The sequence below is a fragment of the Gordonia sp. SID5947 genome (assembly GCF_009862785.1).
Lineage (GTDB): Bacteria > Actinomycetota > Actinomycetes > Mycobacteriales > Mycobacteriaceae > Gordonia.
In genome coordinates this window covers 1,552,491-1,609,938 of record NZ_WWHU01000001.1, presented here as the reverse complement: position 1 = coordinate 1,609,938, position 57,448 = coordinate 1,552,491, and the positions used below count along the sequence as shown (strand labels likewise).

The following is a 57,448-nucleotide window of genomic DNA, read 5'->3' as shown; positions in this document are numbered from 1 at the left end:
TTGTCGTGGATCTTGTCGACCGCGGCCTCGCCCACCGGGTGCTTGGTCTCTTCGAGGCGATTACGCAGATCGGCGAGCTTTCCCGCCGTCGTGTGGATGTCGGGAGCGGCGCCGTCATCGCGCGAAGCAGTCGTCATGAACAACGATGCTAACTACCCGACTGTGAGCCACGTCAACCGGATCAACGTGAGATACACCTCATGTTCCCGAGCGATCGGTCGGGCTTGTGGCGCAGGGTGTGGGACGGGCCGTGCGATCGCAGTAGCGTCATGGGTATGACCCTGGATGGCGCTGCGCTCGTGGAGAATCTCGCTGACACCTGCTGGCACACGGTCGAGGTGGTCGAGTCGACGGGTTCGACGAATGCCGACCTGATCGCCCGGGCCGCGTCCGAGGAGATCGGTGGGACGGTTCGTGTCACCACCGACCAGACGACCGGGCGTGGGCGTCACGCACGGGTCTGGTCGGCACCGGCCGGTGGCCAACTCGCCATGTCGTCGGCTGTCGCAGTCGGCGGCGACACGGAGCATCTCGGCTGGTTGTCGCTGATCGCCGGTCTGGCGGTCGCCCGGGCGGTGGAGGCCGTCGCGGGCCGGCGGCCGACCCTCAAGTGGCCGAACGACGTCCTTGTCGACGACCGGAAGATCGCCGGCATCCTCTCCGAGTACACGCAGACGCCCACGGGCGGGGTGGCGGTCATCGGTGTCGGGCTCAACACGGCGATGACCGAAGATCAACTGCCGGTGCCGACGGCGACCTCACTCCTGATCGTCACCGGGGACGAGGTGGCACCTGCCGACATCGCCGAACAGTTCCTGCGGGCCCTGTCCGAGCTGTTGGCACTGTGGCCCGCCGACGTCGACAGGCTGGCGGACATGTACCGCGACCGCAGCGACACTCTCGGCCGACGGGTGCGGTTGGTGCTCCCGGGGGACAACGAGTTGGTGGGCACCGCCGTCCGCATCGATCGCACCGGGCGGATCGTGATCGACGTCGACGGCCGAGAGGTGGTGGCGGCCGCCGGGGACGTCACCCACCTGCGGCCGATCGACTGATCAGGGACGACGTCCGCCGAGTGCCGGGTGGCTCAGGCCTGCTGGACGCTCTTGTGTCCCATGGCCGGGACCAGCGCCAGGATCGGTAGGCCGATGATCAGATGCAGGACCGCCGTGGCGATCCCCACGGACAGCTCCGACGACAAGACCAACGGGATGATCACGGCGCCGGCGATGAGCAGACCCACGATCCACCGGAAGAACTGATTCGGCGAGGGCGTGACCATCTGCAGGACGTACCACAATGCCCCCGCCGCCAGGGCACAGAGGAATCCGACCACGGCGAACCAGATCTCGTCGCGGGCCAAGGGATTCCACACGCCGAACCTGCCGGCCTCGTTGACCCTCTCGACGATCGCGCGGATCACCCACGCCGCCAACCACGCGGCGAGGCCGGTGACGACGCCCGTCATCACGATGCCGCCGATGAACATGGTCGGATTCACGTTGGGACCCAGCCGGGGTTTCTGGCGCGGTGCGGGAGGCGGGTAGGCCTCGGAGTACTCGGCCGGTCCGGGCTGTGCGTGTGGATCCGACCGGCTGTACGCCTGCGACTCGGGCGGATATCCGCTCTCGTACCTGGCGGTTCGTGGGTCGTACGGGTCACGCGGGTCGCGATAACTCATGGTGTTCTCCTTGACCTTCTCGGCGGTCGGACCGGTACGCGTCTGTAGGTAGTGTACGTGTGCTGATCGGCCGACCTCGGTGGCGCTCGTGTGCGGCGCGGCGATGTGGTCGTGCCTCGCGGGTGGGGGTCGAGCCGCGTCTCTGGGTGCGTGATGCGCATTAAGCTGACTGCCATGTCCTACCCACGCGAGAACCTCGCTCCCGGCGAGGAGATCGTCCTGCACCGGCATCCGCACTGGAAATGCCTGCTGGGGCCGTTCCTGGTGTTCCTTCTGGTGACCGCTGTCGCGGGCGTGCTGGCCGGAATGGTCAGCGGGTCAACTCTGGACTCGACCGTCTCGACGGTGCTGCTGATCATCATCGGTGTGCTGTGGCTGCTCGGGTTCGTGTGGTACTTCGTCCGGCCGCTGGTCTCATGGAAGACGACCCATTTCGTCCTCACCGATCGGCGGGTGATCTACCGCAACGGCATTCTCACCAGATCCGGCATCGACATCCCGATCCGGCGGATCAACACCGTCGAGTTCCGGCACGGACCGATTGACCGGATGCTCCGGACGGGCACGCTGATCATCGAGTCGGCATCCGACGAGCCCTTGTCGTTCGACGACATCCCGCAGGTGGAGCGGGTGCACGCGATGCTCTATCACGAGGTCCTCGACACACATGAGGACGCGGTTTCCGACGAGATCGGGCCGGCCGGCGACGGTCACCCCGACCGACGGCACGACGAGGGGGTCGGAAGGTGACCGATGTACTGCTGGCCGAGGACGATGTCGCCATCGCCGAACCGCTGGCGCGCGCACTCACGCGCGAGGGGTATGGCTGCCAGGTGGTCACCGACGGGGCCGAAGCGTTAGACCAGGCGATGGACAACCGCTTCGAGTTGCTCATCCTCGATCTCGGCCTGCCCGAGATCGACGGTCTCGAGGTGTGCCGACGCATCCGGACCGCGCGACCCCAACTCGCGGTTCTGATGCTCACCGCGCGGACCGACGAGGTCGATTTCGTCGTCGGTCTGGATGCCGGCGCCGACGACTACGTCGGCAAACCCTTCCGGTTGGCCGAACTGCTGGCACGGGTACGGGCACTGCTGCGTCGGCAACAGAGCGCAGACGTGGTCCTCGATGGAGGAGACATCCAGCTCGACACGCGCGGTCGGCGCGTGCTCGTCGACGGTGCCGACCTCGTGCTGGCCAATCGCGAGTTCGATCTGTTGCGGTTCCTGATGGAACGTCCGGGGCAGGTGGTGAGCCGCGACGAGATCCTGACCGAGGTGTGGGGATCGGCCGATCTGCGGTCGTCGAAGACGCTCGACATGCACATCTCGTGGCTGCGTCGAAAGATCGGCGACGACCAGCACGACCGCCAGCGGCACATCGTCACCGTGCGCGGTGTCGGATTCCGGTTCGACCCCTGATCGGCTGGTCGGGAACACCGCATGCGCCGCCGGATCCTGAACACGATGATCGCCATGATCGTGGCGGTCGGTCTGCTGCTGGGCATCCCGTTGAGCGTGATCGCATGGTGGTGGGTGTCGGACAACGCCCACCAGAACCTGGACTCGCGACTCAAGCTGATCTCCGCGCAGTTGATTCGTCAGGAGGGTGCACGGGGGCTGGTGTCGGCCGGTTCACTGGACACCGAGGCCTTCCGGCTGCTGTTGCCCGAGGACGGTCGTCTGACCGTTCGATATCCGGTCGGCGCGGGTGCCGAGGCCGAGACCGTGATCGGTGCGCCGATCGACGGCGCGACCATGTCGGACTCCATCGCGCTCGGTAACGCCGGATCGCTTCTCCTGGAGATCCCTCTCAGTCAGGTGCGCGACGACCAGCTCGCTGCGATCGGGATCGTCGCGCTCGTGGTCGCGAGTTCGATCGCCGCGGGCACGATCGTGGCAGCGGTCACCGCCGGACGCGTCGCCGACCCGTTGATCGACCTCGCCGGGCGGGCGGCGGCGATGGCGAAGGGCGACTTTCGCTCCGAGTGGAAGTCATATGGGATCAGCGAACTCGACCGGGTGTCCCGCGCGCTCGGCGACGCGAACTCGGAGATCGCCCTGCGCCTAGAGCGGGAGGGCGAGATCGTGGGTGATGTGTCCCATCAGCTGCGCAGCAGGTTGACGGCGATCCAACTCCGCCTCGACGAACTGTCGCTGCACCCGGACCCGGCGGTGGTCGGTGAGGCCGAGGCGGCCCTCGAGCAGGTGGAACGGTTGTCGCGCGAGCTCGACGAGATGGTGGCCGCGTCGCGAAACGATCCAGCGGTGCCCAACCACATCGACGTCGAGGAGATGGTCGAGACGTTGATCGGGGATTTCCGGGCGGCCTTCGCCGCGGCGGGACGAACCATATCGGCGACCTTCAACGGTCAGACCACGGCGGTCAGTGCGCGGCCGGGACGACTGCGTGAGGCGCTGAGTGTGCTGGTGGACAACGCATTGCAGCACGGCTCAGGCATGTGCCGATTGCATGTCGACGACCTCCCGTCCGCCGACATGCTCCGGATCACGGTCGCCGATGAGGGGGCAGGCATCGACGACGAGCTGGTCGGGTTGATCTTCCGGCGTGGATTCTCGGCCGGTCGGGGCAACGGGGTCGGGTTGTCGCTGGCACGCGCGCTCGTCGAGGCCGACGGCGGACGACTCGAGCTGACGATGCGGCGGCCGGCCGTGTTCTCGATCGTGGTGCCCTCGGCACACACCGGTGAGTCCGACGACACCGACGGCGATGATCGCGACGGTGGTCCGGTTCGCGGTCAGCCGTCACCGATCACGCGTGACCGAGTTCCTCATCGTTGAGCTCCTCCGCGGTCGGATGCAGGTCGGTGGAGCCGGCGTCGCCACCGCGCAGCAGATCCTCGGGGAAGGCGAATTTGCGCAGAGCCCAGAACCGGAAGGCCATCTGGAGCAGATTGCCGATGAGGAATCCGAGGATGAAGTCCACGATGACCAGTTCGGTGACGCTCAGATTGCTACGCAGGTCGAACACGTTGTTGGCCACCCAGAGCGGCGCGGCGGCCAGGATCACTCCGACACCGCTGATCACGAAGAAGATCAACGCCTCATGATGCCGCTCACGGCCGCCGCGGTTCTTGAACGCCCATTCGCGGTTGAGTATGTAGTTGAGGATCGTCGCCAGGGTTCCGGAGATGATCCGCGCGACGACGGGTTTGGGCTCCAGGACGGTGAACGTCAACAGGTAGAAGATCGCCAGGTCGAAGACGAAAGTGGTGCCGCCGACGAGGGCGAACTTGATGAGTTCGTGGTGGCGCATCGCGAGCTGTCGAACCGGCGCGGGTAGTCGAGCGACCAGCTCGTCGATAAAGGGCACAAGATCTGAGTGTACGAAATGGAACCGAACAGCGACTTCGCCGGGCAATCATGCGGATGGCGGCGCCCTCGTGCCACGATGTTTCGCGTGACTTCCACTGCCGGTGATCCCCCGCGGCCAGACAGCCCATGACCAGGTACGGAACCGGCGTGCCGACCCGGTCGGAGACCGGCATGCCGACCCGGTCGGAGACCGGCATGCCGACCCGGTCGGAGACCGGCATGCCAACCGTGACGATGATCGGTGGCGGTCAGCTCGCCCGGATGACCCACCAGGCAGCGATCGCGCTGGGGCAGTGTCTCCGGGTGTTGGCCGGGAGCGCCGACGATCCGGCCGCACAGGTCAGCGCGGACGTGGTGATCGGTTCCCACGACGACCTGGCGGATCTGCGCGAGGCCGCTCACGGTGCGGTCGCGCTGACGTTCGACCATGAGGGCGTACCGCTGGCGCACCTGCAGGCCCTGGAGGCGGAGGGGGTGGCCGTGCGGCCGCCCTCGGCGGCGCTGCACTTCGCCCAGGACAAGCTCGCGATGCGGATACGGCTCGCCGAATTGGGCCTGCCGGTTCCGGACTTCGCCGATCTGACCGGCGACCGTGGCGCCGCGCGTGAGCGCTTCGTGGATTTCGGTGACAGGCACGGCTGGTCGGTGGTTCTCAAGGCGATTCGTGGTGGCTATGACGGCCGCGGAGTGTGGCTGATCGACGACCGCGACGTGGCGCTCTCGTTGTTCGACGAACAGGTCGATGCCGGCGTCGACCTCATCGTCGAGCAGAAGGTGTCGATGCGGCGTGAGCTCTCCGCGATGATCGCTCGTTCACCCTTCGGGCAGGGCGGCGCGTGGCCCGTGGTCGAGACGGTCCAGCGGAAAGGGCAGTGTGCCGTGGTGCTCGCACCGGCGCCGGACCTGTCGGAAGAGGTTGCAGCCGAGGCACAGCAGATGTCGTTGCGGCTGGCCGCCGAACTCGGGGTCGTCGGTGTGATGGCGATGGAGTTGTTCGAGACCACCGACGGGACGTTGCTGGTGAACGAGCTGGCGATGCGACCGCACAACAGCGGGCACTGGACCATGGACGGTGCCGTCACCTCGCAATTCGAACAACATCTGCGCGCGGTCCTCGACTATCCGCTCGGCGACACCGCTGCGCGGGCGCCTGTCACCGTGATGGCGAACATCCTGGGTTCCGCGCAGGCGCCGTCGATGTCGATGGACGAACGCCTGCATCACCTGATGGCGCGCATGCCCGACGCCAAGGTGCATCTGTACGGTAAGGGCGAGCGTCCCGATCGAAAGATCGGTCACGTCAACATTGTTGGTACGGACTCCGATTCGGTGGCCGAGGTCCGGGAGCGCGCCGAGCGTGCCGCGCACTGGATGTCGGATGCCGAATGGACCGATGGATGGGATGTGCACTCATGACCGACAACAGTGGGCCGGATACCACCGAGACCGATACGGCCGGGGCGGACGGCGACGACCGCACCGTGGGGGACGTTGTCACGGGGACCACCGCCGACGCGGAGACCGCCGACTCGGAGCTCCCCGCAACGGATCCCGCCGACGCGGACACCGCCGATACGGACACCGCCGATACGGACACGGTCGCCGAGACTTCCGATCCCGTCGCCGCCGACCCCACCCGACCGCGCGTCGGGCTGATCATGGGCAGTGATTCGGACTGGCCGACGATGGAGGCCGCCGCCGAGGCATTGGCGGAGTTCGGCGTGCCCTTCGAGGTCGGTGTCGTCTCGGCGCACCGGACACCTCAGCGCATGCTCGACTACGCGGCCGGTGCGGCTGCGCGCGGCATCTCGGTGATCATCGCGGGCGCCGGCGGTGCCGCCCACCTGCCCGGCATGGTTGCGTCGGCGACGCCGCTCCCGGTGATCGGCGTCCCCGTGCAACTGCGCACCCTCGACGGCCTGGACTCGTTGTTGTCCATCGTGCAGATGCCCGCCGGCGTTCCGGTGGCAACGGTGTCGATCGGTGGCGCACGCAACGCAGGACTTCTGGCGATCCGGATTCTCGCGTCGTCGGATGCCGGATTGCGTTCGCGCATGGAGGATTTTCAGAAAGGTCTGGAAACCATGGTGCTCGAGAAGGATCAGGCGCTGCGCGACCGATTGCTCGGGAACGGCTGAACGCTCCGGCGACCATCGATCCGAGTGTCAAAGCGGCCGGTGGTCGGGCGGCGATGCGCGCTCGTGTCGGGCATTCCCGCTACTCACCAGCCGCGCAACGGGCATCTGCCGAACGCGTCTGCGCCGACCGGTCACATCGACGTCGGCAGCAGCTTCTCGACGAAGAAGTCGAGGACCTGTTCCCGGGTGTCGTATGTCGGTTGCCCGGGCTCGTCGATCAGGTCCTCCGTCAACACCGAATGTGGTCTCGGCAGCATCGAGTCGGGGTTCGCCGCCGAATCCGGCAACTCGACGGCGAGGAAGGCATCGCCGAGTTGCTCTCGGAGGAAATCGAATCGGCCCGGGGGAGAGAGACGGTCGCCCTCGAAACGCAGGCCCATCACTTGTAGGCCGGCGGCGCAGCGGGTTTTGACCACGGCGAGGTCGGCGTCGCTGATGTCGATCGAGCGATTGCGCGACGGGATGATGCCGAAGGGGAGTGACGGCTGGGACAGGACGGGCGCCAGCAACCGGTCGTCGGTCGCCATGGCGAGCGCGAATCCGCCGGTGAAGCACATCCCCACGGCGCCCACACCGGGTCCGCCGCAACGCTCGTGTTCGTCGGCGGCGAGACCGCGCAGCCAGTCGGCCACGGGCGAGGCCTTACCGGTGGCCAGCACGGTGAACTCACGGCTGATGCAGGCGCGCATCATGGTGCCGTACATGTTCTTTGCGGCACCGACGACGCCGAGGTTCGATGGTCGCGGGTCTTGACCGTCCACCCCGAACAGCGAGGGCATCACCGCGGTCAGGCCCCTGCCGGCGATCTTGCGCGCGAAGTCGGCAACCTTGGGACTGATCCCCGGCATCTCGGCGATCACGATCACCGCGGGACCGGAACCCTGTGTGTACACACGATGGGTCGTGCTCCCGATCGTCACGTCGCGCGCGGTGAAATCGTCGAGCGGGTCGTCGGTGGTGCGGGCCTCAGCCATCGACGACCGTCCCGGTCAGCACGGAATCGAAGAAGCGTGCGAATGGACGCGCGCCCCGGGCGACGTCGGGGGAGTCCGAGGGGATGATCCTCGGCCTGACGATCTTGTGGTGCTTCGACTTTCGGACGATCGCGAACTCGCCGGCGGCCTGCACGTTGCGTACCCAATCGGTGTCGCGACCGTAGGTCAGAACGATGGACAGCCGGTCGCCATCGACCCACGCCAGCACCGGAATCGTGTATTTCCTACCGGATTTGCGACCGACGTGCTCGATCATCGCCCACGGAGCGAGGCGTGGCGCCCATTGACGCTGGATCGGATTGGTGACCACCTTGTTGAAACGAGCTACCGCACTGGGGATCTTCATGGCTACGAGCATGCCGCAACCGGCGGCGTTTCGGGAAGGCCGTGGTCAGATCAACTCGACCCGAACGACCCGCTCCCGGATCCGACGGGTGGGGCAGCGCCGTTGGTGTATCCCGAGATCACCCCGGCCACCGGGATCGAGCCGTTGACCGCGGTGCGGAAGTTCAGCATCGCGCGCCTGACGTGGCTCGGACTGCTGACCACCACCGCGCCCGTCGCCCGGCCGGCGGCCAGCATCCGGGCGGTGTATCGAGCGTTCTCCACCGTTGTGCGTGACCGGTTCTCGGTGGCTATCCGGGCGGCCGGCACGCCGTGGGCGATGAGCCACGACCGCATCGCCTGAGCCTCGGTCCGGCCCGCCTTCGGGAGGCCACCCGTGGTGATGATGCCGGCCGGCGGGAATCCCCGCGCCAGCGACAGACCTGCTTGTAGCCGTGTGACCAGTACGGGCGGCATCGAGCCGTCTCGATTCAGACCTGCGCCGAGGATGACGATCCGGGTGCCGAATGGATTCAGCTGGAGCATCATCGGGACCTCGGGCGTCAGGCGCTCGGTGTCGGTGCACCACTTGACCAGTTCGGGGATCGGGGTCTGACAGCCGCCGACAGTCGACATCAGGCCGTTGAACATCGTGGTCGGTGACGCCTGCGCGGGTGCGGCTGCCATCGGCGCTGCCCCGGCAATTGCGACACTCAGGACACATGCGCCCACCAAGTGAGCAATTTTCCCTTTGATACGCATGAGTAACACGGTAATTCTCTATCGTGCACAAGCGTCGCGATTCGACATATCCGGCAGTCGGGCGGTCGGGACGGTCTCCCGTCTCAGCGCAGCGTCAGGCCGGCTCGCTCGGTGTCGGCGAGGCCGGCGAGGCGGGTTTCGTCGCCATGGGAGACCGTGATCAGCGAGGCGCCGACCACCAACGGCGCCACCAGGTTCGCGACGACTTGTTCCGTGGCGCGCCACGGCCGGGTGGTGAGTACCCGCGTCCCCCGGACGATGCCGTCGGTCTCCGCGGCGCCGCGGGCTGCGGAGAGCACGCTGTCGGTGGGCTCGCCGTCGAGCGCTGGGCCGGTGGCCCCGCGCGACGGCGAATATTGGTCTCCGTGGACGCGAACGGCACTCGCGAAATCGGTGACGCCGACGGGGAGATCGCGCACGCCCATCGCGAACGGATCGAGCGAGGCGACGAGGACCTCGTCGACGTCGTCGTACCCGCTCACCGCTCCCGCGGAGGTCACCACCGCACCGAGTGCCGATCGTTCGAGGTGGCTGCCGGGCAGCCGGACGTGTGTGCCCGCCCACCAGGCGCCGAGCAGGATGGCGGCCGTCTGCCAGTGCTCCGGGAGATCGACCAGGATCTCGTCGTCGGGCCCGAGCCCCAGTTCGTCGACGAAGAAGTTCGCGGATTTGGCGGCCCAGTTGCCCAGCGTCGCCCCGGAGAGTTCCGTTCGTTCGCCACTCGCATGGTCGTAGTAGGTCAGCAACGGTTGCGACCAGTCGCCGACCGCGTCGAAGACGGCCGAGGTGATCGTCGGTGCGCTCATCAGTTCACACACGTGGGGCCGTCGGAGCCGGCCGTGATCGGCGGGCGGTTGTTGCCGACCCGCTCGCTGGCCGGCACGTTGTCGGTCTGTGCGCCGGTGTCGCCGATGGACCCGGGGCCGTCGTAGGTGTTGGTCAAGACCGCCTTCATCCGCTTGTCGGGTATCGAGGAGTCGGCCCGGACCTCGGCCCCACCGAGGTCCTTCGCGAGTTGCCGTGCACCGGTGTCGTCGGCGGAATGGGCGTACACCACCGAGTTCTTGTCGTTGGACTCGCCGGTGCCGGTCTTGCCTGCCTGGAAGCCCTTGGTCGTCAGGATGTTCGACACGTTGGAGGCCAGGCCGTCGATCGTCCCCGCGTTGACCACGTCGACGGTGTAGTCGGCACGGTCGGGGGTGTCGTCGTCCTTCTTGCTGTTCAGCAGATCGTCGGTGAAGTTGTGGACCTGCTTCGGGTCCACCTGGACGACGCTCTGCTGCCCGTCGTCGCTCCAACCCTGCTCGGTCACCACGGGGATGGTCGCGAACTTGACGCGGCCACCGCTGAGATCCTTCAACTGCTCTGCGAACTTCACGATGTCCCAGTCGTTGTCGATCACCACCGATCGAGACACGGCCCGCTGGAGTTCGTCGAGCTTGCCGGGGTCGGTGAGGAGGTGAGCCGACAACATCTTCTGGGTCAGGGACGCCATGAACACCTGCTGGCGCGTGATCCGATCGAGGTCACCGCGCGGCAACCCGTGGCGCTGGCGCACAAAACTGAGGGCCTTGGGGCCGTTCAGGGTCTGACGGCCCGCGTGGAAACGGGCACCCGAGAACGGTTCGCGGACCGCCTCGTTCAGGCAGACATCGACACCACCGACCGCATTGGTGAGCAGGACGAAGCCGAGCAGTCCGACCTCGGCGTAGTGATCGACCTTCACGCCGGTGAGGTTCGCGACCGTGTCGATCAGGGCCTTTCGGCCGGCCTGGGTGCCGTCCTTCTCGGCCGCCGTCTCGCTCTCGCCGGACTCGACCGCGCGCTCGCGCACCCCTTCCTTGGTGGTGCCGTACGCCGCATTGATCTTCGACTTACCGATGCCGGGGACGTCGACGTAGGAGTCACGCGGGATCGAGATCGCCGTCGCCGACGATCCGTCGTTCGGGATACGGATGAGCAGGATCGTGTCGGTGTTGGTCGCCACCTCCTCGCCGGAGCGCAACATCTTGAGTTCCGACGGCGACAACGGGTTGCCCTTGGCGTCGGTCCGCGAGTCGGTACCGACGAGCAGGATGTCCACCGCGCCGTCGTCTGCGCCGCCGAGTCCGAGGCCGGCCAGTTGGGTGATGTTCGAGTTCAGGTTGCTGACGCTATTCCACGCGTAACCGGTACACAGCAGCACCGCCACCGACAACAGCGCCACGAGCCCACGGCCGAGACCGGTACGGGTGGTCCGGGATCTCCAGGAGAACTGCTTCCGGACGCGCGCGGCGGCCGGCGTTCCGGTGGATTCGGCGGCGGCCTCCGGGTCTGCGCGCTGACGTGGCGGGCGGCGTCGCCCGGCGGCCGCGGCGCGCGGCGGCACGTCGAGTCCCGGGCCGCCGGTATCCGGGCCGCCGCCGGGCGCGGTCGCGGGTCCCCGACGTCGCTGCCCGGGCGCACCGGTCCGGTCGTCGGCGCGGCGCGTACGCGGGCCGCCCTGCCCGCGGTCTCGTCCCGCCGCGGACGCCGATGCGTTCGGCCGGCGGGACCGCGGCGCGGCCTCGTCGGGGCGTCGCGGGCGGCGGCGCTGTCCGTCGGCGGCGACGCCCTCGCGGGTGTGGATCTCGCCCGAGGTTCGACGGCCCTGGTCGGCCGCGGGGCCAGGTGGCCGGCGGCGGCGTGGTTGATCGGGACGGGCCTGATCGGCGGACGCCCGGCGCGCGGCCGATGTGCGACCGTCGGCCGGTGCGCGGCGATCCGCACGCGGATCCTCTGGATCGGGTCGGCGCCGACGTCGTGGTGGGGGATCGGCGGGCGCCTCGGGCGCCGGATGCCGAGCGCGTCGTACCCGGCCGTCGGCGGGACCGCGGGAGGAGGTGGTGGGCTCGTCGGGACGTGCGCGACCGCCGGAGCGTCGGCGTGCGCCATCGGGTCGAGAGTCCACGGGCGGGTCGGTCCCTTTCGTCGTCGGCGAACTCGGTGACATCCGCTCGGGATGTGTGACGCAAGTGCGTGCCGTTGTTTGTGGTGTTGACGTTTCGGATGGTGCTGTGCTGACGTCAGGCTACTGAAGTGAAGCGAGAATTCGACGGTGCAACGCCGAGCGCTCCCGTCGAGACCCACATCACGGATCGGGGTCCGCGTGCTCGTGATCTCGGTACGGCACCATGTGTTCCATGAGTTCGACCACCTACATCGTCGGCGCGGGCGGACAGCTCGGCAAGGCGCTTCGGGCGTCCGACAAGGCGCCCGCGCGGCTACATGGCCTCACTTCGGCCGACATCGACATCGTCGACGCGACGTCGGTGGCCGACGCCCTCGCGGGGCTCGGACCGGGGGACGTGGTCCTCAACTGCGCTGCCTACACCGATGTCGACGGCGCGCAGACGGACAGCGGACGCGCCTTCGCGGTGAACCGTGATGGACCGGGCCATCTCGCTCGGATGTCCGCCACGACCGGCGCGCGTCTGATCCACGTGTCCACCGATTACGTCTTCGCGGGAGCGGCGGCCACCGACGAGGGGCCGCGCCGCAGCACCCCGTACGAACCCGGAGATGTGACCGGCGAGCCGGAAACGGTCTACGGCGCCTCGAAACTGGCCGGCGAACGAGCCGTTTTCGAGATCGACCCGCGTGCCACGGTTGTCCGGACCGCCTGGGTCTACACCGGCGGTCCGGCCAGCACCGACTTCGTCGGCACCATGCGCCGCCTCGAAGCCGTGCGTCGCGACGTCACGGTCGTCGACGATCAGACCGGCTCCCCGACATATGCCCCGGATCTGGCCGACGGACTCTGGGAACTGGTCGCCGCCGATCCCGACGGGTCGACCGCCGGGGCCGTGCTGCACGCCACCAACGCGGGCAGCGTCAGTTGGTATCAGGTGGCCCGCGCGGTGTTCGAAGAAGTGGGTGCCGACCCCGAGCGAGTGCGGCCGTGTTCCACCGACGAATTCCCACGCCCGGCGCCTCGACCTGCCTATTCGGTGCTGTCGGGGGCATCCTGGGCCTCTGCGGGACTGACCCCGCTCCGAGACTGGCGCGCGGCGCTGCACGCCGCCGTTGCCGGACGACGCGCAGGGCGGGGTTGACCCATGGAACCCAAGGGTCATCGGCGCCCTCGCGAGGTTGGTTACCCTGACCCGGTGACTGCTGAGATTGCCGTGGTGACGGTGACCTATTCGTCGGGGGACTACCTCGCGGCATTCCTGCGAAGCCTCGAGAAGGCCACCGCGTCGCCGGTGCCCCGTGTCGTCATCGCCGACAACGGCTCGACCGACGGCGCGCCAGAGGCGGCGGAGCGGGAGTTCGACAACGTGACGCTCGTGCGGACGGGCGGCAACATCGGCTACGGCGGTGGCATCAATCGCGCGGTCGCCGAGGTGGATCCCTCGATCGAGTTCATCGCGGTGGCCAATCCGGATGTCGAGTGGGCTCCCGGTTCGCTCGACGAACTGCTCGCCGCCGCTCGGCGATGGCCGCGTGCCGGTTCGCTTGGTCCGTTGATCCATGAACCGGACGGCTCGATCTACCCGTCGGCGCGGCGGGTCCCTGATCTGATCTCCGGCGCCGGTCATGCGCTGTTCGGGTCGATCTGGAAGACGAATCCCTGGACCGCCGCGTATCGGGCCGATGACGCGGCGCCCAGCGAACGTCCGGTCGGATGGCTTTCGGGATCGTGTCTGCTGGTCCGGCGTGCCGCTTTCGACTCCATCGACGGCTTCGACTCGCGATACTTCATGTACATGGAGGACGTCGATCTGGGCGACCGGCTCGGCAAGGCGGGTTGGCTCAACGTATACGTACCGGACGCGGAGATCCTTCACACCAAAGGCCATGCGGCCGGCCGTGATCCGGGGAAGATGTTGCCTGCCCATCACCGCAGCGCCTATCGGTTCCAGGCTGACCGCCACCCGGGCGTCCTGCAGGCACCGCTACGCCTGGCCCTGCGGGTCGGGCTCGCCGTGCGTTCCCGGGTCGCGGTCCTCGCGGCCGGCCGGACCGTCGAGAAACAGAGGAGAAATCGGTGACCAGTGAGAGCCACAACGGTGGGACGTCTGATCCGGATGTGACATCGTCGGTGCAGGCCGTGGTGCTCGTGGGTGGCAAGGGCACGCGGTTGCGACCGCTGACGTTGTCGGCGCCGAAGCCGATGCTGCCCACCGCCGGCGTCCCGTTCCTCACGCACCTGCTCTCCCGTATCCAGGCTGCGGGGATCCAGGACGTGGTCCTCGGTACCTCCTTCCAGGCCCATGTCTTCTCCGAGTACTACGGTGACGGCTCGAAACTGGGTGTGCGACTGCAGTACGTCACCGAGACCGAACCGCTCGGCACCGGCGGCGGCATCCGGAACGTGCTCGACGACCTGACCGCCGAGAACATCCTGGTGTTCAACGGTGACGTACTCGGCGGCACCGACGTCCGCGAGATCCTGACGACGCATCGCGAAAGCGGCGCCGACGTCACGATGCACCTCGTGCCGGTCAGTGATCCACGCGCGTTCGGCTGCGTCCCGACCGACGAGACCGGCCGCGTCACCGACTTCCTGGAGAAGACCCAGGACCCGCCGACCGACCAGATCAATGCGGGCACCTATGTCTTCCGACGTTCGGTGATCGAGGAGATCCCACCCGGCCGGCCGGTGTCGGTGGAGCGGGAGGTCTTCCCCAAACTCCTCTCCGAGGGCCGCCACATCCAGGCTCACGTCGACCACGCCTACTGGCGTGACATGGGTACCCCGGAGGACTTCGTCCGAGGGTCGGCCGACCTGGTCCGCGGTATCGCTCCGTCGCCCGCCCTCGGCGACCGGCGCGGCGAATCGATGGTCCACGACGGCGCCGGCGTGGCGCCCGGCGCGGTCCTCATCGGTGGGACCGTGGTGGGTCGCGGCGCCGAGATCGGGCCGCGGGCCCGCCTCGACGGTGCGGTCGTCTTCGACGGAGCGGTGATCGAGGCCGGCGCCGTGGTCGAGCGGAGCATCGTCGGATTCGGTGCCCGCATCGGACCGCGCGCGCTGATCCGCGACACCGTGATCGGTGACGGCGCCGAGGTCGGGGCCCGATGTGAACTCCTGCGGGGCGCACGGGTGTGGCCGGGCGTCCAGATCCCCGACGGCGGACTGCGCTTCTCGACGGACGTCTGAGGGAGCGGCTCAGCGGGCCTTGGCGGCCGCGAGCACGCCTGCGCCCAGTGGGATCACCACCGGCAGCAGACGCTCGTCGTCGGCGATCAGCAGCGCCGCCTCGCGGGCTGCTGCGGCTGGTGGGTCGGTGCGCGTCGGGTCGGCGACCGCGCCGCCGGCGGTGGCGTTGTGGACGACCACCACGCCACCGGGTCGGAGGATGCGCACGGCCTCGACCACGTGCCGCGGGTGGTCGATGAGTGGCCCGTCGACGAACACCAGGTCATAGGACTCGTCGGCGAGGCGGGGGAGTACCTCGGTAGGGGTGCCGTTGATCAGGCGGGTCCGCCCGGGCGCGATGTCGGCGCCCACGAACGACTGTCGCGCCGCGCGATGATGTTCCGGTTCGGGATCGATCGTGGTCAGCACGCCATCGGTGGCCATGCCGTTGAGCAGCCACAGGCCACTGACACCCGCTCCGGTGCCGATCTCGACGACCGAATGCGCGTCGCACGATCGGGCCAACAGTGCCAGCAGGGCGCCGACGGCAGGCGCGACCGCGGAGGCGCCGAGTTCGTCGGCCCGGGTGCGCGCCGAGGTCACGGCGTCGTCCTCCACGATCGCCGATTCCGCGTAGTCGATGAGGGCGCTCGGGGACGTCGAACCCGCCGGATCGGAACCCCCTGATGAATCGGTCACCCACTGAGGTTATGTCGCATCGCCGCGATTCCGGCGGCGGCGCGCCAACCTCGGACGAAGTCAGAGGTCAGAGGTCTTTCGAGCGTTCCCGGAAACCGGCCGCAACTTCCTCAGCGAAACCTCAGCACTCTCATACGGCGACCACACCACGGTGGGAGAGGGTTCTACTAGCGCAACCGATGCGCCCGCGGACGGGAACACCACCCGCACCCGCAGCCGACGATCTGCCGAGGTTCGCAACCGAGGAATAGAACGCCGGCAGACGTGGTTTACCATCGTGAACATCCGTCATCCGACGAGATGTCCGGGGAAGGGAACTGGCCACCAAACATGACTGATCCCCTGGGGTCTGCAGACGTCGTCCCGACCGGGACGGCCGGATTCGATGCCACCGGCGACGACACCTTGATGCCGTCCTGGGACGAGCTGGTCCGCGAGCACGCCGATCGCGTGTATCGCCTCGCCTACCGCCTGTCCGGCAACCAGCACGACGCCGAGGACCTCACGCAGGAGACGTTCATCCGTGTCTTCCGCTCCCTGTCGAACTATCGCCCGGGCACCTTCGAGGGGTGGCTGCACCGCATCACCACCAATCTGTTCCTCGACATGGTCCGACGTCGGAGCAAGATCCGGATGGAAGCGCTGCCCGAGGAGTACGACCGGGTGCCGTCCGACACCCCCGATCCCGAACAGATCTTCCACGACGCGAACCTCGATCCCGATCTGCAGGACGCACTAGACGCGCTGCCGCCGGATTTCCGTGCCGCGGTCGTCCTCTGTGACATCGAGGGACTGTCCTACGAAGAGATCTCCGCGACGCTCGGCGTCAAACTCGGTACTGTGCGCAGTCGCATCCACCGCGGTCGCCAGACGATCCGTGATCACCTCACCGCCCGGGCCACACCGGCAGCCGGTCGGTGGCCATTGGCGCGGCGCACTGACCGTTCGGCCCATGGGCGCCGGTCGATCGTCACCCGAATCGGATCCCGATTTCGGGAACCACGGTCGGTCCGGCGCCGTTGTCCTCTTCGGATAGGGTGGGTTGCCGCGCCCGGGTTCGGTGTGGCGGCACACTCGCCGACAGCGCAGTAGCGTGGAACGATCTGGACATGACGGCGGACTAGCCCGCAGCGGTGGAAGAGGTGAACGTCAGATGGAGATGAACCGAGGTCGATCCACCTCGGGGCAGCAGGGCGACAGCCAGCTACCCATGCCGAGTCTCCGTCGCCGGCGTCGATCGGCGTGGAATCCGGCGACATGGTCCCCGGTCACCGCTTCGTTCGCCCCCAATCGCACCTATCGTGCGCCCGGTACACCCGGTGGCCGCCGGTTCGCCCCGACCGAACATCTCGCCGCGGAAGCGGTTGCCGCCTATGTCGACGGTGAATTGGGGATGACCGCCCACGTGCGGGCCACCCAACATGTCGCGCAGTGCCAGGAGTGCATGTCCGCCGTCGACGCACAGGTCAGCGCACGTTCCCGTCTGCGATCGGCCGGAGATGTGTCGTTGCCCGCCGGATTGCTCGGTCAGCTCAGCCAGATCCCGACCCGGGAGATCGACATCACCGGTGTCTCGGGCGAGGCCCGGACCGACCGCCAGAGCCCGCTGACCCCGTGGGGGCAGGACCGGCCGGCGGCGAGCCCGATGGCGGCTCCGGGATTCCCGGTGACCGAGGCGCCGCGTGGCACGATGCCCACCTCCGCATCAGCCGACCGACGAGGCCGGCCCGGCCAGGGCACCACTCGTGCCCGGATGAGCCGCTGGCGAGGCCGCTGACACGTGGACATCAGAGGGGAGAGCGAGCTCGACGGGTCGACCGAGTCCGCCGGGGAGACAACGGGCCCGCAGACCATCAGCTCGGATGCCGACGCTTCGGCAACGGCAGCGACCGAGACGGCAGCAGACGCGGGCGGCGTCGACGAGATCTCAAGTGACAGAACGCGACACAAGGCCGTTTCGCCGCAGACCGCGGCCGTCTTCGGGCGTCCGGACGGGGTGCAGGGCTCGTTCGCGCATTCTCCGGACACCACCGACAACCCCGAGCCGCAGATCGCCGCACCCGACCCGGTGCTGGCCGAGGCATTCGGCCGCCCGCCGGGCGCGACGGACACCCTGCAGCGCGACCCGCTGGCCACCTACGGTGCGCCCGACGCGCCGCCGGAGCCGGCTGACCCCTGGCGCGATCCGGAGAGTGTGGCCGGTATGGATCGGCCGGCGCTCGGCGTCCCGACCGCTCCGGAACCCACCGACCGGGGACCGAAGCTGGGGATCCAGGACGTCCTGTTCGGTAAGCGCGTCAGTTGGCACGCATTGGCGACCCTCGCCGTGCTGGCGGTGGTCGTCGGGCTCGTCGGCGGACTGATCGGCCGGTGGACCGCCGAGGTCGTGTCTCCGCTGAACTCCGATTCGGTGCAGCTGTCGACCGGCGACGCCGACGACGACGCCGCACCTCGGTCGCCGGTGGCGAATGTGGCTCGCGCCGTGGAGAAGTCAGTGGTCGCACTCGATGTCCGTACCAGCAGCGCGGTCGGTACCGGGTCGGGTTTCATCATCGACAAGAGCGGCTACATCGTCACCAACAACCACGTGATCGCGATGGCGGCGAACGACCGCAACGCCAAGCTCGAAGCCGTCTTCTTCGATCGCAAGCGCGTGCCGGCGCGGATCGTCGGCCGCGACACCAAGACGGATCTGGCAGTGGTGAAGGTCGACAACGTCGACAATCTGACCGTCTCGAAGCTGGGCAACTCCGACGACCTCCAGATCGGCGAGGAGGTCATCGCCTTCGGATCACCGCTCGGACTGGACCGGACCGTCACGAGTGGCATCGTCAGTGCACTGCATCGACCCGTGCCGTTGCGGCCGGATGCCGAGTCCGACACCGACGCCGTGATCGACGCGATCCAGACCGACGCGGCGATCAACCCCGGCAACTCGGGTGGACCGCTGGTCAGCGACAAGGCCGAGGTGGTCGGCATCAACACGGCCGGACTCGTGCCGGGCGGTGGCTCGATCGGCCTGGGTTTCGCGATCCCGATCGACCAGGTCGTGCCGATCGCCCAGACCCTCATCCGCCAGGGTGCCGTCAATCACCCGCAGATCGGGGTCAACGCGAGTTCGGTCCGCAACGACCGGGTCCTCGGCGCGCAGGTGCGTAACGTGGTCGCCGGGGGCCCGGCAGACCAGGCCGGGGTACGCGAGGACGACGTCATCACCTCGTTCAACGGCCGTACGATCGAGAGCGCCGATGAATTGACGGTCGCGGTACGGACGGCCAAGATCGATGAGAAGGTCCCGTTCAGTTACTGGCGAGACGGCCGTACGTTCAACGGCACGATGACGCCGGCCAGCGACTGAGTGCAGACCGGGCTCGAGCAAATGGGGATGACACATGTTCAGCAGTATCGGTTGGGGTGAGATCCTCGTCCTGTTGGCCGCGGGTCTGATCATCCTCGGACCCGATCGTCTGCCCGGTGCGGTGTCGTGGACGATGAAGTCGGTCCGTCAGGTCCGTGACTACGCGACCGGTGCGACCGACCAACTCAAGGACGAGCTGGGACCGGAGTTCGACGAACTCCGCAAACCGCTCTCCGAACTCAACGAACTGCGCGGGATGACCCCACGCGCGATGGTCACGAAGCATCTCCTCGACGGCGACGATTCCGTGTTCAAGCTCGGGCTCGGGCCGACCACCGTGGACCGGGATACCACCGAGACCCCCGACATCAAGCCGGTGTCGGCCCCGATGCCGAACCCGCCGGCAGTCGAACCGGCGGACTCGGCCGGTGACGCCCCGACCCCCGGCAAGCGGCAGCCATCGGTCACCGACTGGGACGCGACCTGACGGCAAGCACGCCGCCGGTCGGTTCAGTCGTGACGAGTGGTGTCGATCCCCAGGCTCATCCCGGCCAGCCCACGCCGCCGCACAGCCAACTTGTCGGCGATCGCGCGGAGGGCGGAGCCGGACGCGGAGTCCGGCGCGGAGAGGACCACCGGCATACCGCTGTCGCCACCTTCACGCAGGGTGGTCTCCAACGGCACCTGACCGAGCAATTCGACGGGCGCCCCGACCGCTCTGCTCAGGCGTTCGGCGACCAGTTCGCCGCCGCCGGAACCGAACGGTTCCATGCGGGAACCGTCGGGGAGCTCCATCCATGACATGTTCTCGACGACACCGAGGATCTTCTGACGCGTCTGCAGTGCGATCGCGCCGGCCCGCTCGGCGACCTCCGCGGCGGCCTGCTGCGGGGTGGTGACGACGAGGATCTCGGCCCCGGGGATCAGCTGGGCGATGGAGATCGCCACATCGCCCGTCCCGGGCGGCAAGTCGAGCAGCAGTACGTCGAGATCGCCCCAGTAGACGTCGGCGAGGAACTGCTGAAGGGCACGGTGGAGCATGGGTCCGCGCCACGTGACGGGGGTGTTCCCGTCGGTGAACTGTCCGATCGAGATGAACCGGACCCCGTGGTTCATCGGTGGCATGATCATGCGCTCGACCTGGGTGGGTTTGGCATCGCTGCCGAGCATCCGCGGCACCGAGTGGCCGTAGATGTCGGCGTCGAGGACACCGACGGTGAGGCCCCGCTCGGCGAGCGCGGTCGCGAGGTTCACGGTGACGCTCGACTTGCCGACGCCACCCTTGCCGGACGCGACCGCGTAGACGCGGGTCAGCGAGCCCGGCTGGGCAAACGGGATCACCGGTTCCGCTTTGTCGCCGCGGAGTTTCTTGCGCAGTTCGGTCCGCTGCTCGTCGTCCATCACGTCGAGCTCCACACGGACCGCGCCGACGCCCGGGACGTCTGCGACGGCGCCCTCCACGCGGCCGGATATCTCGGTACGCATCGGGCAGCCCGACGTGGTCAGGTACACGACGACGTCCACGCTGGCGTCGTCGTTGACCTCGATCGACTTGACCATCCCCAGGTCGGTGATGGGTTTGCCGATCTCGGGATCATCGACCTTGCTGAGGGCAGCGCGAACCGCGGATTCGGTGGGTACAACTCCGGTAGTCATCAACGCCAGCTTAACCGTCCGACGGACGTGGCCGGTCGCATGGGAGACCTCGATGCCCGGCATGGTCCGAGATCACCGGACCGATCAGCGGGCTGCGGGCGGCGGAGTGGTGGTCGTGGCGCCAGGACGAGCATTCGGGGCACGCTGCGGGGTCCCCGACGTCGGCGGCTTCTTCGGGGCCTGCTGCCTGGGCATCGGCCGCGGCGGCGGCAGCAGCTGGGTCGGTACCAGGTCGGGAGGCAGGCACAGTGCGCCGATGCAGGTCGGCAGCGGTGGCGGTGTGGAGGTGGTGGTGCTCTCCGACGTCGAGGGCGCCGACGAGCTCTGTCCCGGTGTGGAGGGCTTCGACGGCTTGCTCGTCGACGACTTGCGCGCCTTGCGCTTGGGCTCGGGGATCGGATTGGTCGGCATCACGCCGGTGGCGTACGCGGCAGCCCAGCTCAGCACGTTCGCCGCGTACTCCATCGAGTGGTTGTACCGCATCACCGCAGCGACCTTGTTCTTGTCGGCCATGATGTCGGAGACCCCGGAACACAGATAGCGGCCCGCCGAGTAGGTGGCGTCGAAGACGTTGTTCGGGTCGGCCTTCCCGTCACCGTTCGCGTCGGTACCCCAACTCGCCCAGGTCCCGGGGATGAACTGCATGGGGCCCATCGCGCGGTCGTGCGAGGAATCGCCGTCGATGCGGCCGCCGTCGGTGTCGCGGATCACCGCGTTACCGGCCAGCGTGCCGTTCAGCACCGGGCCGGCGATCGGGTTGATGGTGGTGCCGTACTGGTCGACCGAGCCGTTCGACGCGTGATTGGACTCGATACGCCCGATCCCGGCCAGCAGGAACCAGGGAAGTCTGCATTGCGGGGTATCGGATGCGACGCGGTTGGCCGCCAGTTTGTAGGCCTGCAGGACCACTCCGGGGATGCCGAGCGGCCCGGTCGGCAGCGAGCCGGTGATGCGGAACTGGGGAAGCGCCGTTGCCTCGGCCTCGACGCGCTTGGGCGGTGGGGCGAACCCGAGGAGGGTCACCGGACCGCCGGGCGCGATCTCGACGGTTGCGGCGAGTACTGCGGAGTCGGTCTCAGGCGTCGGGGTGGCGACGGTGCCACCGGCCGCACTCGACGTCGCTGCGGCGAGCATCATCGCTCCGACCAGGACGCCACCCGTGCCGACCGCGAGCGCGCGCCGGGGCAGGCGTGACCTGCGGGGACCCTGGGCGCGACGGAAGAGGGCGGGACTCATCGGGCTGTCCTCGCCCGCGTCCCAGCGATGGCCGGTCCTCGGACCGCCGTCGACTGCGCGTCCACACTGACTCCGTTGCTCTCACACACGTGCATGCCCGCCCCTGCAGTTCTTGCGGATTGTCGGACCCGCCGTGTCTTGGCTCCCCGGGCGTCCGACGTGTGACCCACCATACATATGGGTCTAATGCCCCAGTACAGGAACCCGACAATTCTTCACCACATGCATCTGTGGATTTGGTGAACCCACATGTGCCTGCCCGGTGGGGAGAGGCGGCCGACTCAGGGGTGGCGAGGAGTGTCCGAGCCGTCATCCGGTGTGGACAGGTCGCGGGGACCGGTGCCCAGGCGTGCGGTGAGCTCGTCGAGGAGATCGTCGAGTTCCTTGCGGAGATAGTCGCGGGTGACGGTGTCGCCGACGGCGAGGCGTACTGCGGCGAGTTCGCGGGCGAGGAACTCGGTGTCCGCCTTGGTCTGCGCGGACCGGATCCGGTCTTCGTCGAGGGCGACCTTGTCGCGGTTCTCCTGTCGGTTCTGGGCGAGCAGGATCAGCGGGGCGGCATAGGCCGCCTGGGTGGAGAACGCCAGATTGAGCAGGATGAACGGATACGGATCCCATCGCCATGACACCGCGACGAGGTTCAGCGCCACCCACACGATGACGATGACGGTCTGGATGGCGAGGTAGCGCCCGGTCCCGAGGAACCGTGCGATGCGCTCGGCGTAGACACCGATGACGTCGGAGTCGAGGTTGAACGACAGTCGGCGATTCGGGCGGGGTGTGTCGAGGCGACGGCCGGGCTGTTCGGTGGTCACGCACCCGCTCCTGCGGGATTGATGCCGGACAGGTCGCCGATCGGTCCGGTGTCCTCGGGCTCGGTCTCGCGCCAGTCGCGTGGCAGGAGCTGATCGAGGAGGTCGTCGACACTGACCGCCCCCAACAGGTGCCCCTCCTCGTCGACCACCGGGCCGCAGACCAGGTTGTAGGTCGCGAAATAGCGCGTGACGGCTTCCAGTGAGTCCTCGGGCTGCATGTGTGCGAGATCGCTGTCGAGGATGCCGCCGACGATGTTGGCCGGCGGTTCGCGCAGCAGCGCCTGCAGATGTGCGCAGCCGAGATACTTGCCGGTCGGTGTCGCCGTCGGCGGGCGCACGACGAACACCAGGCTCGCCGCCGCCGGCGTCACATCCGGATTGCGTACGCGTGCAAGGGTTTCCGCGACGGTGGTGGATGCGGTGACGATGATGGGCTCGGAGGTCATCAGACCGCCCGCGGTGTCGGGGGAGTGGGTCAGGAGTCGCCGGACCGGTTCCGACTCCTCTGGATCCATGCGTTCGAGCAGCGACTCGGCCTCCGCATCGGGGAGTTCGCCGAGAAGGTCTGCGGCGTCGTCGGGATCCATGGCCTCGAGAATGTCCACCGCGCGACCGAGTTCGAGGTGGGCGAGCAGGTCGGTCTGATCGTCGGGCGGGAGTTCCTGCAGGACGTCGGCGAGACGCTCGTCGTCGAGCGCCGCCGCGATCTCGTCGCGGCGCTTGGTCGGTAGTTCGCGCAGTGCGTTCGCCACGTCGGCCGCGCGCATGCCCTCGAACTGCATGAGCGCTTGCGCGACACCCTGGCCCGGTAGGTTCAGCTCGGTCTGGGTGAGTCCGTGGACGTGATGCCACTCGACGACGTGCGTCTCGCCGCGGCGGCGGAATCCCTTGCGTCCGGGGCGGACAGCCACCCGCGACACCACCCAGTCCCTGGTACGGGTGCGCTCGATGCCCAGATCGACGACGTTGACGTCCATCCCGGCGAGATCGGAGAGGTCGGGATCGTCCACGCGCACCCGGGAATCCAGGATCTGTCCGATCGCGAGCGCCTCGCCCGGCCGCAGATGAAGCCGGCGCAGACTCACCGTGCCGGTGTTGAGCGTCACGGCCTGGGGCTCGATCGCTGTCACACGCAGCATCGGGACAAAGATCCGTCGTCGGGTGGTCAACTCCACGGCGAGACCGAGTACGCGAGGCTGCTGACCCGTCATGCGAACCGCGACGACGACGTCGCGGACCCGACCGATCGACTCGCCGTCGGGTCCGAGCACGGCCAAGCCCACCAATCTGGCCACAAACACCTTGCTCACGGACGCCATGCGAGTAAGGGTAGTGGGTACAGGACCCGGCGCCGCGCACATCCGGGCGGTGCCGTCGCGCCGAGCGCGTGCGCCACCGCCCACGACTGTGCATTCTTGATGGCGAGGCCGTGACACCTGCCACCGTCCTGGAGGGCGTCCGGGCGGTGTCGGCGGCGTGAGAAGACACCCGAGAGAGGATCCGAGATGACCAACCCGATGCGCCAGGGTCGCGAGACCCCCGGCCTGCCGACGCCACCGAAGGGGTGGCCGATCGGGTCATACGGCACCTATGCCGAGGCGCAGCACGCTGTCGATTACCTGGCCGACCAGGACTTCACCGTCCAGGACGTGACGATCGTCGGCGTCGACCTGATGCAGGTGGAGCGGGTGATCGGCCGCCTCACGTGGGGCAAGGTGGTCGGCGGCGGCATCGTTTCCGGCGCGTGGCTAGGCCTGTTCTTCGGCTTGCTCGTGACGTTGGTGGTCAGCGGTGCGGGTCTGGCGCCCGTGCTGTTCGGACTGGTCGGTGGCATCGTCTTCGGGCTCATCTCCGCGACCATCCCGTACGCCGCGACGCGTGGCCAGCGAGACTTCGCCTCGACGATGCAGCTGGTCGCGGGGCGATACGACGTCTTGTGCGACCCCCGGAGCGCCGAGAAGGCGCGTGACATGTTGAGCCGCCTGACTCCCTGACATCACCGGCGATTCACCCCGGTGAAACCGCGCTGCAGTTCGGCGGAGATCACGATTCCCGCATGTTCTGGCACGCCCATGCCGATTGTGTTGCATGTCACGAACTGCGACATATAACGTTACGCAGCAAACGCCGACCGGTGCAGCCTCGTTGTCTTGCACCGCGAACGACATCAAGGAGGCTGCGTGCGGTTCTGGGCTGGCAGTTCCGAATCCGGTCGAAATCCTGTGGGGGGACATCCCGGCCACGGATCCCGAAGCGGGGTAAGGCGAAAACTGGTGGTGGCCGCGGCTGCGCTGGTCACGGCACTGCCGATCGTGACGGCCTGCGGGTCGGGTTACACGCCCAAGGTGCTCAACATCTATCCGCCCGCGGACGGCGCGTCGTTCATCGACGAGGTCGGGCAGAAGTGCTCGGCCGACTCCGCCGGTGCGTACAAGATCGTCACCACGCCTCTGCCGAAGTCGGCCGACGATCAGCGACTCCAGCTGGCCCGGCGCCTCGCAGGCAACGACCCCGGCCTCGATCTGATGGGCATGGACGTGGTGTGGACGGCGGAGTTCGCCGACGCCGGCTGGATCGAGCCGGTGCCGGAAGCCTTGGCCGCCAAGGTCGCCGCGACCAACCTGGGCGGGCCACGCGAGACGGCCATGTGGAAGACGGACGAGGACGCCGCGAAGCGCCTGTACGCGATCCCGACCTGGACCAACACCCAATTGCTCTGGTATCGGCCGGATCTGATGCGCAAATACCTCAACAAGTCTGCCGCACCCACCACGTGGGACGAGATGCTCGCCGACACCGAGGCGATCCGCCGCAAGGGCGGGCCGAGCTACATCATGGTGCAGGGCAAGCAATATGAAGGCCTGATGGTCTGGTTCAACTCGGTGCTCGCGAGTGCCGGGGGTTCGGTGGTCGGCACCGACGACCCGAACAAGGTCACGCTCAACGACACCCCCGCGCACCGCGCGGCGACCGTGAAGGCGTTGCGGGTCCTCAAGGCGATCGCGACCGCCCCCGGCCATGATCCGTCCCTCACGAACTCCGACGAGTCGTCGGCGCGGTTGGGGATGGAGAACGGCAGCGCGGCCTTCGAGGTCAACTGGCCGTTCGTGTTCTCGTCGATGCGGTCCAATGCGGCGGCGGGCGACGTCCCGTTCTTTCCCGAGATGCAGCAGTACGCAGGCATGCTGGCGGAGGACGCCGAGAACCCGCCCACCGACGCGCAACTCGGCCCGGTGAACAAGACGGTCCGCACCAAGTTCAACTTCGCGCGGTATCCGGGGGTCAGCAAGGATCTGCCGGCCAGATCCACGCTGGGTGGCGTGAACATCGCGGTCGCGAGTACCTCGCAGCAGAAGGACCCGGCCTTCAAGGCGGCCGAATGCCTGACGAACGAGGCAGCGCAGAAGGTCTACTCGGTGGACGGCGGTACTCCGCCGACCATCGCGTCCATCTACGACGACCCGGACTTCAAGGCTGCGTACCCCATGGGTGACGACATCCGGACCCAGCTCGAGAGCAGGAATGCCGCGTTGCGGCCGGCTTCGCCGGTCTACCAGGCGATCTCGACGCTGCTCACGGCGAAACTGAGTCCGGTGGGTGCATGGAATCCCGAGACGCTGGTCGACGAACTCGCCGACCAGGTCCGCAAGGCGATCGATGGGGAGGGCCTGATCCCATGACAACCGGCGACAACGGCGAGCAGCGGTCGCGACCGGGCCGCCACAGCCTTCCCGAGAACGACACACCGGCGCGGGAACCGTCGGTCCGGCCACCGTCGACCGGTGACACCGGCGCGCAACCGGTGTACTCCGACGCATGGACCCCGCCCGCAACCGGTGCGGCGTCCGAGGCCGGCGGCGCCGCTGTCGCGCAGCCGTCCGGCGGGGGCGTCGCCGTCGCCGAACGGCGACCGGCCGCTGCGGCCAAGGGTGGCAAGAAGTTGAGTGAGGGCAAGGCCGCCGAGCGGCGACTGGCGTTCTGGCTCGTGGCACCCGCGGCGATCATGATGGCGCTCGTCACCGGCTACCCGATCGTGTACGCGATCTGGCTGTCGCTGAACAAGTCCAGTCTCTCGGCCCCCGGTGAGCGCAGCTTCGTCTGGTTCGAGAACTACGCCACCGTGCTCACGGACAATTACTGGTGGACGGCGTTCTCGGTGACCCTCGGGATCACCATCGTCTCGGTGGCGATCGAGTTGGTGCTCGGCATGGCGATCGCACTTGTCATGCACCGCACCATCTTCGGCAAGGGCACCATCCGAACCGTCGTGCTGATCCCGTACGGCATCGTGACCGTGGCAGCCGCATTCTCCTGGTATTACGCGTGGACGCCGGAGACCGGCTATCTCGCCAACCTGCTGCCCGATGGCAGCGCGCCGCTCACCCAGCAGTGGCCGTCGCTCGCCATCATCGTGCTCGCGGAGGTCTGGAAGACCACCCCGTTCATGGCGCTGCTGCTCCTCGCAGGCCTCGCCCTGGTGCCCGACGACCTGCTCAAGGCCGCTCAGGTGGACGGCGCGGGGGCGTGGACACGCCTGTGGCGCATCATCATCCCGTTGATGAAGCCGGCCATCCTGGTCGCACTGCTGTTCCGCACGCTCGATGCGTTCCGTGTCTTCGACAACATCTACGTGCTCACCCGAGGGTCCAACAACACGTATTCGGTGTCGATGCTGGGCTACGACAACCTGTTCAAGGCATTCAACCTCGGCGTGGGCTCGGCGATCAGCATCCTGATCTTCATCTGCGTCGCGATCATCGCGTTCATCTTCATCAAGGGCTTCGGCACCGCGGCGCCCGGTTCCGAGAACGAGGGGAGGTAGGGCCGCGTGAAAACCGGAATCGGAAACAAGGCCTGGTGGTCGGTCGCCAACATCCTGGTGATCCTCTATGCGATCATCCCGCTGCTGTGGATCGTGAGTCTGTCGTTCAAGCCCCCGGGCAGCGTCAAGGACGGCAGTTTCATCCCCAAAGAATGGACCTGGGACAACTACGCGGGCATCTTCGAGACGAGCGCCTTCACCAGCGCGTTGCGGAACTCGATCGGCATCGGCCTCATCACCACCCTGATCGCGGTGATCCTGGGCACCATGGCCGCTTATGCGGTGGCTCGGCTGGACTTCCCGGGCAAGAAGCTGTTGATCGGCGCGGCACTGCTGATCGCGATGTTCCCGCAGATCTCCCTTGTCACACCGTTGTTCAACATCGAGCGCAACCTGGGTCTGTTCGATACCTGGCCCGGCCTCATCCTGCCGTACATCACTTTCGCACTGCCCCTGGCGATCTACACGCTCTCGGCCTTCTTCCGGGAGATCCCCTGGGAACTGGAGAAGGCGGCCAAGATGGACGGGGCCACGCCGTGGCAGGCCTTCCGCAAGGTCATCGCACCCCTCGCGGCTCCGGGCGTGGTGACCGCGGCCATCCTGGTCTTCATCTTCGCGTGGAACGACCTGCTGCTGGCCCTGTCGCTGACCTCAACCGAGCGCGCCATCACCGCCCCGGTGGCGATCGCCAACTTCACCGGTGACAGTCAGTTCGAGGAACCCACCGGTTCGATTGCGGCGGCCGCCGTGGTCATCACCATTCCGATCATCATCTTCGTGCTCTTCTTCCAACGTCGAATCGTGGCCGGGTTGACCTCCGGCGCGGTGAAGGGATAACCCATGGCCGACATCGTTCTGGACAACGTCACCAAGCAGTACCCGGACGGGTCGACCGCGGTCCACGGGGTGAACGTCGAGATCGCCGACGGGGAGTTCATCATCCTGGTCGGCCCGTCCGGGTGTGGGAAGTCCACCACCCTCAACATGATCGCCGGTCTCGAGGACATCTCCTCGGGCGAACTCCGGATCGGTGGGGAGCGGGTCAACGACCGCGCACCCAAGGACCGGGACATCGCGATGGTGTTCCAGAGCTATGCGCTCTACCCGCACATGTCGGTGCGGGAGAACATCGCATTTCCACTGACGCTCGCGAAGCTGTCGAAATCGGAGATCGCCGCCAAGGTCGACGAGGCGGCCAAGATCCTCGACCTCGGGCCGTACCTGGACCGCAAGCCCGCCAACCTGTCCGGCGGTCAGCGGCAGCGAGTCGCGATGGGGCGCGCGATCGTCCGCTCGCCCAAGGCATTCCTGATGGACGAACCGCTGTCGAACCTGGATGCGAAACTCCGTGTGCAGATGCGGACCGAGATCGCCCGCCTGCAGAACCGGTTGGGCACCACCACCGTCTACGTCACCCACGATCAGACCGAGGCGATGACCCTCGGCGACCGGGTCGTGGTGCTGCGCGGTGGCCACGTGCAGCAGATCGGCACCCCGCAGGAGTTGTACAACACACCTGCCAATCTGTTCGTCGCCGGCTTCATCGGATCACCTGCGATGAATTTCCTGCCCGGACGGATCGGCAGTGACGGCATCGACACCCCCATCGGCCGGGTCGCGGTACCCGACCATCAGCAGATCGTCACCAACGCCCAACGTGCCAAGAGCGGCGGTGATGTGCTGGTCGGCCTCCGTCCCGAGCATCTCGAGGACGCGGCGCTCGTCGATGCGGCCACCCGGTCGAACGGGTCCACGCTGACGGCGAACGTGGATGTCATCGAGTCGATGGGTTCGGACAACTACGTGTACTTCACGGTCGACGCGCCGCCGGCGGCCAGCGACGCTCTCGACGAGCTCGCCGCGGACTCCGGGGCGGAGATCGGTGGCGGCCAGATGATCGCACGCGTGTCGCCGGAGTCCCGGATCGCCCGCGGGGGTACGGCCGAACTGTTCTACGACAGTTCGAAGGTCGCCGTGTTCGATCAGTCGTCGGGGGTTAACCTGCGTCTCGGCTGACGCGGGCGTGGTGTAATCCGCGCATGGTGTCGGTGAACTCGTCGGCGGGTCCGTCGACCTCGACGCCGGGCGCGACCTGCTGGATCGACAACGCCGTGACCGGAGCTGGCGCCGCGCCCCACTCGTCGAGCCACGTACCCAGCTGAGCGCCCGACGTGGCGTACACGATACGTCCGAGGCCGACCCAGGCGTGCGCCGCCGAACACATCGGACAATGCTCGCCCGACGTGTAGACCGTGGACGACGCACGCTGTGCCGGAGACAGATTGGTTGCCGCCCAGCGGGCTATCGCGAATTCCGGGTGCTGTGTGGCATCGCCGCCGGACACCCGGTTGCGATCGGCGAAGAGCTCGGTCCCGTCCTCGGCCACCAGCGTCGAGCCGAACGGTTCGTCACCGGCGTCGAGGGCCGCTCGTGCCAGATCCACACAGCGGCGCAGATGTCCGATGTCGGTGGGGGTGATGGTCATGCCCTCGTTCTCCCTGATCGTTCGCAATCGGTCTGGCCAGGCGACGATCAGCGTCGGCGCCGTCGGCCCTGGTCGTGTAGCTCCCGCAGGATGTCGTCATCCCAGATGTGTTTGCGCACCAGGCGATAACGCTCGCACGCGAGCCAGAGATAGAGTTCGGCGTCACTGGTGAGGTCCGGCCGGACGTCGGCACGCCGCGCCATCCGGACCACCGGCAGGAATTCTTCGCCGAACCATCGGCGGGCCACCTCCGGGCGACTGAGGAACTCGCCGATCTCCTGGCTGAGCCGAAAACCCCACGCCTCGACGTTCTCCGAGAGCTCGGCGTAGTCGAACGGATCCGAGAAGCGGATGGCCGCGGCCTGTGCGCCGGCGAGCGGAACCCGGGACAGGAAGAGGCGTCGGTGGTCTTTCATGATCAGGTCGGACGCGGCGTTGATGCCTTCGGGCGAGATGCGCGTGTGGATCTCGGTGACGTATGCATCGATGATGTGCAGGTGGCGGGCGATGGCGATCGAGACGCGGTGGTGACCGTCGAGCACGAAATGCATCGAGCCGATGCGGTAGAGCCGTACCGGCGGCACCGATTCGCCGCGTCGCTGCGCCGCCGCCAGACGCTGCCACCGCTCCCGGATGCGCGACGACGTGGGCCGGAAATAGCGGTCGAAATCCTTTGTGCGGTCCACGCTTCCGACGATGGACTCGACCTCGACCTGTGCAAGTCCGAGGTAGGTATCGCCGATCCGGCCGAGCGCGGCGACGACCTCGTCGAACGGCAGGACAGTGTTCACGTCGGCGGGCTGCCGGGTGAACCAGGCGACGAGCCGCGACATCTCGGCGTGCCGTCGCATCCGGGTGAAGTCGTTCTCCGCGTCCGCATCCGGGAATCCGGTGTCACGAGCCATGACGTCGCCTCACGATCTGGAATTCGCGACTGCCGGGGGTGATGTCGAACTGGCAGTAACCCACCACGTTCATCGATGTCGTCGCGTCACCGATCATCGTGTCGATCGGCTTCGCGCCGAACGGGTGGACGTGACCGTGCACGAGCAGCGTGGGCTGCAGCGACCGCACCAGTCCGTGGTAGCAGTCGAAGCCACGGTGCGGCACGTCGTCGCCGTCACCGACCCCGCGTGCCGGGCTGTGGGTCAGCAGGATGTCGGGGGTGGCCCGGGTACAGCTCAGGCGCCAGGAGCGGATCCGCTGCTGCATGTCGGAGTACTGGTTGGGCCCGTCGTTGTAACGTCGGCATCCGCCGAGCCCGCTGATCCGCAACCCTGCCACCGTCACGGTCCGTCGATCGGCGTTGATCGCACCTCGCGGTCCGGGATCGTCGGTGGGCAGCCCCGCCCGGATCCATCCGGTTCGGCTGTGGCGGTAACCGGTCAGGTCGCGGTCGTGATTGCCGGGAACGTAGACACATGGGGCGTCGCAGAGGGTGCTGAGCACCTCGAGGTACTCGAACGGCAGGTCGCCGGCACCGAGAATGATGTCGGGACGCGCGTCGATGCCGACCCCGAAGGTCAGGGAGTCGACGACCTCATCGGCCACCGCGAGGACTCGTACCACGCATTCAGGCTAGGCCATCACGCCTACTACGGTGGATGCGTGAGCGACGCCGTGACGGACCGGATCAATGGATACCTCGCCGAACGGCTCGATGCCCAACCGCAGCGAGCCTCGGTGACCTTCCTCGGCGTCGAGCCGATCGACGTACTGCGCTTCCTGGCCGGTGACGATCTCGTCTACGTCACGGTGGGGTGTGCCCGCCATCCGATGTCGGAGCCGACCGACATCCATGCCGACCCCGTGCGCGGGCCACGAGTCGAGCTCGTCGTCCGGATGCACGCGGGAGCCCCACTGCCCGGACTGCACCGGCGGATGGCCACGTTGGCCGCGGCGCCGGCCGTCGAGGGCCTCATCATCGGGGCGGACGCCCTGATCGATCTCTCCGAGCCGGTCTGGGACGGTTCGGCATGCACCGCCGTCCTCCTGGAGGCCGATGACCTCGGCGAAGTGGCCCTCGACGAACCGATGGACCCTGTGCGATTCCTGCGGGCCGTGCCGATCACCGCCAACGAGGCCGCCTGGGTGCGTCTCAAAGGGGCGACCGCACTGCGGGATGCCTGGGCCGAGGCCGGGATCGATGTCCGATCGCCGGATCGGGCGGCCGCGAAACTCTAGCGGGTGATCACAGCCAGTTGTGACGGCGGAAGACCACCCATAGTCCCGCGCATGCGACGATCAGCAGCACGATCACGGTGGGATAGGCCCAGTGCTGGTGGAGTTCGGGCATGTAGTCGAAGTTCATGCCGTAGATTCCCGCCACCATGGTGGGGACCGCTGCGATGGCGACCCACGACGAGATCTTGCGCATGTCGGTGTTCTGCTGAATCCCCACCTTTGCGGCCGCCGTGCCGATCAGCGAGGACAGCACCTCGTCGTACTCGACGATCCGGTCGATGACGGTGGTCAGGTGGTCGGCGACATCGCGGAAGTGCCGGCGGATCTCTTTGGGCACCAACGGGTTCTGCCCGGTGAGACGGGCCAGCGGCCCCGTCAGCGGGGTCACCGCGCGGCGCAGTTCGAGAACCTCGCGTTTGAGGAGATAGACCGGATCGATGTTCAGCGACCGCCGCGGGCCGAAGACGGATTCCTCGATGGCGAGGATGTCGCTCTCCATCTCGTCGGTGACCGCGAGATAACTGTCGACGACCAGATCGGCGATCGCGTGCAAGACCGCGGTGGGCCCCAGGACGAGGCGCTCCGGTCTGGCCTCGAGGCGTCGCCGCAGGCCCGACAGGTGGGTGTGGTCGCCGTGCCGCACCGTGATGACGAAGTCGGCCCCGACGAAGATCATGATCTCGCCGGTCTCCACCACCTCGCTGGCCTGTTCCATCGACTCGTGCTCGACGTATTTGACCGTCCGCAAGACCAGGAACTGGGTGTCGTCGTAGACCTCGAGCTTGGGTCGCTGGTGGGCATGTACGGCATCCTCGACCATCAATTCGTGCAGGCCGAAGACCTCGGCGACGCCCTGCATCTGCTCGTCGTCGGGGGAGTGCAGGCCGAGCCAGACGAAACCCTCGCCCGTCGAGCGAACCCGGTCGAGCGCGGAGGTGTAGGAGATGTACCCCGCCTGGCGGTGGCCGTCGATGTAGACCGCACAGTCCACGACGGCGCGCGCCACCGGCACCGGTATCCGCGGCAGCGGCCGCTTCTCCCGGCGCGGGGGGACCAGTCCGCCGGGGCGCAGGTGTGGCATCGAGGGCACGACTCGGATGCTACTCGTAAGATCGCCGCGTGCCCTTTGACGCAACGGTCTACACGACCACCCTGATCACACTGGTGGTGATCATGGACCCGCCGGGGCAGATCCCGCTCTTCCTGAGCCTCGTCGGCCACCGATCGCCCGAGTACCGCAAGCGCGCGGCGTGGCAGGCACCGCTCGTGAGTCTGTTCGTGATCAGTGTGTTCGCGATCGGTGGCAAGGCCATCCTGAACTACGTGCACATCGGTATCCCGGCCCTGCAGGGGGCCGGTGGTCTGCTGCTGTTGCTGGTCGCGTTGCAGCTGTTGACCGGACTCGGCAACGCAGGAAAACCGCAGGCGAGCGACGACGTCAACGTCGCGCTGGTCCCGCTGGGTACCCCGCTGCTGGCGGGGCCGGGGGCCATTGCGGCCGTCATCGTCGAGGTCGGCAATGTCGCGGGTGACACCGGTGGGTACCTCGCGATCGCGGCGGCCATCGTGAGCGTCCATCTCATCGTGATGATCGTGCTCCGCTACGCCACCGTCCTCATCCGGGTGTTGGGGGTCGGCGGGATCACGCTGCTGGCCAAGATCGCAGGCCTCCTGCTCGCTGCCATCGCCGTCCAGTTGATCGCCGACTCCATTGCCGGTTTCATCGCGGCCTCCGGCTAACGTGGTGGCGTGATCAAGCGTGCCGCGACAGCGATCCTGACGGTCCTCGCCCTCGCCGCAGTGGCCGGGTGCTCGGAGTCTGCGCCATCGGCGGGACAGCTGGTGATGGGGGCGCCCGCATCTCCGTCGATGCAGGTGATGGCGCAGATCTATGCGGGTGCGTTGCGGCACGCCGGCAGCGCTGTCTCGATGACCGTGCCGCGAGGGACCTATCGTTCCCTGCTCGACGACATGGATGCCACCACAGTCGACCTCTTTCCGGCATTCAGCGGGCGGCTGCTGGCAGAACTCGCACCGCAATCGGCCCCGCCCACTGCCGATGCCGTGTACACCGAGCTGAATCGGTCACTGCCGCAAGGTGTCTCCGTCGGCGATGCGACAACTGTCTCGGCCACCCCGCAGGTCTTCGTCGCTGCCTCGGTCGCCGACCGGGGCGGCGTCACCGCGCTGGCGGACTGCGCGCGACTGTCGCCAGGCCTGCCGCTGGTGGTGGTGGGGGCCCCGGACGGACCGACGGTCGATGCGCTCAGCGCGGCAGGCTGCCGATTCGGCCCGGTGGAATCGGTGCCATCCACTTCCGCGGTCGTCCGGCGGGTCGCCGGTGGTGGGGCCGTCGGTCTCCTCACCCCGCTCGACGTCGCGGGCGACGATGCCGAGGGCGTCTCCGGGGACATCCGGGCGCTCACCGCACCCAAATCGGCAAAGGACGACGGTGCGTCGGGCACCGCCGAGACCTCACCCTCGCGATCGACTCACGAGGCCGCCCCGAACGGCGACGAGGAGCTCGCGACGGGGCCGCGCGCCGAGCAGTTGGTGCCGGTGTACCGGACGGCGGCGCTGTCACGCGATCAGGTGAAAACGGTCAACAAGGTGGCCGGCGAGATGACCACCGCGGATCTGGCGACCCTGGCGAGAAAGGCCGCCGCGGGCGAACCCGCCGCCGTTCTCGCCAACGGGTGGCTGGCCGAACACGGTCTGTAGGTCGGCACGGCCACCCGCCGGCGGCGGCGGTCACTTCGCCTTGCCGAGTGCCCAACCGGTCACGCGTGCAGTGATGCCCTGGTAGCCGGATGCGACCAGGCGCACCCAGAGGTCGAGCAGCTTGGCGTCCGCCCCGACCAGCACCCGGGCCCGATTCTTCTGCACGCCGTTGATGATCACGTCGGCCGCATCCTCGGAGGTCATCCGGGCGAGATAGCGGTCGAAGAATTCTGCGGACTTCTTCTGATCGTGATCACCGGAAGTGGTGGCGTTGCGGGCGATCGCGGTCTTGATGCCACCGGGATGCACACACGTGACCTTGACCGGGTGCTTGGCCAGGATCATCTCCTGGTTGAGGGACTCGGTGAAGCCGCGCACGGCGAACTTCGCCGAGTTGTACGCGGCCTGGCCGGGTTCGGAGAGCAACCCGAACAGCGACGACGTGTTGACGATGTGTCCGTCGCCGGACGCGATGATGTGCGGCAGGAACGCCTTGGTGCCGTTGACCACGCCCCAGTAGTCGACATCCATGACGCGCTCGATGTCCTTGAACTCGGTACGTTCGATCTCCCCGTGGTGGGCGATCCCGGCGTTGTTGAAGATCACGTTGACCTTGCCGTAGTGGGCCACAACGGTTTCCGCGTAGTCGAGCACAGCTTCACGCTCGGCGACGTTGAGCAGCTGGGCGTGGACCGCGGCGCCGGTCTCGGCGACGAGTTTCTCGGTCGTCGCCAACCCATCCGGGTTCATGTCCGAGATGGCGAGTTTGGCGCCCTTGCGTGCGAGTTTGACCGCGAGATCACGGCCCATACCCGACCCCGCGCCGGTGATGACGACGACTTTGTCGCGAAAGTCCTTCATGTGTACTCCTCGGTTCGGTGTGATGCGGCGATCAGGCGGTGGCCGGTGCGGACTGCGGGACAGCGGGTTCGGCGCCGGCGTCCCGCGCGCCGCGACGCTCCACATCGTAGGCCGCGATGTCGAACTGCCTGGTGATACGACGGAAGTTGAACGTGAATCCCGGCCACAGAGTGGTGATGTTGCCGTGGTGGTCTTTGTACCAGGACGCGCAGCCGCCGTTGACCCACACGCTGTTGCGCAGATCGTGCTGGACCTGCGCGTTGTATCGCTGCTGGGCCTCCAGCGTGACGTCCGTGCGTGTGATGCCCTGCGCGCGAACCGTCTTCAGATAGTCGACAAGGTAGTTCAGTTGGGATTCGATCATGTACACCATCGACGTGTGGCCCAGCCCGGTGGACGGTCCGACCATCAGCATCATGTTCGGGAAGCCGTTGACGAACGAACCCTTGTAGCCCTGCATGCCGATCTCGTCCCACACATTGGCGAGGCTGCGTCCGGCAGCGCCGACGATCTTGTCGAAGACGGGGGAGTCGGTCACGTGGAAGCCGGTCGCCACCACGATCACATCGGCCTCCCGAACGGTGCCGTCCTTTGCGGCGATCCCGTTGTCTGTGATGGAGGCGATGCCGTCGGTGATGAGATCGACGTTCGGACGCGCGATCGCGGGATACCACTCGTTGGACCGCAGGATGCGCTTGCAACCCACCTGGAATGTCGGGGTCGCCTTCGCGCGGAGTTCCGGGTCGCGGATGGCGCGGGCGATGTTCGCGCGGCACACCAGCTCGACGGGCTTGAGCGACTTGGGCGAGTAGGTCAGGCCGAACGCGGTCACCTCGTTCATCGCGTAGATCGCGCCACGCACCGCCGATTGGTAGCCGGGAACCTTGGCGAAGGCCCACTTCTCGGTGGCCGAGTAGGGACGTTCGGTGCGCGGGACGATCCAGGGCGCGGTCCGCTGGTAGACGTCGACCCGCCCGGCCACCTTCGCGAGCTCGGGCACCAGCTGGATGGCGGATGCGCCTGTGCCGATCACCGCGACGCGCTTGCCGGTGAAGTCGTAATCGTTGTCCCAACGGGCCGAGTGCACGATCTTGCCCTGGTAGCCCTCGAAGCCGTCGATGTCGGGGAGGTTGGGTTCACAGAGTGGGCCGATCGCGCCGATCATGATCTGCGCACGAACCTGTTCGCGCCGGCCGTCGCGCACCACGTCGAGGATCCAGCGACGCTCGTCCTCGTGCCACTCGGCGTGCTCGACCTCGGTGTGGAACCGGGTGTGGGAGTAGACGGCATGCTTGTCCGCGACATCGGTGATGTAGCGATGGATCTCCGGCTGATGGGAGTACGAACGTGACCACTCCGGATTGTGGGCGAAGGAATACGAGTAGAGATGCGACGGCACGTCGCAGGCCGCGCCCGGATACGTGTTGTCGCGCCAGGTGCCGCCGAAATCCGAACCGCGGTCCAGGACCACGAAATCGTCGAAGCCGTTCTGCTTGAGCTTGATGGCTGCGCCCAGGCCGGAGAAGCCTGCCCCGATGATGGCGATCTGTACATCGATCATTGTCATGGTCCCACGATAAGGGTTCTACTGAACAGTCGTCAATAGCTTATTGAATATTGATCAATAGAGGCCTACGGTGGAGTCGACCAGTACCGATCGCGACCGAGAGGACACATAGACTGTGGCGGTGACCTCAGGTTCTGCGCAGGCGGCCAAGCGCACGCGGATGAGTCCGGAAGCGCGCCGCGACCAACTCGTCCAGCTCGGACTCGAGATGGTGCGCGACCGACCGCTCGAACAGGTGTCGATCGACGCGATCGCGGAGGCTGCGAGTGTCTCGCGTGCGCTGCTGTTCCACTACTTCGAGTCGAAGCAGGATTTCCACGTCAGCATCGCCCGGGCGCAGGCGACCGAGATGCTCGAGTGCACCGAGCCCGATCCCACGCTCGGCGATCCGCTCGTGATGCTCTCGGCCTCGATGTCGGCGTTCATCGATTACGTGACCGACAACCGCGAGGCATACATGGCCTTCATGCGCGGGTCGTCGAGCGCCGATCCGGCGATGCGGGAGGTGTTCGACCAGACCCGGGCCGTCATGGCCGCCCGCGTCCTCGATCACGCGCCCGCGCTGGGTATCGCGGTGACTCCTGTCGTCGAGATGACCGTCCAGGGCTGGATCTCCTTCGTCGAGGACACCACGATCAGATGGCTCACCGACCCGGTGATCGACCGCGATCAGTTGCTGGCGCTGATCAGTGCCGCGCTCCCGGCCCTCGCTGCCGTCGTCCCGCCGGCCTGACGCCGCGCCGACAGCAACCGAAATCCCGCCGACGGCAACCGGGATCTCGCCGACAGCAACGTGTTTTGCGCTGACAGCAACCGAAATTCCGCCGACGGCAACGACCGGCCCGGGCGGCGAGATGGGGCGAATCCGATCGGCGGCCCGGTACGTCCAATCATCATGACCACACCGACTCCGGAATCCGACAGACGCGTCGTACGGCGGAAGCAGTCACTCGCACGCTCCGACATGACGGCCGAGATGTTCGACGCCGCGTTCGCCCGGTTACACGGCAACGAGTACGTGGAGCGCACGGCGATCCTCACGCCGCGAGAGCGAATTGCTCTGACGCGTCGCTGCGCCCCAGGCGACGTGGTCGTCGGAGGGATCGCGGCGAAGATCTTGCACGGTGGTCTCTGGTATGACGGTGATTTCACCATCGAGCTCGTCCGTGGCCCGGAGGCGGGAAATCGGCCCGGGCGTGGACGCAAGGTGCTGAGACGAGCCGGCCTCCTGCCCGACGACGTCGTCGCGATCGATGAAGTCGCGGTGACGTCGGTGGTCCGGACGGCCTTCGACCTGGGCCGCGTGGGGCCGCCATGGCGAGCGCTCGGCCACCTCGACGACCTCGCGCGTGCCACCGGCTTCGAGCCAGACGCGGTGCGCCACTATGCCGAACGGTTCGACGGGCACCGCGGAATTCGCCAGTTGCGACAGATCCTTCCGCTGGTGGACGGCGATGCGGAGTCTCCGCCCGAGAGTTGGGTGCGTCTGCTGATGCATCGATCGGAACTACCCGCCCCAGAACTGCAGATCGAGGTCGCCGACGACGACGGACGGATCTTCGCCCGCATCGACCTCGGATACGTTCGACCCAAGATCGCGATCGAGTTCGATGGTGCGGATTTCCACACATCACCGGCGCAGCGGGCGCGGGACGAGACTCGCGACGCGCGACTGCGCGAACTCGGCTGGATCATCATCCGCATCGACGCGGCCCGGCTCCGGACCGATCCGTGGGGAGTGGTGATGGAGATCGAGCGTGCGTTGCGGTCGCGTGGAGGCTACTTCTGAGGTTCGTGGTGTTGCTGTCGGCGCGAAACACGTTGCTGTCGGCGGGTAGGGCCCGGCCGGCCGGGTGGCCGGCGGGCGGGGGTCGGGTGGAGCGCGGCCGGGGGCGTCGAGACAAGTGTGGCGGGTGCCCAGGGCACCCGCCACTCTCGAGACGTCAGATCAGCCGAACGCCTCGTCGAGGATCTCCTGCTGCTCGACGGCATGCACCTTGCTCGAGCCCGACGACGGCGCCGACATCGGGCGACGTGAGGCGCGGCGCAGCCCCTTGAGAAGGTCGGGCAGCATCTCGGGCAGCCACAGGCCCAGGAACGGCCACGGCCCCTGGTTGGCCGGCTCTTCCTGCACCCAGACGAAGTCGTCGGCGTTGCCGTACTGCTCGAGGGTGTTGCGGAGACGACGGTGCGGCACCGGATAGAGCTGCTCGATCCGGACCACCGCGATGTCGTCGCGCTTCTCCTTGTCGCGGCGGGCGGCGAGCTCGTAGTAGAGCTTGCCGCTCACCAGCAGCACGCGCTTGACCTTGTTGCGATCGCCGTCGCCCGAGATGAACCTCGGGTCGTCGATGACCGACCGGAACTTGTCATCGGTGAAGTCCTCGATCGGGCTGACCGCCTGCTTGTTGCGCAGCATCGACTTCGGCGTGAACACGACCAGAGGGCGGCTGATGCCGTCGAGCACGTGGCGACGCAGCAGGTGGAAGTAGCTCGCCGGCGTCGACGGAACTGCGACGGTCATCGAGCCCTCGGCGCACAACTGCAGGAAGCGTTCGATACGACCGGAGGTGTGGTCGGGCCCCTGTCCCTCATGTCCGTGGGGGAGCAGCAGGACGACGTCGGACAGCTGGCCCCACTTCGCCTCACCGGACGAGATGAACTCGTCGATGATCGACTGGGCGCCGTTGACGAAGTCACCGAACTGGGCCTCCCACATCACCAGGGCGTCCGGATTGCCGACCGAGTAGCCGTACTCGAAACCGACCACGGCGAACTCGGACAGTGGCGAGTCGTAGGCCATGAAGCGGCCGCCGTTGCCGTCGGCATCGTCACCGTTCACCGGCTTGAGGTGGTTGAGCGGGGTGTACTCGGTGCCGCTGTCGCGATCGATGAGCACCGAGTGGCGCTGGGTGAAGGTACCGCGGCGCGAATCCTGCCCGGAGAGCCGGACGGTGCGGCCCTCGAGGACCAGCGAACCGAACGCCAGGAGCTCGGCGAACGCCCAGTCGACACCGCCGTGGCGCGACATCTCCTGGCGACGTTCGAGCACCGGCTTCACCCGCGGATGCGGTGTGAACCCCTCGGGGACGTTCACGAATGCATCACCGATGCTGGTGAGGACCTCCTTGTCGACGGCCGTCACCAGCTTGGTCGGCAAGGTCTGATCGGCCTGGATGGACGGACTCGGCTCGGCGCTGTACTTCTCGAGTTCCTTGACCTCGTTGAACACGCGCTCGAGCTGACCCTGGTAGTCACGCAGCGCGTCCTCGGCCTCCTTGGTCGAGATGTCACCACGACCGATCAGGGCTTCGGTGTAGCTCTTGCGGACGCCGCGCTTGGTGTCGATCACCTCGTACATCGCCGGCTGGGTCATCGACGGGTCGTCGCCCTCGTTGTGGCCGCGGCGACGGAAGCAGACGAGGTCGATCACCACGTCCTTGCCGAAGGCCTGCCGGTAGTCGACGGCCAGCTTCGCGACCCACACACACGCCTCGGGGTCGTCGCCGTTGACGTGGAAGATCGGCGCGCCGATCATCTTTGCGACGTCGGTGCAGTACTCGGTCGAACGGGAATGCTCGGGCGCGGTGGTGAAACCGACCTGGTTGTTCACCACGATGTGGATGGTGCCGCCGGTGCGGTACCCCGGGAGCATCGCCATGTTCAACGTCTCGGCGACCACACCCTGACCGGCGAAGGCCGCGTCGCCGTGCAGCATCAGCGGCAGGATCGGGAACGAGTCCTCGTCACCGAGGAGGTCCTGCTTGGCACGGACCAGGCCTTCGAGAACCGGGTCGACGGCCTCGAGGTGACTGGGATTGGCGGTCAGCGACACGTTGATCTCGTTGTCGCCGAACATCTGGTAGTACTTGCCCTCGGCGCCGAGGTGGTACTTCACATCGCCGGAACCGTGTGCCTGCGAGGGGTTCAGGTTGCCCTCGAACTCGGTGAAGATCTTCGAGTAGGGCTTGCCCACGATGTTGGCGAGAACGTTGAGGCGGCCGCGGTGGGGCATGCCGATGACGACTTCTTCGAGGCTGTGCTCGGCGCCTTGGTCGATCACCGCATCCATCATCGGGATGACCGCTTCGGCGCCTTCCAGCGAGAAGCGCTTCTGTCCGACGTACTTCGTCTGCAGGAAGGTCTCGAAAGCCTCCGCCGCATTGAGCTTGGACAGAATGTACTTCTGCTCGGCGACCGGCGGCTTGACGTGCTTGACCTCGACGCGTTCCTGTACCCACCGCTGCTGCTCGGGTTCCAGGATGTGGGTGTACTCCACACCGATGTGACGGCAGTATGCGTCGCGCAGAATCGACAGCACGTCGCGAAGCTTCATCTTGTCCTGGCCGTGGAATCCGCCGACGCTGAAAGCGCGGTCGAGATCCCAGAGGGTCAGGCCGTAGGTCAGCACGTTGAGGTCTGGATGGCTCGCCCGCGCGTCACTGTCGAGCATCAGCGGATCGATGTCGGCCATCAGATGACCGCGACTGCGGTACGCGGCAATGAGTTCCAGCACCCGGGTGCTCTTGTCGACGAGTCCGGCCGGGATGTCACGACGCCAGCGGACCGGCTCGTAGGGGATGTGGAACGCGGTGAAGATCTCGTCGTAGAACGCGTCGTCGAGGAGCAGTTCGTGGATGGTCCGCAGGAAGTCGCCTGACTCAGCACCCTGGATGATGCGGTGGTCGTACGTCGACGTCAGCGTCATCAGCTTGCCGACACCGAGTTCGGCGATCTGCTCGTCGCTCGCACCCTGGAACTCGGCGGGGTACTCCATCGCACCGGCACCGATGATCGCGCCCTGGCCCTTCATCAGGCGTGGCACGGAGTGGACGGTGCCGATCGTTCCCGGGTTGGTGAGCGAGATGGACACGCCGGCGAAATCGTCACCGGTCAGCTTGCCGTCGCGCGCGCGGCGCACGATGTCCTGATAAGCGGAGTAGAACTCGGCGAAACCCATGGTCTCGCAACCCTTGATGGCCGCGACCACGAGTGTGCGGTTACCGTCCTTGCCGACCAGATCGATGGCCAGACCGAGGTTGGTGTGGGCCGGGGTGACGACGTTGGGTTTGCCGTCGACCTCGGCGAAATGGCGGTTCATGTTCGGGAATGCCTTGATCGCCTGGACGATCGCGTACCCGAGGATGTGGGTGAAGCTGATCTTGCCGCCGCGGGTGCGGGCGAGATGGTTGTTGATGACGATGCGGTTGTCGATCATCAGCTTCGCCGGGATGGCGCGCACGCTTGTCGCGGTCGGCACCTTGAGCGACGCGGACATGTTCTTGGCGATCGCCGCAGCCGGGCCGCGCAGTACCTTGTTCTCGTCCTCCGAGGGGGTCGAGCCGGCCGCGTCCACCGGGCTCTTCGCCTTGTTGTGCGACCGGGACGAGCCGTCGCGGCTCGCGGTGCTCTGGCCCGATGCCGCCTTGGTGGCAGTCGATTCCCGCGCGGGTCCGGACTTGCGTGCCGGGGTGCTGGCGGTGGGCTGCTGGTCGAGTGTCACCTGCTTGTTCTGCGAGCTCGAGGCCTTGGTGGTGGGCGCGGGCGTCTGCGCTGTGGCGGACGTCGCGGCGGCCGGGGCGCTCTCGGTGGTGCCGGCACCCGAGGCCGCGCCGTTGTTGCCGGCGGTCGTGCCCGCCTCGGACACGCCGTTCACGCTCGGGTCGTAAGTGGCGAGGAACTCGTGCCAGCTCGGATCAACTGACGTGGGGTCCTTCTTGTACTGCTGGTACATTTCCTCGACCAGCCACGTATTTTGTCCGAAATCTGAAATCGAACTGCTCACAGCGGTATCTCGCCTCAATTCCCTCTGGTGTCGGGTCGCTTGTCACCGAGAAGTCCCTTGTGAAGACTATCGGCAAACCACCTGCCGATGGTACGCGTGCGTCATGCACGACGTGCGGTGGACCTCACTGTCCGACTCACCTGAGCTGCTGGTCACCAGCGGTGGCTATACCGTCTGCGTCGGGTGCGACACCAGCTTCCCAGAACGCGCGGTACCTCTGTCCCAACGCCAGCAGCTCCGTATGAGTTCCCCGCTCGACGATTCGGCCCTGATCGACCACCGCGATCGTGTCGGCGCGGGCCGCCGTGGCGAGGCGGTGGGCGACGATCACCGAGGTGCGGCGGCGGGTGAGTGCCTCGCCGGCCGCCAGCACCAGCGCCTCGGTCGCCTGGTCCAGCGTCGCGGTCGCCTCGTCGAGGAGCAGCAGATCGGGTTCGACGAGTTCGGCGCGGGCGAGCGCGATCAGTTGCCGCTGGCCTGACGACAGGCCCTGCCCGCGTTCCCCGATCGGGTGGTTCATCCGGCCCGGTAATCCGGCGATCATCCCGGCGGCACCGACGGCATGGGCGGCCGCGGCGATCGCCTGCCGATCGGCGTCCGGCCGGCCGTAGGCGATGTTCTCCGCGACCGTTCCGGCGAACAGGTGTGGCTCCTGGGGGACCACGCCGAGGTGTGCTCGATAGTCGGCGAGCGCGAAGTCACGGATATCGGTGCCGTCCATCCGGACCGCGCCCGACGTCGGGTCGTAGTAGCGGGCGAGGAGCTTGACGATGGTCGATTTCCCCGCGCCGGTCTTGCCGACCAGCGCGAGGGACGTCCCGGGCGGGATCGTCAGGTCGATCTCCGAGAGTGCGTCGCGCTCGGCGCCGCGGTAGCGGAAACTCACGTCGTCGAGGCCGGCGTGACCGTCGAAGCCGTTGGCGGGGGTGGCGACGACGTCGTCGCGCCGGGTCAGCGAACTCGGGGTCGCGAGGAGATCGGAGATACGGCGCAGCCCGACCACCGCCTGCTGGTATCCGTCGAACACCTGGGAGAGCTGCTGGACGGGGCCGAACAACATGGACAGGTAGAGGACGAAGGCCACCAGGGTGCCCGCCGACAACGAGCCGGTGCTGATCTGGTGGGCGCCGACCGCGATCGCGACGGCCGACGCGATGTCCGACATCAACGTGATGAACGGGAAGTAGGTGGCGATCGCCCTCTGCGACACCATGCGGGCGTGCACCCAGTCGAAGGTGCGACGGGTGAAGCGGGCGGTCGCGGCCGAGGTGTGGCGATAGGTCTGGGTGGTCTTGATGCCGGCGATGTTCTCCTGAAAGTCGGCATTCACGAGACTGACGAGCTCGCGGGACCGGGTATACGCGACCGACGAGATGCGTCGGAAGATCACCGTTGCGACGATCAGGACAGGGAACACCGGGAGCATCAGCGCGCCGAGCAGGGGATCGGTGATCACCAGTGCGACGGACACGCCGACGAGCGTGAAGGCCGCGACCACGGCTGTCGACAAGCCCGTTTGGAGAAAGGTCGACAACGCGTCCACATCGGTGGTCATCCGGGTCATGATGCGTCCGGACAATTCGCGCTCGTAATAGTCCAGTCCGAGTCGCTGCAGGTGGGCGTAACTGCGCACGCGGAGGCCGAACAGGACGCGCTCGCCCGCCCGGGTGGCGAACACGATCTCCACCGACGACCCGACCCAGCCCACGGCCACCAGCACCACCCCGATGGCGGTGGCGCGCCAGAGCGTGGATTCGTCGGCGTGGGTGGCGGCGTCGATCACTGCTCGCGCGAGGGACGGGAACGCCAGTCCGACGAGGGTGTCCACCGCGATCGCGAGGATGGCCGCCCCCATCAACCATCGCACCGGGCGCAACAGTCCGCGCAGTGAGAACGATCGGCTCTCGGAACGCGCCGCGGCGACGTCGACCTGGGGGCGCTCGTCGGCGGGCGGCAGCGCGTCCACCGCCGCGAGCACCTCCGGAGTGGCAGGCATCGAACCGAGGGCGCCACCGATCCCGCCGCCGCCCCGGGGACCCGCACCTCCGGGGCCGGTCGCCGGGGCGGGTGGCCGGTGGACCGTCGGATCATCGGCCACCGGAGCATCGTCGGGCCAGAGTTGGTCGAGTTCCAGGGCGGGCGGCGGTCGATGAACGGCGCGTCGGCCCGCCTGTTCCGGGTCGGCGGACGACATCAGGGAGCGGAACAGTTCACACCGGTCGTCGAGTTCGGCGACGGTACCGACGTCCACGATCCGGCCCTCGTCGAGGACGGCGACGCGATCGGCGAGGGCCAGGGTGGACCGGCGGTGTGCGAGCAACAGCATCGTGCGGCGTTCGGCGCGCAGCCCATGCAGGATCTGGGACTCGGTGGTCGCGTCCACCGCCGAGGTGGCGTCGTCGAGAACGAGGATGCGGGGATCGGCGTAGAGCGCGCGGGCCAACGCCACTCGCTGACGTTGCCCACCGGACAGGGTGAGTCCGCGCTCACCGACCACCGTGTCGAAGCCGTCGGGCAGGCCCTCGACGAACTCGGACGCGTCGGCGCGCTCGGCCGCCGTGAGGAGGCGTGCACTGGGCGCACCGTCGGTCGTCGCCGGCCCGCCCGGCCCGAGTGCGATGTTGGCGGCGATGGTGTCGGAGTACAGGAACGGTTCGTCGAAGACCACCGACACCGCGCGGTGCAGAGCATCTGGCGCGAGGTTGTCGACGGGGTGCGCGCCGTCGGCCGACAGCAGTTCGACGACGCCGGAGTCGGGCCGGTGATAGCGCCCGGCGAGATCGGCGAGCGTCGACTTGCCCGATCCCGGCCTGCCCACCACCGCGACGCATTCACCCGGCTCGACCGTGAGATCGACACCCGACAGGACGGGCCGGTCGCCGTAGGAGAACCCGACCCCGCGCAGCCTGAGTCCGAGCGGGACATCGGGCAGGGTCTCGGTGTTCGATTCCGCCGGATCGTGCGGATGCTCGATCACGTCGTACACGCGGTCGACGGCCGCCCTCGCCAACTGCGCGCTGACGACCACGTTGGTCAGCAGGCGGGCGAGCGCGGTCATCGAGGCGACGTAGGTGGCGAACGCCAGGAACGTGCCCGCGGTGATGTGCCCGTGCATGGTGAGGTAACCGCCCACAGCGATCACCGCGACCATGCCGAGCTGCGGGATGGCGGCCATCGTGGGGGTGAAGCGCGCGTTGATCTTGCCGGCCCGTAGACGCAGCGAATAGAGCCGCGCGCCGAGGCCGACGAGCTCGTCGACCGCTCGGTCCTCCTGTCCGAAGCCCTTCACCACGCGGACACCGGTCACCGTCTCCTCGACGTGTTGCGCGACGTCGGCGGCGGCCTGTTGCGCCGACCACGTCGCCGCGAAGAGCTTGCGGCGCGTCCGGAAGACGACGAACCCGACCAGCGGGAAGATCAGCAGCGCGACGCAGGTCAGCAGCGGCGACAGGTATGCCATGATGCCGATGGCGAGGACCACCTGCACCGCTGCACCAGCCGACAACGGCACCATCGCGAGCAGGCCCTGCAGGATCTGCAGGTCGGAGATCGACCGCGAGACGATCTGACCGGTCCGAATCTGGTTCTGCGCAGCACCGTCCAGATGGAGCAGGGTGTCGAGCAGTCGCAGACGCAGCGCGTTCTGGACGGATATCGACAATCGGCCGGCGGTGAGCCGACGCCCGAACTGACAGGCGTAGCGGATGACGGCGAGGCCGAGCAGTGCCGCGACGATGGTCTGGATGGAGAGACCGTCGTGCACGGCGCCGGTGGCGTGGTCGATCGCGGCCTTGGCGAGCAGCGGTGCCACCAGATCCACGGCGACGGCGACCACGGTCACCGCCAGGGTGATGACCACCAGGGTCCGGAACCGCCAGCACTCGGCGGCCAGTCGACGGATCCATGGCCGGGGTGTCGACGAGTCGGGTGGCGAGGACCCCGGTCGCGGCCGGGTCGATCGCGGTTCGGTCGCGAGCGAGGGGGTCACCGATCCAGATCGCGCCGGCCGGCGCCCGGGAGGCCCGTGTCGCCGACGATCTGCCCGTCGATGATCCAGGTGGTCGGTGGTGGGCCGAACGCCTCCCGGGAGTTGGCGATGACACGCTTGCCCAGGGCTCGGTTGCCGACGCCGCCGATCATCGCGCCGATGCCGGCCGGCATCAGTTTGCCGAAGACCAGGGGCGCGCGTTTGATGGCGTACTTCTTGGTGACCTTGTTGACGAGGGTCTTGTTGAGCTTGCCGAGGCCCCCGCCGGGGATGGCCGCACCCCCGAGTCGGCGTAGCGCCCCGCCCTGGGTGCCCACCAGTCGGCCGAGCGCGACCACTCCTTCCTCGCCGAGTGCGACCGCGAGTACCAGGGTCTTGCGGCGTTCCGAATCGTGTACCGGGATACCGTGCACTTCGGCGATCGAGAGGGCCAGCAGCGCAGAGGCCTCGAGGAAGAACGCGGTCTCACCCGTCATCGCGCCGAGCGCCGTCATCGTGCCGACACCCGGCACCGCCGCGGTGGCACCCACGGCCCCACCGGATCCGGTGACGGCGGTCAGATAGCGCTTCTCGAGTCGCGCGATGATCTGTGCCGGTGATTCCTCGGGGTGCGCTGCGCGCAGGTTTCGCACGTACTTCGCCACCGCCGGGCCCTGGAGTCGCTGCGCACGATCGAGCAGGCCGCCCGTGACCTCGACGGCTTTGCCCGGCGGGCGCTGTCCCGCGCCGGGCCCGGTGAGTCCGGTGGTGCGTCCGGTGATGTCAGCCATCTGCGGGCACCCGACCCTCCGGGGAGACAACCTCCGCGGGCTCGGGCGGGCCGGGCGGAGTGCCGTCGCCGAACGGACGGCCGCCGAGCTCGTCGCGGTGATGCGGCGTCAGCCAGGAGCTGAGGTCGGGCCCGTCGGGGATGACGCCGGTCGGGTTGATGTCGCGATGGACCACGTAATAATGCCTCTTGATCTGAGCGAAGTCGGTCGTGTCGCCGAACCCCGGGGTCTGGAACAGATCGCGTGCGTACGCCCACAGCACCGGCATCTCCGACAGTTTGCTGCGGTTGCACTTGAAGTGGCCGTGGTAGACGGGATCGAATCGGGCGAGCGTGGTGAACAGGCGCACGTCGGCCTCGGTGATGGTGTCGCCCACCAGGTATCGACGGCTGCGGAGGCGGTCGGAGAGTTCGTCGAGCTTGGTGAACAAGCGCGCGTAGGCCTTGTCGTAGGCATCCTGGTTGCCCGCGAAGCCGCACCGGTACACGCCGTTGTTGACCTCTGTGTAAACGCCGCGGTTGACCTCGTCGATCTCGTCGCGCAGCCGCTCGGGGTACAGCTCGGGCGCACCCGCACGGTGGTGCTCGGTCCACTCGAGCTCGAAATCGATGGTGATCTGCGGGAAGTCGTTGGTGACCACCTCGCCGGTGTGGGTGTCCACGACGGCAGGAACGGTGATCCCCTTCGGATAGCCGGGGAATCGCTTCTCGTAGGCATCCTTCAGGCGCGGTATGCCGAGCACCGGGTCGACGCCGCCCGGATCGAGATCGAAGGTCCAGGAGTCGGCGTCATGCGTGGGGCCGCACAGTCCCAGCGAGATCGCGTCCTCGAGTCCCAGGAGTCGTCGAACGATCAGGGTCCGGTTCGCCCAGGGACATGCACGGGCGGCGACGAGTCGATATCGCCCCGATTCGACGGGATAGCCGTCTCGGCCGTCCCGCGTGATGCGCGTCTCGATGTACTTGGTGTCGCGCACGAACTCCTGGCCGGTGGTCACGTAGACGCCCTGCTCCTGCTCGCCACTGTCAGTGCTCATGCTGACCACAGTAGTGATGACCGCCGACGCTTGGCACGCAATGCCCTGCGCGGTATATTCCAGCTGGAATATTTGCGGTCGATGATGTGGGAGGTGTCGTGGGAGCCAAGGCGTGCGGACCCCTGCCGCCAGTGGCGGTGCTGGTGCTCGGCCTCGTCGCGGAACGGCCGATGCATCCCTACGAGATGTTCCAGACGACTGTCGAACGACGAGAGGATCGTCTGGCGAAGTTCCGGCCGGGCACGATGTATCACACGGTCGACCGGTTGGCCTCCCAGGGACTCATCGCGGTCCACGATGTCCAGCGTGCGGGCAATCGTCCCGAACGAACGGTCTATTCGATCACCGAGCTCGGCCGCCGCACCTTGTTCGAGAGCCTCGAGGAGATCGTCGCCCGGCAACCCGTCGAGTACCCCGAGCTCTACCTCGCACTGGCCGAGGCACATGGGCTACCCCGCGCGCGGGTCGTCGAACTCCTGAGCACCAGGCTCGAGGCGATGCGTGCCGAACTCGCCGAGTTGGACAGCGGTGCCGCCGCCGTCCGGGAGCGGGGGACACCCGAGATGTTCTTCCTCGACATCGGTTGTCGCATCGCAACCTTGCGCGCCCAGATCGACTGGGTCGATGACCTCGTCGACCGACTCCGCAATTCCACCATCGAATGGCTCGACGACCCGGGCTCCCCCTACCAGGGCAGCTCGGTGATCGCAGGTGCCCTCCATCAGAAAGTGAACGGCCAATGACCTCCACACCGACCCCCGCGGCGCAGGTGACCACGCGACCCTGGGCCGCGATGCTGGCGCTGTGCGTCGGATTCTTCATGATCCTGGTCGACATGACCATCGTGGCGGTTGCCCAGCCGCAGATCCAGACCGCGCTGGACACCGATGTCAACGGCATCGTCTGGGTGACGAGCGCCTACCTGCTGACCTACGCCGTGCCGCTGCTCATCACCGGACGTCTCGGTGACAAGTTCGGTCCCAAACGCGTGTACCAGATCGGTCTGCTCGTCTTCACCGTCGCGAGCGTCTGGTGCGGACTGTCCGGCTCGATCGGCGAACTGATCGCCGCACGCGCACTCCAAGGCGTCGGTGCCGCCTTGATCACGCCGCAGACGATGGCACTGATCACGCGGATCTTCCCGCCCGAGAAGCGTGGCGCCGCAATGGGTGTCTGGGGCACGGTGGCGGGCGTGGCCACGCTGGTCGGCCCGTTGCTCGGCGGCATCCTCACCGACAGCCTCGGCTGGGAGTGGATCTTCTTCGTCAACATCCCGGTCGGGATCATCGGTCTGATCCTGGCGTACATGCTCGTTCCCGACGTCGAGACACATGACCACCAGTTCGACTGGATCGGCGTCGTCTTGTCGGCAGTCGGTTTGTCCGCGTTGGTGTTCGGCATCCAGGACGGTGAGAAGTACAACTGGAACGCGTGGATCTGGACGCTCATCGTCGGTGGCATCGCGGTGATGGCACTCTTCGTCTACTGGCAGTCGCGGATCAGGGGTGAGCCTCTGGTGCCGCTCTCGTTGTTCCGTGATCGCAACTTCTCCTTGGCCAACATCGGTATCGCTTCGATGGGATTCGCGATATCCGGACTGATGATCCCGACGATGTTCTTCCTGCAGCTCGTCGGTGGTATGACGCCCACTCGCTCGGCGGTCATGATGGTCCCGATGGCACTGCTCACCGGTGTCCTGGCGCCGTTCGTGGGCAGAGTCCTCGACCGAGTCCATCCCCGCGCGATCATCGCGACATCGCTGCTGCTCAACGCAGTGGCCGTCGGCTGGCTCGGCATGATCGCCCGGCCGGCGACACCGGTGTGGCAGTTGATCATCCCGATGTGTCTGATGGGTATCGCGTCGGCGGGCATCTGGGCGCCGTTGGCCGCCACCGCGACCCGCAACCTGCCATGGCATCAGGCCGGCGCCGGTGCCGGTGTCTACAACACCACCCGGATGATCGGGTCGGTGCTCGGCAGTGCGGCGGTGGGCGCGCTGATGCAGACCCGGCTCGCGGCGCAACTGCCCGGCGTGGACACCGAGCACCACAGCGCAGGCGGCCAACTGCCGGAGATGGTGCGTGGCGGTTTCGCCACCGCGATGGGTCAGTCGCTGTATCTGCCTGCCGCAGTGCTCCTGTTGGGGGTGGTCGCCGCGCTGTTCTTCGTGAAGCCGAGGCATCAGAGCCCGCAGGGTGCTCCTTCGCCGGCGGCGGACCAAACGGGTGAGGACGCCGCGACCGGGCAGGTCGCCATCAGCTGATCGCCTCCGCGACGACCGACTGCACCGACCCCGTCCACCGTGGCGGGGTCGGGTGCCATCGGTGGCGGCATGGCCTCCCACAGTCTGTCGGGAGGCGCTCGTAGGGTGATGCGCATGCGCATCATCCACACCTCCGACTGGCACCTGGGTCGGACCTTCCACGGCGTCGAGCTGCTCGACGACCAGATGGCTGCGCTGTCACACCTTGCTGCGATCGTCGCCGAGGAGTCGGCCGATGTCGTGGTGGTCGCCGGTGACGTGTACGACCGTTCGGTACCGTCCGCGGACGCGGTCCGCGTCTACGACCGTGGGCTCGCCGAGATCGCCGCAGCGGGTGCGCAGATCGTCATCACCTCCGGCAATCACGATTCGCCGACCAGGCTCGGGGCCGGGTCGGCATTCGCCGCGGCGGGTGGGCTGCACCTGCGGACCGCGATCGAGGCGATCGACGAACCGGTCACCCTGAGAGACGAGTTCGGGGAGGTGGCGATCTATGGCATCCCGTATCTCGAGCCGGAGACGGCGCGACGCCACCTCGGTGTCGACGACGCCCGCAGTCATGCGGAGGTCCTGAGTGCGGCGATGGACCGGGTGCGGGCGGATCTGGCCTCCAGATCCGCCCGATCGGTGGTGGCCGCACATGCCTTCGTGGTGGGCGCGCTGGCGTCCGGGTCCGAACGATCCATCAGTGTCGGTGGAGTGGAAACCGTTGGTGCAGAGAACTTCTCCGGAGTGGACTATGTCGCTCTGGGGCATCTGCACTCGCCTCAGCGACTCGGCGAGACGATCCGCTACAGCGGCTCGTTGCTGCCGTACTCGTTCGGTGAGCGGTCCGACCGCAAGTCGGTGTGGATCATCGAACTCGACGCGCATGGTGTCGCGGAGGTACGTGCCCGCGAGCTCCCGCGGATCCGCGGATTGAGCTCGCTGGCAGGCACTCTCGCCGAGTTGCTGACCGACGGGTCGCTGCGCCAGATGGAGGACCATTACGTGGAGGCGGTCCTGACAGATCCCGTCCGCCCGGTCGACGCGATGCGTCAGCTGCGGAAACGTTTTCCGCATGCGGTGCATGTGCGTTGGGAGCGCCCGCATCTCGGTGCCGGACTCGACTACCGGTCCCGGGTACATGGCCGCACCGATGCCGATATCGTCGCCGCCTTCGTCACCGATGTGCGTGATGCCCCCACGACGCGGGAGCGCGACCTCGTCGACCGCGCGGTCCGGGCGGTGGTCGGCGAACCCGAATCCGATGGAGGGGCCGGCGGAGAGTGGGCTCTCTTCGAGATCGAGGCGGATGTGGCGGAGTCGGCATGAGACTGCACCGCTTGCGGATGCGGGCATTCGGCCCGTTCGCGGACGAGGTCGTGGTCGACTTCGACTCCCTCGCGGGTGACGGTCTGTTCCTGCTGCACGGGCAGACCGGCGCCGGCAAGACGACGGTGCTCGACGGCGTGGCCTTCGCGCTCTTCGGTCGGGTGCCGGGTGCCCGGGACACCAACCGCCGCCTGCACTCGGACCATTCGTCGTCCGACCAGGTGCCGGAAGTGGAGATGGAGGCGACGATCGGCGGGCGCCTGCTGCGCATCACCCGGTCGCCCGACCACCACCGGCCCAAGAAGCGCGGTACCGGCACCACCAAGGTCAACGCACGGGCCACGTTGGTGTGGCTCGATGACTCGGGCCCGGATCTGACCCGTCTGCCGGAGATCGGTGAGGCGGTCAGCCGACTCCTCGGGATGAGCGCCGACCAGTTCTTCCAGGTCGTCCTGCTGCCCCAGGGGGAGTTCGCACGATTCTTGCGGGCGACGTCCGAGGATCGGGAAGGGCTGCTGGAGAGGCTCTTCGACACCGAGCGTTTCGGGGATCTCGAAGAGTGGCTGCGCGATCGTGCCAGGCAGAGCGCTGCCGCATTGGCGGAGAAGACGTCGGCGGTCGACCGTATCGCCGGTCAGATCGTCGCCCTCGGTGGCACCGAGGTCTCCGAGCCCGACATGGAGTGGGCACAGAACTGTCTGGACGCGGCCCGCACGGATGCGGCCCAGGGTGAGGACGAGTTGACCGGTGCGCAAGCCGAACTCGATCGTGCGCAGGCCGCTCACGATCGCGGGGCCCGGCTGGTGGAGTGCCGACGTCGGGGTGACGAGGCCGCTGCACGACTGGCCCAGCTTGCCGACGGGGAAGTGGAATTGACCGCGGCCGCGGCGGCACTCGAGGCCGGTCGTCGTGCCGCACCGATCGCATCGGTGTTCGAGGACCGCGATCGTGCGGCGGCCGGATTGGCAAGTGCCGAGGCGGAATGCGCCCGTCTCGAAGCCGAACTGGCTGCACTCGACGAGGGCGCCGCCCTGTGTCGTAGCAGTGTCGAGGGTGCACTCGATGCGGCGATCGAGCGCTGGACCGCGGAGTCCGGGCGATGGGAGCCGTTGGCCGGTCGCGTCGCACGGCGACCGGCGCTGGTCGCCGACATCGACCGCATCGACGACGAGACCGCGGCGGCTGAGCGTCGCATCGGCGAGATGACCTCCCGTCTCGCGCAGGGACCACAGCGGCGCGAGAAGGCGGCGGCAGAACTGGCGCGTGCCGTCGCGGCTCGGGCGCAACTGCCGCGCCTGCACGCCGAACGCGACCGCATCGCCGCCATCGCCCACGCCATCGCCCAGCGCGCCGCGCTCGCGCCGCAGATCGAGCATGCCGAACAGCGGCTTCTCGAGGCGCGGGAACGGCACGCGAATGCGCGTGAACACGTGCTCGATGTCCGGGAGCGCAGGCTGAGCGGGATGGCGGCCGAACTCGCATCTGCGCTCGGGCACGGGAAGCCGTGCGCGGTGTGTGGATCGATCGAACATCCGCGACCCGCCGTGAGCGATGAGGCGACCACGGTGGGGGAGGCGCAGGAAGCCGAAGCCGTCGAGGCCGCCCAGCTCGCCGCGGAAAGCCGGTCGGCGGCGGAGTCGGATCGCGCTGCGCTCGTCGAACGACGCACACACCTCGACGCCACCATCGCGAACACCGCCGCCGACGAGGTCGACGCCGACCGGGCGCGCATCGCCGCGGACCTCGAGGACGCGGTTCGGTCCGCAGAACGCGTCCCGCAGCTCGAGGCGGCGCTGAAAGCCATCGAGGCCGAGGTCGAGAAGATCCGTGCCGAACTGAGCGCTGCCGAGACCGCGCAGGCAGGTCGACGTGAGCGTCTCGCCGCGCTGCGCCAGACGCTCGACGAGCTGGATGCCGATGTCGCGGAGGCGACCGGTGGGCGTACCGGTGTGGCGCAACGACGCGCCGAGTTGGCGGAGTTGTGTCGTCGGGCGGCCCGCCTGCGCGACGCGCGCAACGAACTCGTCCGCATCCGGCGGCGTCGCGGGGAGGCCGTCGACCGGCTGGCCGAGAAGTGTGCGGCGGCGGGTTTCGCCGACCCGTCGGAGGCGGCCGGGGCCCTGGCGTCAGAGGGGCGGCTGGCCGAGTGGGAGGCGATGACGCAGCAGGCGTCGCGAATTCGCGCCACCGCTGAGGCGACTCTCGCGGACGCTGACGTGCGTGCGGCGATGGCGGCCGAGGCAGTCGACACCGACGACCTGTCCGCGAGTCTGGCCGCCGCGCGGCACGTGCGTGACCAGGTTGCGAGCCGTCGGGCGGTGGCGGTTCGACGTCTGCGGGATCTCGACGACTACGTCAGTCAGTTCTGGGCGGCCGCCGACGTGCTCGCTCCGATGCGGGCGCGTCACGACGAACTCCAAGGTCTCGCCGAGCTGGTGAGTGGACGCGGACAGAACTCCCGGCGGATGTCGCTGCGGTCCTATGTGCTGGCCGCGCGGCTGGCGGAGGTGCTCGTGGCTGCATCCGTCCGGCTCCGCCAGATGTCCTCGGGCCGTTATGAATTCGTTCATTCCGACGCCGTCGGACCACGCGGGCGTCGCGGCGGTCTCGGTATCGAGGTCCGCGACGAGTACACCGGTGTGGTGAGGGCGACCACCACCCTGTCCGGCGGCGAGACCTTCTTCGCCTCGCTAGCGCTCGCACTCGGACTCGCCGACGTGGTCGCCGCGGAATCCGGCGGCCACGTCCTCGACACGATCTTCATCGACGAGGGATTCGGTGCACTGGATCCGGAGGCGCTCGACCTCGTGATGGGGGTGCTCGACGAGCTCCGCTCGGGTGGGCGTGTCGTGGGTGTGGTGAGCCACGTCGACGAGCTGCGGGCACGTATCCCGGCCCAGCTGCACGTCGTGCGTGGCGAGGGTGGTTCGCGCCTCCGCATGTCAGGGGCACTCGGAGTGTCGTGACGGTGTGTCGTGCCGACCCGATTGGGTTCGGGTGGTGTGCGTGCGCTACGCTGGCTCTCGCCCGTTGAGCCCCCGTAGCTCAGGGGATAGAGCGTCTGCCTCCGGAGCAGAAGGCCGCAGGTTCGAATCCTGCCGGGGGCACCACAACGCAGCGAATCGGCCGGTTCGGCCTCCAGGTCACTCATCTCCCGTCATCGCGAAAAGCGTTGAGCGTGTGATGGACGCGAGTCTCAATTCCCGGCGGGTAGCGTGCGTGCGAACTTTCGCCACCGTCTCTGTCGGTACCGGAAGATTCCTCCCGCCACGATGCAGGCCATCCGCGTGAGGTGTCCGGCATCGATCTCGATGGTGTCGCGGTATCGGCTGCCGGCACCATCGTTCGGCTCCACGTGGAGTGTGTGATTCCACGCGCGGAGGACACCGCCGTGTTCGCGGGTACGGATCGTCCGGTCGTCGTGATCGACCTCGACGACCTCGATCGTGTGGCGATAGGCCGGGATGATGTGGAAGGCCAACAGCCACCCGGTGCCCGAGTCACCTTGGTGCATGGGGGCGGTCCGGTCGGCCAACGCGGGCATGCTGAACAGCCCGCGACAGACGTGCAGAAACGTGGCCGGCAACAGCATCGCCGACCAGACGGCCGGGGCGTCGGCCTCGAGTTCGGTCTCGAGGGTCACGGTCTGCATCCGCACTCCAGAAGTCGGGATCCGGTGGTCCGCTGAGGGTAACCGCGAGTTGACACGCCGTCGAGGTCCGGCTCGACACGGGGCTCACGTTATCCCCGATCGCCTTTCACGGCCTGTGTCGACACATCAGGATGAGGGGATGAGTGCGAACGTAGCGGCACCTGGTGGTGGCCGATGGCTTCTGTCGGCGACGCTGGAGAGGCAGTGTTGGGGATTCATGATCGGGTCGGCGCTGTTCGCCGTGGGATCAGCCCCTGGTTTCGTGTCGTGGGCGGGCGCCTCGGCGGCGAATCTCAGCTTCTTCGTCGGCGCATGGTTCTTCACCGGCGCGGCGTTGATCCAATTCGCGCTCAGCGGTGCGGCGAGCACCTCGAACCCGGACGGCAGCAGGCAGTTCCGTGGCGAGTGGCTCTCCGCCGCAACACAGTTCGGCGGCACACTGCTGTTCAACGTGAGCACGGCGGCGGCGCTGCACGCCGACACGATCACCGAGGACCGTCGTCGCGTGTGGTCCCCGGATGCGGCCGGGTCGGTCGCCTTCCTGGTGAGCGGCGTCCTCGCGATGGTCGTGTTCTCGCACTCCGTCGGGTTCTGGGCGCCCCGCCTGCGCGACTGGTGGGCGACACAGCTCAATCTGCTGGGGTGCATCGCGTTCGGCGTGTCGGCAGTCGGCGCCTACGTGACGTCGGCAGGCCAGACGGTCAGCGACGGTGTGGCGAGCGGCAGCACCTTCGTGGGGGCGATCTGCTTCCTCATGTCGGCGGCGATGAGCCTGCCGCGGTGGACCCGCACCTGAGCGCAGGATGCGTTCAGTTCAGCGGTAGTGGCGTGGCACCCCGTTCGGCGAGCATCTGCTCGATGACGGCGATCTCCTTGTCCTGTGTCTGTTTCATCGCCG

The 57,448-nt window shown here is 67.6% G+C and carries 52 protein-coding genes, 1 tRNA gene and 1 pseudogene (2 of these 54 only partly in view); 29 read left to right on the top strand and 25 right to left on the bottom strand.

The window, feature by feature from the left end; genetic code table 11:
- Positions 1–137 carry the beginning of an acyl-CoA carboxylase subunit beta gene (locus tag GTV32_RS07440; protein ID WP_161059592.1) on the bottom strand. The gene continues 1,492 nt to the left of window position 1, outside the view, so 137 of the gene's 1,629 nt are visible here — the first part of the coding sequence; it begins with the start codon at positions 135–137; its stop codon lies off the left edge, out of view.
- Positions 138–275: 138 nt separating this feature from the next.
- Between GTV32_RS07440 and GTV32_RS07435 the strand changes: the two genes are divergently transcribed.
- A complete protein-coding gene (locus tag GTV32_RS07435; protein WP_161059591.1) occupies positions 276–1,055 on the top strand; it encodes a biotin--[acetyl-CoA-carboxylase] ligase in 780 nt (259 codons plus the stop codon).
- Positions 1,056–1,087: 32 nt separating this feature from the next.
- Here GTV32_RS07435 and GTV32_RS07430 read toward each other — a convergent pair whose 3' ends face one another.
- On the bottom strand, positions 1,088–1,681 hold the full coding sequence (locus GTV32_RS07430; RefSeq protein ID WP_161059590.1) for a hypothetical protein: 594 nt from the start codon (positions 1,679–1,681) through the stop codon (positions 1,088–1,090).
- Between the two features lie 174 nt (positions 1,682–1,855).
- Between GTV32_RS07430 and GTV32_RS07425 the strand changes: the two genes are divergently transcribed.
- The 3 genes from GTV32_RS07425 to GTV32_RS07415 are packed head-to-tail and all read left to right on the top strand — an operon-like array spanning position 1,856 to position 4,482.
- Complete coding sequence (locus GTV32_RS07425; protein ID WP_161059589.1) at positions 1,856–2,431, top strand: PH domain-containing protein; 576 nt, start codon at positions 1,856–1,858, stop codon at positions 2,429–2,431.
- Positions 2,428–3,102 (top strand): response regulator transcription factor, encoded by a 675-nt coding sequence (locus tag GTV32_RS07420; protein ID WP_161059588.1) that lies wholly within the window; start codon positions 2,428–2,430, stop codon positions 3,100–3,102. The genes GTV32_RS07425 and GTV32_RS07420 overlap by 4 nt, the downstream gene beginning before the upstream one ends.
- 21 nt (positions 3,103–3,123) lie before the next feature.
- Positions 3,124–4,482 (top strand): HAMP domain-containing sensor histidine kinase, encoded by a 1,359-nt coding sequence (locus GTV32_RS07415; RefSeq protein WP_161059587.1) that lies wholly within the window; start codon positions 3,124–3,126, stop codon positions 4,480–4,482.
- On the opposite strand, the gene GTV32_RS07410 is transcribed toward GTV32_RS07415, so the two are convergent.
- On the bottom strand, positions 4,454–5,014 hold the full coding sequence (locus GTV32_RS07410) for a GtrA family protein (RefSeq protein ID WP_343287243.1): 561 nt from the start codon (positions 5,012–5,014) through the stop codon (positions 4,454–4,456). The genes GTV32_RS07415 and GTV32_RS07410 overlap by 29 nt on opposite strands.
- A 173-nt stretch (positions 5,015–5,187) precedes the next feature.
- On the opposite strand from GTV32_RS07410, the gene GTV32_RS07405 reads away from it, so the two are divergent.
- Together GTV32_RS07405 and purE are read left to right on the top strand one after the other, a co-directional pair.
- Positions 5,188–6,432, top strand: coding sequence for a 5-(carboxyamino)imidazole ribonucleotide synthase (locus GTV32_RS07405; protein ID WP_237421742.1), 1,245 nt, complete (start codon positions 5,188–5,190; stop codon positions 6,430–6,432).
- A 236-nt stretch (positions 6,433–6,668) separates the two neighbouring features.
- The gene (gene purE, locus GTV32_RS07400; protein WP_272918260.1) at positions 6,669–7,154 is read left to right on the top strand and encodes a 5-(carboxyamino)imidazole ribonucleotide mutase; all 486 of its coding nucleotides are present in this window, start codon (positions 6,669–6,671) and stop codon (positions 7,152–7,154) included.
- A 131-nt stretch (positions 7,155–7,285) separates the two neighbouring features.
- Here the strand turns inward: purE and GTV32_RS07395 are convergent, their stop codons facing one another.
- The 5 genes from GTV32_RS07395 to GTV32_RS07375 form a co-directional block, all read right to left on the bottom strand.
- Positions 7,286–8,128, bottom strand: a complete 843-nt coding sequence (locus GTV32_RS07395) for a dienelactone hydrolase family protein (RefSeq protein ID WP_161059585.1) — start codon at positions 8,126–8,128, stop codon at positions 7,286–7,288.
- Complete coding sequence (locus GTV32_RS07390; RefSeq protein ID WP_161059584.1) at positions 8,121–8,495, bottom strand: nitroreductase family deazaflavin-dependent oxidoreductase; 375 nt, start codon at positions 8,493–8,495, stop codon at positions 8,121–8,123. The genes GTV32_RS07395 and GTV32_RS07390 overlap by 8 nt, the downstream gene beginning before the upstream one ends.
- A gap of 50 nt (positions 8,496–8,545) precedes the next feature.
- Positions 8,546–9,160: a YdcF family protein gene (locus GTV32_RS07385; RefSeq protein WP_237421493.1), complete on the bottom strand. Its 615-nt coding sequence runs from the start codon at positions 9,158–9,160 to the stop codon at positions 8,546–8,548.
- Between the two features lie 158 nt (positions 9,161–9,318).
- Positions 9,319–10,041, bottom strand: a complete 723-nt coding sequence (locus GTV32_RS07380) for a TIGR03089 family protein (RefSeq protein ID WP_161059582.1) — start codon at positions 10,039–10,041, stop codon at positions 9,319–9,321.
- Entirely contained in the window at positions 10,041–12,164 is a 2,124-nt protein-coding gene (locus GTV32_RS07375) for an LCP family protein (RefSeq protein WP_343287241.1), read from the bottom strand. Before GTV32_RS07375 ends, GTV32_RS07380 begins: the two co-directional genes overlap by 1 nt.
- A gap of 232 nt (positions 12,165–12,396) precedes the next feature.
- On the opposite strand from GTV32_RS07375, the gene rfbD reads away from it, so the two are divergent.
- Genes rfbD through GTV32_RS07360 form a run of 3 tightly spaced genes read left to right on the top strand, consistent with a single transcriptional unit; the run spans position 12,397 to position 15,359 of the window.
- The gene (rfbD, locus tag GTV32_RS07370; protein ID WP_343287240.1) at positions 12,397–13,308 is read left to right on the top strand and encodes a dTDP-4-dehydrorhamnose reductase; all 912 of its coding nucleotides are present in this window, start codon (positions 12,397–12,399) and stop codon (positions 13,306–13,308) included.
- 54 nt (positions 13,309–13,362) lie between these two features.
- The gene (locus GTV32_RS07365) at positions 13,363–14,247 is read left to right on the top strand and encodes a glycosyltransferase family 2 protein (RefSeq protein WP_343287239.1); all 885 of its coding nucleotides are present in this window, start codon (positions 13,363–13,365) and stop codon (positions 14,245–14,247) included.
- Positions 14,244–15,359 carry an NDP-sugar synthase gene (locus GTV32_RS07360; protein ID WP_161059578.1) on the top strand — a complete coding sequence of 372 codons (1,116 nt, stop codon included), beginning with the start codon at positions 14,244–14,246 and terminating at the stop codon, positions 15,357–15,359. The genes GTV32_RS07365 and GTV32_RS07360 overlap by 4 nt, the downstream gene beginning before the upstream one ends.
- Positions 15,360–15,368: 9 nt before the next feature.
- Here the strand turns inward: GTV32_RS07360 and GTV32_RS07355 are convergent, their stop codons facing one another.
- On the bottom strand, positions 15,369–16,037 hold the full coding sequence (locus GTV32_RS07355; RefSeq protein WP_161059577.1) for an O-methyltransferase: 669 nt from the start codon (positions 16,035–16,037) through the stop codon (positions 15,369–15,371).
- 330 nt (positions 16,038–16,367) lie between these two features.
- Here GTV32_RS07355 and sigE point away from each other — a divergent pair.
- The 4 genes and pseudogenes from sigE to tatB all read left to right on the top strand — a co-directional run bounded on the left by sigE (position 16,368) and on the right by tatB (position 19,882).
- Positions 16,368–16,978, top strand: a pseudogene (sigE, locus tag GTV32_RS07350) (RNA polymerase sigma factor SigE).
- Between the two features lie 212 nt (positions 16,979–17,190).
- Positions 17,191–17,814 carry a hypothetical protein gene (locus GTV32_RS07345; protein ID WP_161059576.1) on the top strand — a complete coding sequence of 208 codons (624 nt, stop codon included), beginning with the start codon at positions 17,191–17,193 and terminating at the stop codon, positions 17,812–17,814.
- 3 nt (positions 17,815–17,817) lie between these two features.
- Positions 17,818–19,395, top strand: coding sequence for a trypsin-like peptidase domain-containing protein (locus tag GTV32_RS07340; RefSeq protein ID WP_343287238.1), 1,578 nt, complete (start codon positions 17,818–17,820; stop codon positions 19,393–19,395).
- Between the two features lie 34 nt (positions 19,396–19,429).
- Positions 19,430–19,882 carry a Sec-independent protein translocase protein TatB gene (gene tatB, locus GTV32_RS07335; RefSeq protein ID WP_161059575.1) on the top strand — a complete coding sequence of 151 codons (453 nt, stop codon included), beginning with the start codon at positions 19,430–19,432 and terminating at the stop codon, positions 19,880–19,882.
- Between the two features lie 23 nt (positions 19,883–19,905).
- Here tatB and GTV32_RS07330 read toward each other — a convergent pair whose 3' ends face one another.
- The 4 genes from GTV32_RS07330 to GTV32_RS07315 all read right to left on the bottom strand — a co-directional run bounded on the left by GTV32_RS07330 (position 19,906) and on the right by GTV32_RS07315 (position 24,421).
- Positions 19,906–21,051 carry an Mrp/NBP35 family ATP-binding protein gene (locus GTV32_RS07330; protein WP_161059574.1) on the bottom strand — a complete coding sequence of 382 codons (1,146 nt, stop codon included), beginning with the start codon at positions 21,049–21,051 and terminating at the stop codon, positions 19,906–19,908.
- Between the two features lie 84 nt (positions 21,052–21,135).
- Positions 21,136–22,287, bottom strand: a complete 1,152-nt coding sequence (locus tag GTV32_RS07325) for a lytic murein transglycosylase (protein WP_161059573.1) — start codon at positions 22,285–22,287, stop codon at positions 21,136–21,138.
- Between the two features lie 281 nt (positions 22,288–22,568).
- Positions 22,569–23,102, bottom strand: coding sequence for a DUF1003 domain-containing protein (locus tag GTV32_RS07320; RefSeq protein WP_161059572.1), 534 nt, complete (start codon positions 23,100–23,102; stop codon positions 22,569–22,571).
- Positions 23,099–24,421, bottom strand: a complete 1,323-nt coding sequence (locus tag GTV32_RS07315; RefSeq protein ID WP_161059571.1) for a CBS domain-containing protein — start codon at positions 24,419–24,421, stop codon at positions 23,099–23,101. Before GTV32_RS07315 ends, GTV32_RS07320 begins: the two co-directional genes overlap by 4 nt.
- A 186-nt stretch (positions 24,422–24,607) precedes the next feature.
- On the opposite strand from GTV32_RS07315, the gene GTV32_RS07310 reads away from it, so the two are divergent.
- The 5 genes from GTV32_RS07310 to ugpC all read left to right on the top strand — a co-directional run bounded on the left by GTV32_RS07310 (position 24,608) and on the right by ugpC (position 29,940).
- Positions 24,608–25,096, top strand: a complete 489-nt coding sequence (locus GTV32_RS07310; RefSeq protein WP_161059570.1) for a general stress protein — start codon at positions 24,608–24,610, stop codon at positions 25,094–25,096.
- Between the two features lie 279 nt (positions 25,097–25,375).
- Complete coding sequence (locus tag GTV32_RS07305; protein ID WP_343287237.1) at positions 25,376–26,782, top strand: extracellular solute-binding protein; 1,407 nt, start codon at positions 25,376–25,378, stop codon at positions 26,780–26,782.
- Positions 26,779–27,924 (top strand): sugar ABC transporter permease, encoded by a 1,146-nt coding sequence (locus tag GTV32_RS07300; RefSeq protein ID WP_161059568.1) that lies wholly within the window; start codon positions 26,779–26,781, stop codon positions 27,922–27,924. Before GTV32_RS07305 ends, GTV32_RS07300 begins: the two co-directional genes overlap by 4 nt.
- A gap of 6 nt (positions 27,925–27,930) precedes the next feature.
- Entirely contained in the window at positions 27,931–28,761 is an 831-nt protein-coding gene (locus GTV32_RS07295) for a carbohydrate ABC transporter permease (RefSeq protein ID WP_161059567.1), read from the top strand.
- Positions 28,762–28,764: 3 nt separating this feature from the next.
- Positions 28,765–29,940: a sn-glycerol-3-phosphate ABC transporter ATP-binding protein UgpC gene (ugpC, locus tag GTV32_RS07290; RefSeq protein ID WP_161059566.1), complete on the top strand. Its 1,176-nt coding sequence runs from the start codon at positions 28,765–28,767 to the stop codon at positions 29,938–29,940.
- Here ugpC and GTV32_RS07285 read toward each other — a convergent pair.
- Genes GTV32_RS07285 through GTV32_RS07275 form a run of 3 tightly spaced genes read right to left on the bottom strand, consistent with a single transcriptional unit; the run spans position 29,921 to position 31,978 of the window.
- Entirely contained in the window at positions 29,921–30,409 is a 489-nt protein-coding gene (locus GTV32_RS07285) for a nucleoside deaminase (RefSeq protein WP_161059565.1), read from the bottom strand. The two genes, ugpC and GTV32_RS07285, sit on opposite strands and share 20 nt — an antisense overlap.
- 47 nt (positions 30,410–30,456) lie before the next feature.
- Complete coding sequence (locus tag GTV32_RS07280) at positions 30,457–31,314, bottom strand: chromosome partitioning protein ParB (protein WP_161059564.1); 858 nt, start codon at positions 31,312–31,314, stop codon at positions 30,457–30,459.
- On the bottom strand, positions 31,304–31,978 hold the full coding sequence (locus GTV32_RS07275; protein WP_161059563.1) for a metallophosphoesterase family protein: 675 nt from the start codon (positions 31,976–31,978) through the stop codon (positions 31,304–31,306). The genes GTV32_RS07280 and GTV32_RS07275 overlap by 11 nt, the downstream gene beginning before the upstream one ends.
- Positions 31,979–32,017: 39 nt before the next feature.
- Between GTV32_RS07275 and GTV32_RS07270 the strand changes: the two genes are divergently transcribed.
- Entirely contained in the window at positions 32,018–32,593 is a 576-nt protein-coding gene (locus GTV32_RS07270; protein WP_161059562.1) for a suppressor of fused domain protein, read from the top strand.
- 7 nt (positions 32,594–32,600) lie between these two features.
- On the opposite strand, the gene GTV32_RS07265 is transcribed toward GTV32_RS07270, so the two are convergent.
- Entirely contained in the window at positions 32,601–33,674 is a 1,074-nt protein-coding gene (locus GTV32_RS07265; RefSeq protein WP_202422252.1) for a magnesium and cobalt transport protein CorA, read from the bottom strand.
- Between the two features lie 38 nt (positions 33,675–33,712).
- Here GTV32_RS07265 and GTV32_RS07260 point away from each other — a divergent pair, with 38 nt between their 5' ends.
- Entirely contained in the window at positions 33,713–34,333 is a 621-nt protein-coding gene (locus tag GTV32_RS07260) for a MarC family protein (RefSeq protein ID WP_161059560.1), read from the top strand.
- A gap of 9 nt (positions 34,334–34,342) precedes the next feature.
- Positions 34,343–35,314: a glycine betaine ABC transporter substrate-binding protein gene (locus GTV32_RS07255; RefSeq protein ID WP_161059559.1), complete on the top strand. Its 972-nt coding sequence runs from the start codon at positions 34,343–34,345 to the stop codon at positions 35,312–35,314.
- A 30-nt stretch (positions 35,315–35,344) separates the two neighbouring features.
- Here the strand turns inward: GTV32_RS07255 and GTV32_RS07250 are convergent, their stop codons facing one another.
- Together GTV32_RS07250 and GTV32_RS07245 are read right to left on the bottom strand one after the other, a co-directional pair.
- Positions 35,345–36,175, bottom strand: a complete 831-nt coding sequence (locus GTV32_RS07250) for an SDR family oxidoreductase (RefSeq protein WP_161059558.1) — start codon at positions 36,173–36,175, stop codon at positions 35,345–35,347.
- A 31-nt stretch (positions 36,176–36,206) separates the two neighbouring features.
- Positions 36,207–37,742: an NAD(P)/FAD-dependent oxidoreductase gene (locus GTV32_RS07245; RefSeq protein WP_161059557.1), complete on the bottom strand. Its 1,536-nt coding sequence runs from the start codon at positions 37,740–37,742 to the stop codon at positions 36,207–36,209.
- 160 nt (positions 37,743–37,902) lie between these two features.
- On the opposite strand from GTV32_RS07245, the gene GTV32_RS07240 reads away from it, so the two are divergent.
- Together GTV32_RS07240 and GTV32_RS07235 are read left to right on the top strand one after the other, a co-directional pair.
- Positions 37,903–38,475, top strand: a complete 573-nt coding sequence (locus GTV32_RS07240; RefSeq protein ID WP_161062390.1) for a TetR/AcrR family transcriptional regulator — start codon at positions 37,903–37,905, stop codon at positions 38,473–38,475.
- A gap of 162 nt (positions 38,476–38,637) precedes the next feature.
- Positions 38,638–39,531: a DUF559 domain-containing protein gene (locus GTV32_RS07235; RefSeq protein ID WP_161059556.1), complete on the top strand. Its 894-nt coding sequence runs from the start codon at positions 38,638–38,640 to the stop codon at positions 39,529–39,531.
- 159 nt (positions 39,532–39,690) lie between these two features.
- On the opposite strand, the gene GTV32_RS07230 is transcribed toward GTV32_RS07235, so the two are convergent.
- The 4 genes from GTV32_RS07230 to GTV32_RS07215 form a co-directional block, all read right to left on the bottom strand.
- Positions 39,691–43,527 carry a multifunctional oxoglutarate decarboxylase/oxoglutarate dehydrogenase thiamine pyrophosphate-binding subunit/dihydrolipoyllysine-residue succinyltransferase subunit gene (locus GTV32_RS07230; RefSeq protein ID WP_161059555.1) on the bottom strand — a complete coding sequence of 1,279 codons (3,837 nt, stop codon included), beginning with the start codon at positions 43,525–43,527 and terminating at the stop codon, positions 39,691–39,693.
- A gap of 136 nt (positions 43,528–43,663) precedes the next feature.
- Positions 43,664–47,428 carry an ABC transporter ATP-binding protein gene (locus GTV32_RS07225; RefSeq protein WP_343287436.1) on the bottom strand — a complete coding sequence of 1,255 codons (3,765 nt, stop codon included), beginning with the start codon at positions 47,426–47,428 and terminating at the stop codon, positions 43,664–43,666.
- Positions 47,429–47,511: 83 nt separating this feature from the next.
- Positions 47,512–48,285, bottom strand: coding sequence for a hypothetical protein (locus GTV32_RS07220; RefSeq protein ID WP_161059553.1), 774 nt, complete (start codon positions 48,283–48,285; stop codon positions 47,512–47,514).
- Complete coding sequence (locus GTV32_RS07215; protein ID WP_161059552.1) at positions 48,278–49,321, bottom strand: glutathione S-transferase C-terminal domain-containing protein; 1,044 nt, start codon at positions 49,319–49,321, stop codon at positions 48,278–48,280. Before GTV32_RS07215 ends, GTV32_RS07220 begins: the two co-directional genes overlap by 8 nt.
- 98 nt (positions 49,322–49,419) lie before the next feature.
- Here GTV32_RS07215 and GTV32_RS07210 point away from each other — a divergent pair, with 98 nt between their 5' ends.
- From GTV32_RS07210 to GTV32_RS07190, 5 genes are all read left to right on the top strand, one after another.
- Positions 49,420–50,064 (top strand): PadR family transcriptional regulator, encoded by a 645-nt coding sequence (locus GTV32_RS07210; protein WP_161059551.1) that lies wholly within the window; start codon positions 49,420–49,422, stop codon positions 50,062–50,064.
- Entirely contained in the window at positions 50,061–51,584 is a 1,524-nt protein-coding gene (locus GTV32_RS07205; protein WP_161059550.1) for an MFS transporter, read from the top strand. The genes GTV32_RS07210 and GTV32_RS07205 overlap by 4 nt, the downstream gene beginning before the upstream one ends.
- Before the next feature lie 114 nt (positions 51,585–51,698).
- Positions 51,699–52,898 (top strand): exonuclease SbcCD subunit D, encoded by a 1,200-nt coding sequence (locus GTV32_RS07200; protein WP_161059549.1) that lies wholly within the window; start codon positions 51,699–51,701, stop codon positions 52,896–52,898.
- Entirely contained in the window at positions 52,895–55,864 is a 2,970-nt protein-coding gene (locus GTV32_RS07195) for an SMC family ATPase (protein WP_161059548.1), read from the top strand. The genes GTV32_RS07200 and GTV32_RS07195 overlap by 4 nt, the downstream gene beginning before the upstream one ends.
- A gap of 68 nt (positions 55,865–55,932) precedes the next feature.
- A tRNA-Arg gene (locus GTV32_RS07190) sits at positions 55,933–56,008 on the top strand.
- Between the two features lie 86 nt (positions 56,009–56,094).
- Here GTV32_RS07190 and GTV32_RS07185 read toward each other — a convergent pair.
- Positions 56,095–56,550, bottom strand: coding sequence for a hypothetical protein (locus GTV32_RS07185; RefSeq protein WP_161059547.1), 456 nt, complete (start codon positions 56,548–56,550; stop codon positions 56,095–56,097).
- A 139-nt stretch (positions 56,551–56,689) separates the two neighbouring features.
- Here GTV32_RS07185 and GTV32_RS07180 point away from each other — a divergent pair, with 139 nt between their 5' ends.
- Positions 56,690–57,346: a hypothetical protein gene (locus GTV32_RS07180; protein ID WP_161059546.1), complete on the top strand. Its 657-nt coding sequence runs from the start codon at positions 56,690–56,692 to the stop codon at positions 57,344–57,346.
- Positions 57,347–57,359: 13 nt separating this feature from the next.
- Here the strand turns inward: GTV32_RS07180 and GTV32_RS07175 are convergent, their stop codons facing one another.
- Positions 57,360–57,448: the 3' end of a DUF305 domain-containing protein gene (locus tag GTV32_RS07175; protein WP_161059545.1), read on the bottom strand. It continues 724 nt past the right edge of the window; the window shows 89 of its 813 coding nt (coding positions 725–813); its start codon lies off the right edge, out of view — the gene reads right to left on this strand; its stop codon occupies positions 57,360–57,362.

Excerpts from the sequence above, each read along its gene's own strand:
- GTV32_RS07435 (WP_161059591.1), top strand. The coding sequence starts at position 276 with ATGACCCTGGATGGCGCTGCGCTCGTGGAGAATCTCGCTGACACCTGC.
- GTV32_RS07430 (WP_161059590.1), bottom strand. The coding sequence starts at position 1,681 with ATGAGTTATCGCGACCCGCGTGACCCGTACGACCCACGAACCGCCAGG.
- GTV32_RS07425 (WP_161059589.1), top strand. The coding sequence starts at position 1,856 with ATGTCCTACCCACGCGAGAACCTCGCTCCCGGCGAGGAGATCGTCCTG.
- GTV32_RS07415 (WP_161059587.1), top strand. The coding sequence starts at position 3,124 with ATGCGCCGCCGGATCCTGAACACGATGATCGCCATGATCGTGGCGGTC.
- GTV32_RS07405 (WP_237421742.1), top strand. The coding sequence starts at position 5,188 with ATGCCGACCCGGTCGGAGACCGGCATGCCGACCCGGTCGGAGACCGGC.
- GTV32_RS07395 (WP_161059585.1), bottom strand. The coding sequence starts at position 8,128 with ATGGCTGAGGCCCGCACCACCGACGACCCGCTCGACGATTTCACCGCG.
- GTV32_RS07390 (WP_161059584.1), bottom strand. The coding sequence starts at position 8,495 with ATGAAGATCCCCAGTGCGGTAGCTCGTTTCAACAAGGTGGTCACCAAT.
- GTV32_RS07385 (WP_237421493.1), bottom strand. The coding sequence starts at position 9,160 with ATGGCAGCCGCACCCGCGCAGGCGTCACCGACCACGATGTTCAACGGC.
- GTV32_RS07380 (WP_161059582.1), bottom strand. The coding sequence starts at position 10,041 with ATGAGCGCACCGACGATCACCTCGGCCGTCTTCGACGCGGTCGGCGAC.
- rfbD (WP_343287240.1), top strand. The coding sequence starts at position 12,397 with ATGAGTTCGACCACCTACATCGTCGGCGCGGGCGGACAGCTCGGCAAG.
- GTV32_RS07345 (WP_161059576.1), top strand. The coding sequence starts at position 17,191 with ATGGAGATGAACCGAGGTCGATCCACCTCGGGGCAGCAGGGCGACAGC.
- tatB (WP_161059575.1), top strand. The coding sequence starts at position 19,430 with ATGTTCAGCAGTATCGGTTGGGGTGAGATCCTCGTCCTGTTGGCCGCG.
- GTV32_RS07330 (WP_161059574.1), bottom strand. The coding sequence starts at position 21,051 with ATGACTACCGGAGTTGTACCCACCGAATCCGCGGTTCGCGCTGCCCTC.
- GTV32_RS07325 (WP_161059573.1), bottom strand. The coding sequence starts at position 22,287 with ATGAGTCCCGCCCTCTTCCGTCGCGCCCAGGGTCCCCGCAGGTCACGC.
- GTV32_RS07315 (WP_161059571.1), bottom strand. The coding sequence starts at position 24,421 with ATGGCGTCCGTGAGCAAGGTGTTTGTGGCCAGATTGGTGGGCTTGGCC.
- GTV32_RS07310 (WP_161059570.1), top strand. The coding sequence starts at position 24,608 with ATGACCAACCCGATGCGCCAGGGTCGCGAGACCCCCGGCCTGCCGACG.
- GTV32_RS07300 (WP_161059568.1), top strand. The coding sequence starts at position 26,779 with ATGACAACCGGCGACAACGGCGAGCAGCGGTCGCGACCGGGCCGCCAC.
- ugpC (WP_161059566.1), top strand. The coding sequence starts at position 28,765 with ATGGCCGACATCGTTCTGGACAACGTCACCAAGCAGTACCCGGACGGG.
- GTV32_RS07285 (WP_161059565.1), bottom strand. The coding sequence starts at position 30,409 with ATGACCATCACCCCCACCGACATCGGACATCTGCGCCGCTGTGTGGAT.
- GTV32_RS07280 (WP_161059564.1), bottom strand. The coding sequence starts at position 31,314 with ATGGCTCGTGACACCGGATTCCCGGATGCGGACGCGGAGAACGACTTC.
- GTV32_RS07265 (WP_202422252.1), bottom strand. The coding sequence starts at position 33,674 with ATGCCACACCTGCGCCCCGGCGGACTGGTCCCCCCGCGCCGGGAGAAG.
- GTV32_RS07250 (WP_161059558.1), bottom strand. The coding sequence starts at position 36,175 with ATGAAGGACTTTCGCGACAAAGTCGTCGTCATCACCGGCGCGGGGTCG.
- GTV32_RS07245 (WP_161059557.1), bottom strand. The coding sequence starts at position 37,742 with ATGACAATGATCGATGTACAGATCGCCATCATCGGGGCAGGCTTCTCC.
- GTV32_RS07240 (WP_161062390.1), top strand. The coding sequence starts at position 37,903 with ATGAGTCCGGAAGCGCGCCGCGACCAACTCGTCCAGCTCGGACTCGAG.
- GTV32_RS07235 (WP_161059556.1), top strand. The coding sequence starts at position 38,638 with ATGACCACACCGACTCCGGAATCCGACAGACGCGTCGTACGGCGGAAG.
- GTV32_RS07220 (WP_161059553.1), bottom strand. The coding sequence starts at position 48,285 with ATGGCTGACATCACCGGACGCACCACCGGACTCACCGGGCCCGGCGCG.
- GTV32_RS07215 (WP_161059552.1), bottom strand. The coding sequence starts at position 49,321 with ATGAGCACTGACAGTGGCGAGCAGGAGCAGGGCGTCTACGTGACCACC.
- GTV32_RS07205 (WP_161059550.1), top strand. The coding sequence starts at position 50,061 with ATGACCTCCACACCGACCCCCGCGGCGCAGGTGACCACGCGACCCTGG.
- GTV32_RS07200 (WP_161059549.1), top strand. The coding sequence starts at position 51,699 with ATGCGCATCATCCACACCTCCGACTGGCACCTGGGTCGGACCTTCCAC.
- GTV32_RS07195 (WP_161059548.1), top strand. The coding sequence starts at position 52,895 with ATGAGACTGCACCGCTTGCGGATGCGGGCATTCGGCCCGTTCGCGGAC.
- GTV32_RS07185 (WP_161059547.1), bottom strand. The coding sequence starts at position 56,550 with ATGCAGACCGTGACCCTCGAGACCGAACTCGAGGCCGACGCCCCGGCC.
- GTV32_RS07180 (WP_161059546.1), top strand. The coding sequence starts at position 56,690 with ATGAGTGCGAACGTAGCGGCACCTGGTGGTGGCCGATGGCTTCTGTCG.